Source organism: Clostridiales bacterium, assembly GCA_015243575.1.
Classification (GTDB): domain Bacteria; phylum Bacillota; class Clostridia; order Peptostreptococcales; family Anaerovoracaceae; genus Anoxybacterium; species Anoxybacterium hadale.
On the sequence record CP042469.1, the window covers coordinates 1,672,475 to 1,730,145 of the forward strand.

The following is a 57,671-nucleotide window of genomic DNA, read 5'->3' on the forward strand; positions in this document are numbered from 1 at the left end:
GAGGTTTCCGACGGATATGGTTTCAATCATAATGATTTCGTTCTTGGTGTTTAGAAGCAAGACCTTAAAATATTCTTTTTTTAAATATCTCATCTCTTCCAGGAATAAGGAAGCAACCTCATCCGGTGATTTGATATTAATCTTCTTTTGCTTCGGCTTTGTTGCAATTCGTTTCCCCAGTTCGATTGCTGCAATGATCTGACAGGATTTTGCCATGCCCATGCCCGGTATCAAGGATAAATCCTCTGGCAGACATCCTGTCAGATAAGAAATTCCCTCATCTTCTATAGACAGTATGCGGTTGGCAAGCATGACTGCCGACATTTCTCTTGTTCCCGTCCCGATAAGAATGGCAAGCAGCTCCGCATTGGACAATGCGCCCGCTCCATATTGGATCAGCTTTTCTCTGGGTCTTTCCTCGGAAGGCAGTTCTTTTATCAAGGCTCTCTTATTGTGATTCATCACGTTTCCCCTGTTATTTTCTGCGATCCTCCCTCTGCATCAATCGACATAATACAACATTGTTGTATCCAATCCACCAATGCCTGCTCTTATCCAAAAATACAACATATTTATATGCTATATTGCCCCTAAACTCGTTATTCCCACAAGTATTTAATATTTTATCATTTTGCCACGTCTAATACAATTAGAATTGTTAAAATTTCAAATAAAATCATTTCCTGCAGACCCGATGTTCGACAAATTATAACATGGTTAACCGCACCAGTCGAGTTATATTTTGTAAGCATTGAGCATCCTGCTTATAAAATATTTCCTTCTATATTATTGACCTCTTGAGACATAATAATAATGAAAAAAAGATTTAAAATTTTTAGGAGGTAATTATATGGATAAGTCAAATAAAAACCACAGCATTAAATGTACTGTAGATTCTTGTAAAAATCATTGTGACAGCGGGGCATACTGTGCTTTAAGCCAGATTCAGGTAGGAACTCATGAAAAGAATCCAGCAAAAGACCAATGTACTGATTGCCAATCCTTTGAAGCCACTTGGTAAACAGATTAACAGAAAAACCGCCGGGATAATAAGTTCGGGCGGTTTTTCATTTTTATTGTACGGATTTCATTTCAATGATAAACTAAAACTTAATGCAGTGCCGTTTATAGCGGTTCCGAGAAAATTTTAGCAGCTTCTGCTAAATTGCTACAACCAGAAAAAGGAGAATCCTTATGGAAAGCAGGATCATATTAGCGTCCTCGTCACCGAGAAGAATAGAACTATTAAAAGCCTGCGGCATCGAGCCGATCATCATCCCTCCCTCAGGCGTCAGTGAAGATCTTTCTCTGCCCTTATCAATGGAGCAGGCTGTCATGTACCTAGCCCTAAAAAAGGGGCTTTATTCTGAGAAGATATATCTATCCCAATATGAAAGCGATGACAGTGCTCTCACTCCGGCGGTATTAATTGCAGCGGATACCATAGTTTTTAAAAATGGAATGATTGGTAAACCCTTGGATAGGGCGGATGCTGCTGCAACACTAAAGCGGCTGAGAAATTCCAGTCACTACGTTGCAACTGGTGTTTCCCTGATCAAGCCCGGCACAAATAAACGTTCCGTTTTCTTTGATGTGACAGAGGTATTCTTCAAGGATTACAGTGACGAGGAGATCGATCAGTATCTCGATACACAAGAACCTTGGGATAAGGCAGGCAGCTACGCGATTCAAGGCTATTGGGGAAAGCACATCAGCCATTTTGCCGGTAGTTACGATAATGTCATCGGCTTTCCCTGGGGCCTAATTCAGTCAATTCTAAAAGAATCATGGCCTGAAATAAGCCTTAAGAACGAAACGATATCACCAACTGATTGAGACAGGTCTTACTGTCCCCTTTTTACATAGACAGGCACTATTCCCCCTTAAAATGCATATAAATCTAATACTATTTTCGATTAAAACGAAAGACAGAAGATAGTAGATGGAGCTGCTCTCACTTATCATCCGGATCCGGCTGAGAGCGGTATAACATTCGATATGCACTGAAAGGGGTTCAATTATGAGCATTTCTTTAATACTCACATCCCTGCTGTTATCAAACCCTCTTGCTCTACTTTCTTCCTATGTATCAATGGGAAATTCTTTTCCCCAACCATTGTCTGATACAGAGGAAACGTATTATCTTTCCCTCTATGAGCAAGGGGACAAGGAAGCCAAAAACATCCTTGTGGAACGCAATCTGAGGCTGGTGGCGCATATAGCAAAAAAATATGCAAATACAGGGAAGAATCCTGACGATTTAATTTCCATCGGCACAATCGGTCTGATCAAATCTGTAAACACTTACAATCGAAACAAGAGTGTCAGACTTGCAACTTATGCTGCAAAATGCATCGAGAATGAAATTCTGATGAATATCAGAACAACAAAAAAGACAAAGATTGAGATTTCTCTTAATGATCCCGTTGGTACAGATAAGGACGGAAACGAAATCAATTTCAACGATATTCTCGGAACGGATACTGATGCCATCATCGATGATATCGATAACAAAATGCAGGTAAAGAAGCTGCATGAAGCAATCTGCCACCTTCTCAAGGACAGAGAAAGGCTTGTAATCGTGAAGCGCTTCGGCCTGGCTGGAGAATGTGCTAAGACGCAGAGAGAAGTCGCCAAGGAACTAGGCATTTCCCGCTCCTACGTGTCCCGAATCGAAAAAAAGGCAATCCTGAAGCTCAAGGATGCCTTTTCTGAAGAATATGACCTTTAAGAATTCAATTTTTATTGAGATACTCTGCCATCTGACGGAACAGCGGCACAGCGGATGCTCTGCCTGACCCTCCCGATTCGACGAACACAGTAATTACATATTCGGGATCATCAACAGGAAAAAATCCGGTGAACCAGCCATGCACCACCAATCGGCCATGAGACGCGGCTTCTGCCGAACCTGTTTTCCCGGCAATGGCAATCCCCGCTCCCGTAAGGTTGTTCGCTGTTCCGTAGTTTACGGTATCTACCATCATCCCCGCAATAAAATCCGCCGTTTGCTTACCGAGGACCCTTTTAGAGGGTCTTTTTTTCTCATAGGTGGTTTTTCCGTTCTCTGTGGTGCCTTTAATGAGCGAAAGACCATGATCAATACCCCCCGCTGCTATAATGGACGTTACTCTCGCAGCTTGAGCCGGAGTTACCAGAAGCTTTCCCTGACCGATTGATAAATTGCCGATCCCTGCGCCCTGAATATCATATTCGCCAGGCAAGGTTCCCGTCTTTTCCTCGACATAGTCCTGAAATGCTTTTTCACCAATTCCGAATGCTTTGGCCATTTCTATGATGCTCTCCGCCCCAGTCATCTGACCGATCTGGATAAAGGCAGAGTTGCAGGATTTTGCAAATGCATCTCGCAGATTGATTTCGCCATGACCTTCTTCTTTGGAGCAATTGATCCTGATTCCATTAATCTCTTCATACCCTTTGCAAAAGAATTTGCTGTTTTCGTTAACTGCGCCGCTCTCCAGCGCAGCTGCCGCTACAATGATCTTAAAGATTGATCCGGGAGGGTACAAACTCTGTGTCACTTTATTGAGAAATTCCTCATTGCTGCTGTTCAGATACTGCTCCACATGAGCTGGATTATAAGCAGGCGTACTCGCTCCCGCCAATACGTCTCCGGTCTTAGCATCGACCACGATGATAGAACCGCTCCGCCCTGCATCTTTTAGAACTTGTTCGGCTTTTTTCTGAATATTAAGATCCAGTGTTGTAATCACACCACAGTCAGGGTTTGCAACCGTACTTGAAATACCGAGACCGGGTATGATCATTCTCCTGCCATCTACTGATGCGTATACTACTTTTTGTTTCTTTGATAGTATTTCGTTGAATTCCTTTTCAATCCCTGATGCGCCTACTCCATCCTTCTCATTGATATATCCTACAAAATGAACCGCTGGTTGGTCTTCTCTGTACCTTGTGGCTCCTTTAATAATAAAGGCATTATAATCCCGTTTGAGAACATAAGCCGCATCCTCGCTGAATGTACTGCTCCGATATACTTGATACCTCTTATTCTCATTTTCCACTTTCTGTGCGCCTATAATTTGCATGATCCTTGCCGCGGTGGAGTCAAAGGCAGTTTTTTGAATAATATAGATAAAGCTTTCTTCAGCACCGGTCAGCCGCTTTCCGTTTCGATCATAAATCGTTCCCCTGGTATCCTCGCCGTTCAGGGTAATTCTCTGCTGCTTTGCATTAACAGAAGCATATTTATCACTGTCTATAATCTGAATCATCGTAAGCCTGCCGATCAATCCCAGCAGCAGTAAGACAAAGCAGATCGCTACCGCCCATAATCTTCGTTTCATAAAAATACCCCCTGAGACTATTTTTCCATCGTCAGGGGGTTTTTATACTTCTATTCACAACATCACAAAGCACGCGCTTTGTTTTTTGCAGCCTTGATTGTGGAAGGGACGCAGGGCTTCCCGTAGAAACCGTCCGATCCCGAAAATTTTATCAATTCAATCCGGTTGATCCTACGGATTACTAAAGTGTTTTCTAAGGAAACCGTACCCTCCTTTGACAAAGTGCAACACGCCTGAAGCGGCGAAATTGGAACGCCGGCGGTGTTCTCGTCCTTGCGTTACGTAAAGTAACGCTGCGTCCTGCGGCCTTGCCGGTGCTCCAATTTCATCAGCTCAGGTCCCCAAGTCAACTGAATGAGTTTGCAGACGGCAAATTTGTTCAATGGCCAGGCAGCTTTTCGCTGACATAGTGGTTCTATGTTAACGAAAAGCTAACAACGGCAGTGGACAAATTTGCCTTTTCAAACCGTGTTGGACCTTGTCAAAGGAGGGTAGCCCTTATCACCGACTTTTATGCGCAGCATCTTCGCGGCATCAAAGCCTGTGGTTGTTTCTGTCGCTTAATTGTGTAAGGGGTACAGGGCTTCCCGTAGAAACCGTCCGATCCCGAAAATTTACCGAATAACAGAATCTTAAAATTTGAAGGGTGAGCGGTTTCCGAGGGGAGCCCTGCGTCCCTTACAATTAAAGTTCGTGCATAAACAACCCACTGCCCAATTTCGGTTCAAACCATGTTGACTTGGGCGGCATGACCATATCCTTATCGGATACAGCCAGAAGGTCGGCAATTGATACTGGATGAAGGGCAAAGGCTACTGTCATATCCAGTGAAACTCTGCGCTCAAGCTCCTTCAGTCCCCTGATACCGCCGACAAAATCTATTCTCTTGTCTGTTCTGGGATCTTTAATTCCAAGAACGGGATCCAGCAGATGATCCTGCAGAATGGATACATCCAGACACTGAATCACATCCTCCTCACAGATAATTTCAGACTTGGCAGAAAGCTTATACCATTGATCCTTCAAATACATTCCAAAGATATGCTTTCCTTCCGGTCTGTATGGCCCTTCAGCAACAGGTAACACTTCAAATTTATCAGAAATTTTATTCAAAAAATCTTCTTCCGAAAGTCCATTCAGATCTTTTACAACACGGTTGTAGTCAAAAATTTTCAGATCAGAATCTGGGAAGATCACTGCCATAAAAAAGTTGAACTCTTCTTCTCCTGTATAGTCAGGATGCTCGTTTCTGCGCTTCTGACCTACCTTGACTGCTGAAGCCGACCTATGATGACCATCAGCAATATAAAGAGCCTCCGTTTCTCCAAACAGCGTTGTCAGGGCATCCACCAAAGACCGATCAGAAATGACCCACAAGGTATGACCAATTCCATCCTCGGTAACAAAGTCATATTCCGGCGCATGGCTGCTCATCCAGCCTTCGATGATCGTACGCAGTCTCTTATCATCTCTGTAGGTCAGAAATACCGGTTCTGTATTGGTGTTGCAGCGATCAAAATGATTGATCCTGTCGATTTCTTTTTCCACTCTGGTGAATTCATGCTTTTTTATGGTATTGTTCAGATATTCATCAATGGACACACAGCCAACGATTCCTGTCTGGGCACGCCCGTCCATAACCTGCTTATAAATATAAAGGAACGGTTCTTCGTCTCTGAGCAGGATTCCGTCCTTTAGGTAGTTTTCAATATTCGATTTTGCTTTTGCATAAACCTCTTCCGTATATGGGTTTTCTACCTCAGGAAGGTCTATTTCGGATCTGCAAATATGCAGAAAGCTATACGGATTTCCCTCCGCCATTTTCGCTGCTTCTTCTCGGTTCATTACGTCGTAGGGCAGCGATATCATTTTATCGGCCAGCGCACCGGCCGGACGTATCCCACGAAAGGGTCTTACGATTGCCATTTTATAACCTCCAATATTCTCTGTGTCACTTCTTCGATTGTCAGACCTGTAGTATCCAGTTCCACCGCATCTTCTGCTTTTCTCAAAGGATTGAGTTTTCTCGTAGAATCATTATGATCCCTTTGTATAATGTCTGCTTCCACCTGTTTCAGATCTATGGCCTCACCTTTTTCTGTAAGCTCAAGCCACCTTCTGCGTGCTCGTTCTGCAGTAGAAGCGGTTACGTAAAACTTGAATTCTGCATCCTTAAGTACATTTGTACCGATGTCTCTGCCATCCATTACAACACTCTTTCGCTGAGCCATGTTTCGCTGTAAAGCCACCAGCTTTTCCCGAACCTCAGAAATGGCAGAAGTATCTGATGCAATCTTTGATATTTCAGGGGTTCTGATCCTTTCATTGATGACCTCTCCGTCAAGGATAATATTACCGTCAGAAAAATCAATCTCTGTATCCCCAAGCATGTGCCTTAACGTCTCCAGGTTATCAATTGAAATGTTGTTTTTCAGCATTTTATATCCGATAGCTCTGTACATTGCGCCGGTATCAATGTAATCCATTCTAAGAATCCTGGCAACATTTTTTGCGATGGTGCTCTTTCCTGCACCGGATGGACCATCAATGGCGATTCTGATCTTATCTGTCATTGATCTTATCCCTTCCAAGAAGCTTCTCGATTTCCGCAATAAAAGTATTTACATCTTTAAACTGCCTGTACACAGAAGCAAACCGCACATAGGCTACTTCATCCAGGCCCTTAAGGTGTTCCATGATGACCTCGCCGATCAGCTTGCTCTCCACTTCCTTTTCCATCATATTGTTCAGCCCGCGTTCGATCTCTTCCACAATTCTCTCGATGGATGCAATGGAAACCGGTCTTTTTTCACAAGCTTTTATAATGCCGTTCATCACTTTATTTCTATCAAAAGCCTCTCGGCTTCCGTCTTTTTTGATCACCATAAAGATCATTTCCTCCACCTTCTCATAGGTGGTGAAACGTTTGCTGCAGCTGTCGCATTCCCTCCTGCGGCGAATGGCATGTCCCTCTTCCGTTGGTCTTGAGTCAATTACTCTCGTATCAGGATTTTCACAAAACGGGCATCTCATCTTCTATCCTCCATTACATGATAATAGCTTCATCTTATACAATAGCTATATTACCTTTGCTCTATTTTACCCATATCTTGTGCCCCATGCAAGTTATTTCTGATTCTTAGACTTCTTGCGCTCCTTTAATCCTCCTCCTGATCCCCACCTCTGTCCGTCTTTCCGTAGCCGTTGATATTAGTCATGTAGCTTCGATCATAGGTTTCTTCTGTATCAAATAAGCCGGCCACATCCACGAGTATAACATCATCTCCAATCCGTTTGATGTCTTTCCATTTGATGATATAATCGCTGTCACCCCTGCCGAAAAAGCTGAAAAAACTCCTCTGCGCAGGTACGATAATGCCCTCGATGGTACCCTTTTCAAGATTTACCTCAATATCATAAACATAGCCCAGACTTTTCCCGTCATAGATGTTGATAACCTCTTTATTCTTCAGATCCTGTGTGCTTATCATCCTTTTCATCCCCCTTATCTGTTTCTGTTCTTCTCTTTCAGTCTTTACTTTATCAAGTAAGGACTTGTCTCTATCAAATTTCATATATGATATTTATGTTGGACAAAGAAAAAGTATGCGCATCTACGCATACTTTTTCTTTGCCGTTTTATCTTGTATTTGTCATATTTCCTCGACTGCTGCTCACGCTATTCAATCAGCGCTGCTTAGATATGATAAGCAACCTCTTTATGAATGGACACGTCCAGACCCTCTTTTTCCTCGTCCGGCGTTACTCTAACAGGCACAAAGTGGTTGGTAACCTTCAGGATCAGATACGTTACGATAAAAGCATACACTGATGCAATCAGAACACCTGCAAGCTGTACAAGGAACTGATGTACATTTCCGGCGATCAGACCGCTTGTTCCATTGACTGACTCTACAGCGAAAACGCCTACTAAAATGCTGCCCAGCATGCCTCCTACACCATGAACGCCCCATACATCAAGAGCATCATCCCAGTCAAGTTTGATGCGAAGCAGTACGGCATAATAGCAGACAATGCCGGATACCAAACCGATAATGACGGCTGCCCAAGGCTCAACAAAACCGGCTGCCGGCGTGATCGTAGCCAAGCCTGCCACCGCACCGGTCAGCGCACCCACAAAGCTGGGTTTTTTATCTCGTTTCCACGAAATCGCAAGCCATGTGATCATTGCTACAGATGCTGCAATGTCAGTATTAATAAATGCTACCGATGCAACGGCATTCGCTCCCAACGCGCCGCCTGCATTAAATCCAAACCAGCCGAACCAGAGCAGACCTGTGCCCAATGCCACATACGTGATATTGTGAGGTTCCTTCTGATCCTCAGTAAGATTTCTCTTACCGACGAAAAGAACCGATGCAAGAGCTGCAAGACCGGCACTGGCGTGAACAACAATACCTCCCGCAAAATCAACAACTCCAAGCTGTTGGAGAAAGCCGCCGCCCCAAACCCAATGTGCAAGCGGAATATAGATTAAAAAGCTCCATGCAACAAGAAAAATCAGATAACTTTTAAAGTTAACCCGATCGGCAAAGGCTCCCGTTATCAATGCCGGTGTTATGATGGCAAACATCTGCTGATAACTGAAAAAGGTTAAAAACGGAATCGTCGAGCCATAGGTTTCATTGGGTGCCATTCCAACCCCCTGAAGCAAGGCATACTTGAGGCCTCCTATGATACCACCGATATCCGGGCCAAAGGTCAGAGAAAAACCAACCAGAACCCATATAATCGTTACCACCCCCATAGAGATAAAACTCTGCATCATGATGGTCAATACGTTTTTTCGTGAAACCAGTCCGCCATAAAAGAATGCAAGACCAGGCGTCATCAGACATACCAAAGCAGCGCATATAATAATAAATGCTGTATCACCGCTGTTGATCATTTCAGTCACTTCCTTCCTCTTATTTGAATAGGGAAAGCTGATCAATGAGGGGCCGAACAGGTTGAAAAGCTGCTCTTATGGCACTAATTCAATCAGCTTCTCCGCAGATTATGAATTCATCTTCATCATAAAAAAATAAGGGTTCTGTGGAAATACCGCAAAACCCTTATTTTAATCAGGAAAATCCTTTATATTTCGATCAGATGGTTTCTGGCTGCATAAAGAACCAGTTCGGTGATATTTTTGAAGTTATTCTTCCGCATAATGTTTGCCCGATGGGTCTCGACAGTTTTGACGGAGATCATAAGCATATCGGAAATTTCCTTATTGCTGTACCCCTCTGCCAGCAGTTTTAAAATTTCCCGTTCCCGCAGAGACAAATCGCTTCCCCGCCGCTCGTTGGACAAAAATCCGTGCAGGAGGATCGGGGAAAGCTCTGAGGAAACGTAGATTTTACCCTTTTGCACTGTGTGAATTGCTTTAATCAGCTCCTCAAATGCATTTTCCTTCAGCACATACCCCTTTGCGCCGCTTTCAAAGGCCTCCGCCACAATTTCCTCGCTTTTATGCATAGTGAGAAAGATAATCTTAAGGTCTGGGAATTGTCTGGTAAGGTTTTTAGCCACATCCAGTCCGCTCCGTTTTGGCATGGATATATCAAGAATCAGGACATCTGCTCCTGCAGTTCTCATTCCCTCTTCCACCGTAAGACCGTCATCTGCCTCTCCCACCACATGAATGTCCTCTTCCTGCCCAAGAAGGATATTCAGGGATTCCCGCAGGATTTTATGATCATCCGCCAGATAGATTTTTATTTTATCACTCATCTGTAACCGGCACCTCCACGATAATTCTCGTTCCCTTTCCCGCAGTACTTTCAATCCTGAAATTACCGCCAAGCATCTTAATCCGATCCTCCATAGAAGGAATCCCAACACCGCATTCCCCTCTGTTTACTTCAAAACCAATTCCGTCATCCAGAATATGAAAGGCATAGATTTCAGATCCTGCACTACCTGCGCATTGGATTCCAGACACTACGCCTGCTATAATTTCAACTTGTTTGGCATCAGCATGCTTGACCACGTTGGTCAGTGCTTCCTGTATGACACGGTAGATGTTTAAGGTGACTGTCTCATCAAAGTGAGGAATCGGTTTTGCTATGGTCAAAGAGCAGCTGAGCGTTCCCGTATGATTGATATCCTCGGTCATTGCAGTCAGCCCTCCCGCAAGGCCATTTTCGGCAAGCGGTTTTGGTTTCAGATTGTTGAGAACATTCCTGATCTCCGAGATGGAATTCTCTGTCAACGCCACTGCCTTCTCCGTATTTTGGAGGACACTCCTGCGCTGCTTGTCGTTTGTATTTCCGCACCGCTCCTGATCCTTAGCAGATGATTCCAGCTGTTTTTTTGTCATGCCCAGTATTAGCTTTAAAGCTGCGAGACTTTGCCCCACACCGTCATGAAGATCTCTTGCAAGCTTGGTCTTTTCCTGCTCCTCTGTCACTGCAAGAAGGCGGGCTTGTTTTCTAAGAAGTTCATTCTTATCATTAATTTCCCGCTCATATCCACTGATCTCCATATATTTTTCCCAAGAATAGATATCGGCAAATTCGACGATATTCAGCCCTTTTTCTTCCTCCTCTACTGTTACGCGAAGACCCATCGTCTTGTCTATGAGGCGAAACATCAAATAGGCCATTCCAAACGCCCAGCAGAAGTTGACACCAAGACCAAGCAGCTGGACTAGAAATTGGCTTAGTCGATCCGAAGTATGCAGCATCTCTGCTTTCATGAAAAAAGGCAGTAAAAGAGTCCCAGCGATCCCGCCAAACAGGTGAATAGGAACCGCACCCACCGCATCGTCTATGCCAGCTTTGTCCAGAAGATAGCTGGAAAGATCCACTGCCATTCCCGAGAGCAAGCCGATGATTAGTGCAGACATAGGTTCAAGATAATAGGAAGCAGCAGTTATAGCAACTAGCCCGCCTAAGGTCCCATTGAAAATTGAAATCAGATAACCCCCATTCCTGGAAAGCATCAGATTAGCTATCAAAGCACCTGCCATTCCGGAGGCGGCTGCAAGATTTGTATTGAGAAGGATAAGTCCCACTTTATCGTTGAATGCGAGGATGCTTCCTCCGTTGAAACCAAACCAGGCAAACCACAAAATAAAGACACCCAATGCAGCAAAGGGAATATTTGATCGGCTATTTCTGGGTTTGTTCCTCTTCCCGACAGCCATCAAACCAGCAAGTGCAATAAATCCTGCGGTCGTATGAACTACTGTGGCTCCGGCAAAGTCAATAAATCCAAGAGAGGCCAGCCAGGTATCCTGTTTCAGAAACAATCCGCCCCAGACCCAATGGCCATATACAGGAAAAATCAAAGCTGCACTGATCACTGCAGCAATCTGAAGGGGGAAAAGTTTCGTCCGCTCGGACATAGAACCGGCAAAGATCGTCACTGCCGTCGCTGCAAACATCAGCTCAAAAAACACAAAGGCATATCCCAAAGGAGATGCTTCCTGAATGCCGACAAAGTGCCAAAAGCTATTTCCAATGACACCCTTCCAAGTTTGTCCGAACATTAATGGAAAGCCGATCAGACTGAATCCAATGGTTGTGATCATAAATGTCAAAAGATTTTCGATGGCCACAGAGATAACATTTTTGCTCTGTACAAAGCCAACCTCATAGCAGATAAACCCCGCCTGCATAAAGAATACGAAGCAAGCACAAATGATGATCCAAAGGGTATTAATATCCTGCAAGCCGTTCACCTTCTCACTCATCTTTTAAAGCCCGACCGGATGCTAGAACCGGTTACTCAGACTGATTGGGCACACCGAATCACCAGTGTTCCCCTAAATATAAGCCATGGTTTTTAGAATATAGATCCATAAGGTTATTGAAATGGGTGATATGAGCATGGATAAAACTACGATACCGGAAGCCAAAACACTGTCGTTTCCCATATTTTTTGCCATGATATAGCAAGTGGGTGTAGCTGGTGCCCCCAGCATAATCAAAACAGCAATCATCGCCTGATCCCGAAAGCCTAACATCACTGCCACCGGGAGGAAAATCGCCGGTTGAAGAATCAGTTTAATAAAAGAAGCAGCTACCGCAATATTAAATTTCCCAAGCGCTTGATGAAGCTGAAAACCGGCACCAATTGCAATGAGCGCAAGGGGTGTGGCCATATTTGCGAAGTTATTCAAGCTTTTTAGCGCAATTCCGGGCAATTCAACCTCCAACAAGGAAAAAGGAAGCCCAGCAAAGATTGCAATGATAATCGGGTTGGTAATAATCCCTACGAGAGATGCCCGAACCCTGCTGCTGACACCTTCCCCGCACGTTTCCCCTCTAATGGTTAAGACCACAACAGAAAAAATATTGTAAAGCGGAACTGCGGCAACGATCATCAATGGCGCCAAACCAGCATTTCCGTAGATATTTTGAACAAATGCGATTCCTAGTACCGCCATGCTTCCTCGGAACGATCCCTGTACAAAACTGCCTATAAGGCTTTTATCCTTGAGAAAAAGCTCTGCAAAGAACCAAATAGCGGCAAAGCAGATGCTGGTTGCAATCATACAGTATAGAAAGAAGGTCAAGTTAAAATCAGACTTGATATCCATGGCTGAAATGTCCCGGAACAAAAGAATGGGAAGCGTAACTTTAAAATTGAACCGATCGGCTACATTAACGAAATTATCATTCAGCATCCCCTTTTGTTTTAAAAGCCATCCCACAATCATTACTACAAATACCGGAACGGTAGCATTCAAGCTGTATATAAAATTATCCAATATTAAACCTCTTATGAATTCATTTATGCTGGTTCATCAACCATCATTATGACACTTTCTGTGAAAAGATACAATGGTCCAATTGAAAAGCATGTTTCTACTTGTAAAGCATGTTTCCAATTTATAAGCGACAAAAGGCTGAAGCTGCAATAAAGCTGCTGAGAAAAAATCTCCCCCTTGCAGGGAATCAGTTTATCAGAAACCGTCCCTTCAAGGAGGAGCATCTACTTGGTTTTATCGTATTCTTTCGTTCCACAATAAATCTATGATTCATATGGAAACAGTATAACAGGTTCAATTCCCAATTCACGATCAGAGCAGATAGAAAGAGTCAAGTCTCAAACTCTCTGCATTATCTCCTTGCCTGACCTTTCTGTGCAGCCTAGAAGGGCCCGTATTGAATCATCTGGGCAACTACTACAAATACTGCTCCTGCCAGATACCACGTGATAATTGCCGGCAAAATCCACTTCGCCCACTTTGTCCATGGAATCTTTGCGAGGGCTAGTCCTGCCATGAAATATCCGGAAGTCGGTGTAAAGATGTTGGAGATTCCATCTCCAAGCTGATAAGCCAAAACCGCGGTTTGTCTCGTTACGCCAACCATGTCTGACAATGGTGCCATCAGCGGAATGGAGACTGCTGCCTGTCCGCTTCCCGACGGAATAATGAAATTCAACAGACATTGGAAGATGTACATACCGATTGCAGTCACTGCTGATGGTAATGTAGAAAGCAGGTTTGCAGCAGAATATAAAATTGTATGGATAATATTCCCGTCTGTCAATACAACCAGAATCCCTCTGGCAAAACCTACAATTAGAGCACCTGCCGCGACTGCCGCCATTCCCTTACCCAGTGATTCTGCAAAGCCGTTCAAGCCCATTTTGCCAATCAATCCAACAATGATGGCCATGCCCAAAAACAAGGCGGAAATCTCATTGAAATACCAACCATATGTAATAACGCCGTAGATTAAAAGCGCAATGGAAACTACAAATACTAAGAGGATTAGCTTTTCTTTACCGCCAAATTCATGTAAATTATCAAGATCAAGATTATCTTCTCTTTGTCTGTCAATTTCATACATGGGGCTTAGTTGTGGATTCGCTTTGATTTTGCTTGCATAGCGCATAACAAATACAATCGCGATGGCAACCATTACAACAAAGACGACCAGTCTAAACTGTAAACCCGAGAACATTGGTAGCTCTGCAATTCCTTGGGCAACGCCGATTGTAAAAGGATTCATAAAGGCTCCCGCAAAACCAGCCCCTGCTCCCATAAGCACAATAGCCGTACCGGTGATAGAGTCAAATCCCAATGCAATGCATAAGCTTACCATGATAGGGATAAACGGCAAGGTTTCTTCTGCCATGCCGATAACAGAACCTCCAAAGGCAAAAGCAATCATGATTACTGGAATTAGAAGTGTTTCTTTTCCTGCAAAGGTGCGGGTTAATCTTCCCAACCCAGCCTCGATTGCTCCGGTATCCTGCAGCACGCCGAAGCTGCCTCCAACAATAAATATAAAAAATATAATTCCTGCAGCTTCATTCATACCCCTTGGTACTGACGATAGAAAACCCATTAATCCAACTGGGGAGCTTTCCACGCTGTGATACGTTGCCGGATCAACTACGTCTCTTGTTCCGTTTCCTGTCTCAATTGTCATCATGTCATAATTTCCGGCCGGTACAATATAAGTTAGAGCCGAACAAACTAGGATAATTGACAATAACAGCACATACACATGTGGTACCTTCAATTTCTTCTTTTCTTGCATATTTCGTTACCTCCTTTAAGAAACATTAAAAACTAAAAAAATTCATAAAATGGAATTGGAACCTCTAAAAAAATGATTGATATGATATAAATCTGCCTGCTTTACCATTGACAATATGATTGTGATCCACCGCTATTTTCCCATTTACGATGACATAATCGATGCCGACAGGAGGTTTTAACTCAGTAAAATCTGCTCCGTCCTGAATGGTATCAGGATCAAAAATGGTTATATCTGCATCCCCGCCCTCGATGATCTGACCCTTAGATTGTAAATCCAGCCGTTTTGCAGGCTCAATCGTCATCTTTCTTAATGCATCCATTAAGGAAATTACCTTGTCTTCTCTTACATATTTCCCCAAGACTCTGGGAAAAGCGCCTGCGGCACGCGGATGCCCATTGCCATTATTGATAATCCCATCGCTGGCAATCATTCCATGGGGGTTTGCGATTGCTTCAGCGATTTCATCCTCGTTCATCACAAAGGCCACGACCAGCATTTGGGGGGTCTCTTTTCTAATTTCTTCAAATCGTTCTTTATTACAAAATTGATTTTTATATTTGCCATCGGTGATTAGAATCTTGTCATAGGATTTACCCCAGTTTTCAAAGCAGCCTTCATCAAATACAGCTGACCCGATATGGGTTGAGAATGCATGGTAAGGGTAAGTATCATAGTTAATTTTAGGATTTCTCATTATCTCTTGATTGAGCAGATCCAGCACAGATTTCATTTGTCCCATGGCTGCGCAGCTGCTCAAATGCGAAATCTGAAATTTCATATTTGATTGATCAGCAATTTGAATCATCTCTGTTATGGAATCTATCGCCCGAACCGAATCCCATCTGTAGTGAGCTGAAACAAATAAATTACTGTCATCAATATTTCCTAAAATGTTCATAATTTCTTCGGTGTCCATACCCGGGTCGTATTCGATTCCGAAAGAGAAGCCAAAGGCCCCTTCCTCTAATTCTTTCCTCATTTGCATAAGAAGCAGCTTCTGCTGCTCTTCATCAGCCTTTTCATATTTATTAATACCTGCCTTGCTTCGGTGAGAGTTGTAACCCACCAGCATCAGATAATTCACCGGAGCACCGCCCAAACCGCTGATGGTCTCTTTGAATGCCTTCAAATTCTGATATTGCACACCACAATTGCCTCCCAGACATGTGGTGACACCCATTCTCAGCATCATTTCAGAAATTATGTATTTCTCGCCTTCCCGTGCGAAATCTTCCTCATGCATATGGATATCAATAAATCCCGGTGCAACAATCTTTCCTGCTGCATCAATTACAGTTTCTGCTGATTCTGATATGCATCCGATTTTCGCAATTTTCCCGTCCTTGATTCCAATGTCAGCTTTTATCATTTCTTGTGCTTGATAATTAGGATAGCTCCCGCTTTTGATGATAATGTCAAACATGTTTTTCAACCACTTTCATACAATATTTTTTTCGATATTATAACAGCTTCTCATTACATTCCGTATTATGGACTCAATTCTATATTGTGGACTATTAAGTTTTTAATAGTATATCACCGAGGTTTTACGGGGTCAATGAATTTTTTGAAAATTTAGAAATGATTCAATTGGATCTAAAATGGATACAGAAAACAAATAAAAATGGACTAGCAGGAATCTTAATAATAAAAGGCCGCTGCAAGATATTTCATCTCACAACGGCCTCACTTCTCGTTTCCCACGCTGATTTTAAAGAAGAATTTCTCGTAGTTCCTCTGCTCCTTTAAAAATTTCCTCCAGCCAATGCTCTTTTTTTGATTCTAAAGTTGAAGATTTGATTGCACCCAAAGCAATGCACCCAGCTAAACTGCCATCCTTTTTAAAAACTGGAACCCCTAGACCCACTGTACCATCTAAATACTCGTCTGCGCTTTCACCATACCCTCGTTTTCTGATGGCTCTGTACTCTTCCAGCAGCTGCTGATGATCCATAATAGCCCCAGGGGACACTTGTTTCAGCTCTAATTTCGGCACAATTTCACTCAATGCTTCATCTGAATGGGAAAAGGTCATCAAAACTTTTCCATAGCATCCGCTGTTAACCGGGTAAATGGCTCCTGCCAAATATCGGATCCGGGTATCCTGCATTTGAGATTCATATACGCTTACCACATCGGTTCCTTCCAAAACTGCGTACCCGACCTGCTCACCTGTAGCACTCGCGATATGTTCAATCACTCTGCGGATTTCCATATAAATGTCCGTATTGTTGGCATAGATCATACCCATCTGATATGCCTTGTATCCTACTGTGTATTTTCCTTCGTAATTTTTCCTCACATAATTTGCGTCTTCCAGGGTATTTAAAATTCTGTGAACAGTAGGCTTACTAAAGCCCAATTTGTCACTCAGTTCCTTCGCAGAATAGGAATATGGTCTATCGGCAAAAGAATTGAGGATACATAAAGTCTTTTCAATTGCATTGTTTTTATCTGATTTTCCATCCTCATCGTACATAATGATTCAAATCCCCTTTGGTAGTTTGGCAGCCTTATATTGTTATATATTGGTTATGAAATAATACAAAGGATAGTATACCAAACTTATTAAGGAAAAACAAATGAACACAAAATGTAATGGGTCTGAAAATACCACGGAAGATGAAAATCAACCGAATATATTTTTACTGAAATACCGGTCTCCCCGGTCAGGAAGAATGGTCACAATATTGGCTCTTGAAGCATAACTTGCCAGACGGAGTGCAGCAGCAGCGGCAGCTCCAGAGGAAGATCCTGTAATCAGTCCTTCCTTGGCGGCAAGTAGCTTTACTGTATCGAAAGCTTCTATGTCAGTCACCTTAATTACATCGTCCACAAGGCTCATATCCATGGTTTCGGGGATGAAGTCATTGCCGATTCCTTCAATATTATAGCAGTGTGCATCGCCGCCGCCCATAGTAGAGCCCTCAGGATCAACTAGAATTCCCTTTACGCTGGGGATTCGTTCCTTTAGATACCGTACCACCCCTGTAAAGGTACCTCCGCTTCCTGCCCCGGCTACAAGATAATCAATGTTTCCGTCTAAAGCCGCGAAAATTTCCGCTCCGGTGGCTTCGTAATGAATCCTGGGATTTGCTGGATTGACAAACTGTGCAAGCTCAATGGCTCCGGGGATTTCTTCTCTGAGCTCACGGGCTTTGTTCATGGCTCCCAGCATTCCCTCTTCTCTGGATGTATTGATAATCTCAGCCCCCAGAGCTTTCATTAGAATCTGTTTTTCCGCGGAGAACTTTTCCGGTACCACAAAAATAATTCGGTAGCCCTTGTTAATGGCTGCAACAGCAATTCCTAGTCCCGTATTTCCGGCGGTGGCTTCGATGATGGTAGAGCCTTTCTGCAGGAAACCCTTTCGTTCTGCGTCCTCAATCATGGACAGACCAATTCTGTCTTTTACGCTGCCGCCTGGGTTGTAATATTCCAGTTTTGCAAACAGATTCACTCCATCGGGAACCGCAAGATGGTTCAGCTTCAGTAATGGCGTATTTCCAATCAATTCACAAATACCATTATAATAGGTTTGCATTCCCATGGAATTACCTCCTGCTCTCCTTGAAAGCATTCTCTAAATCTTTGACCAAATCTTCCTTTGCTTCCAGTCCGGGTGAGTAGCGAACGAGATTATATGTGATGCCAACCTTTTCTCGTACTTCCTCAGGAATGGATGCATGAGTCATGGATGCCGGATGGCAAACAAGAGATTCTACACCGCCAAGGCTTTCAGCAAGCTTTGCAACTTTTAAAGAAGTATAGAATTTTTTCAGATCATAACCTTCATTCAGACGGAAGGAAATCATAGCTCCCGGGCCGTCAGCCTGCCTGCGATTGACCTCATAGCCGTCTGAATCTGCTAATCCAGGATAATATACCTGATCAGCCGCCGGATGGTCTTTCAAAAATTCCGCAATGTATCTGGCGTTTTCAATATGACGGTCCATTCTGACCGAGAGGGTCTTGATTCCCCTGATCAGAAGGAATGAATCAAATGGCTGCAGAATTCCTCCGGTGGCGTTTTGTGTAAAACCAAGACGTTCGGCCAGTTCTTTGTTGTTTGTGACGGCAAGACCCGCAATCAAGTCGCTATGCCCTCCAAGATATTTTGTTGCGCTATGAACGACAATATCCGCTCCAAGCTCAATCGGTCTTTGCAGATAAGGTGTCATAAAGGTATTATCAACGATGGTAAGAATGCCGTTTTCCTTTGCGATTTCGGCAATCGCCTTAATATCGGTGATGGTCATTAAAGGATTTGCCGGGGATTCAATCAAAAATGCTTTTACATCCTCCGAGACAGCCTGCTTTACTTCCTCCAGATCAGAGGTATCCACGACTTTGAAGTTCAAGCCAAACTGCGGAAATACTTTGTTCAGCAGCCGGAAGGTTCCTCCGTAGACATTATTCGATATGACGATGGTATCCCCGCTTTTGAACAGGTGAAACACTGCCGTAATTGCTGCAAGTCCTGATGCAAAGGCAAACCCATCCGTTCCCTTTTCCAGATCTGCAATCAATGCCTCCAGCGCTTTTCTGGTAGGATTGGCACTTCTGGAATATTCGTAGCCGCCTCTCAGCTCGCCCAAGGCATTCTGCTCATACGTTGATGTCTGATAAATCGGAACGTTGACCGCTCCCGTCACATCATCTCCGTCAATTCCTCCATGGATCAGTAAGGTACGCATGTCAGTCTCAGTTTTCATTTTATATCCCTTCCTTTACATATCTGATGCGGATCAAGTATGGAAAACTTGATCCACATCTGAAATTAATATTTTTATAGCTTCATCCAATTATTATCAGAGAGAGAAGCGCAGTTCCCGGGCTGCTGCCGAAAACCGCGTTCCGTCATTGCAAAGAGGTCAAGAATTTATTGATGCGCTCATTTCCAGATTGGTAGAGTGACGAAAAGCTTCCTTGCTCGAGAATGTTTCCGTTTTCTAGAAAGATCACGTGATCAGCGATTTCTTTGGCAAAGCCCATCTTGTGTGTCACAATTACGATGGTATAATGCTCCTTTACAAGAGTTTTGATAATCTCAAGAACTTCGATTTCCAATTCGGGGTCCAGTGCACTTGTGGGCTCATCAAAGAGAAGAACCTCTGGTTTCATCGCCAGCGCCCGAGCAATTGCTACTCTCTGCTGCTGACCGCCGGACAGCTGACTCGGATACTGATTGGCTTTTTCCGCAAGGCCTACCTTTTCCAGAAGCACCATTCCTTCTTGGATTGCTTCTGCCTTTTTCTTTTTCAATACCGTCACCGGTCCTTCAATAATATTTTCAATTACCGTCCGATGGGAGAAAAGGTTGAAGCTCTGAAACACCATACCGGTTTTCTTTCTAAATTCGATCATCTGCTTTTTCTGAAGCGGTCGTTTTTCTCCGAAACGTAATGTCGTATCATTCAGGCTGATATCACCGCTGTCCGGTATGGTCAGCAGGTTTAGGGACCGCAAGAGTGTTGTCTTTCCCGATCCTGAAGGTCCGATAATTACAGTTGTCTTGTTTGATTCAATGTCAACATCGATTCCATTGATTACTTGCAGATCTTCGTATCTCTTTTTTAAATTTCTTATTTGTAACATCTGCCCACTCCTTATCAACCTTGTTCCAGCTTCAGCCACTTTTCTGCCCGGTGCTGTACATTTGTCAGCACGGTGCAGAAGATCAGATAGATCACTGCAACTTCACAGTAGAGCGCCAAAGGTTCATAGGTCTTTGCTGCAATCCGCTGAGATACCATAAACATCTCAGTTACGGTGATGTTCGCTGCAAGTGAAGTATCCTTCACCAAACTGATAAACGAATTGAATAAAGGAGGCACCGATACTTTGAATGCCTGAGGCAGGATAATTCTGTGAAGCACCTGAAAATAATTCATTCCCAGAGAATATCCGGCTTCGATCTGCCCCGCTGGAACAGATAAAATTGCCGCCCTTAAGGTTTCAGATGCATATGCTCCTACGTTGAGGGAAAAGGCAATAATTGCTGCAACAATGGCATTCAGTAAAATTCCCAGACTGGGCAGGCCGTAAAAGATGATAAACAGCTGCACCAGAAGCGGCGTACCGCGGATGACCCAAACATAGAACTTAACGATAGGGTTCAATACTCTGAGGTGACTGACCTGCACCAAAGCGACGAGAATCGCAATGAAAAGGCCGATGGCAAAGGATACCAATGTTAGCGGTATGGTGTAAGTAATCCCGGGAATTAAAATCTTAACAAAAGATTCCTGTAGTATGTTAATAACCCTCTCGTCAAACATGCTGCCGACTCCTTATTCCTGGCTGACATCAACACCGAAATATTTTTCGGAGATCTCTTTCAGCTTACCCTCTGCACTCAGTTCAGCCAGCGCATCATCCACAGCTTTTACAAATTCTTCATTGCCTTTTCTGATTAACACCGCGCTCTTACTGATATCATCGGAATAAGCTGCGATTTTAACCTTTGCATCACTCTTAACATTTTTATAATCATAGAAGGTTACATCGTCGTTAATAGTAGCGTCCGCTCTGCCTGTTAATACCAGCTCGATGGACTGATTAAAGCCGTCAGTGCCAACGATGGTTGCACCGAAGGATTCTGCAGTTCCTGCCCAGTTGCTGGTAGCGGTCTGAGCAGAGCTTTTTCCGTTCAGATCTTCAAAGGACTTAATGCTGCTGTTATCTTCATTTACAATCAATACGCCCCTAGTATATGTATAGGGCTCTGAAAAATCGTATTTTTCCTGACGCTCCGGTGTGATGCTGACCTGATTGATGATGGCATCATACCTTTTCGCATCAAGTCCCGCAATGATACTGTCCCACTTGGTCTCTACAAATTCGGTTTTGACCCCAAGTTTATCTGCGATGGCCTGTGCGATTTCTACATCGTATCCTTTTAGTTCATCTGTGCTTTCATCGTGATACGTATAAGGCGGATAGGTGCCTTCTATGCCCACCGTTAGAACGCCCTTCTCCTGAATTTCCTGAAGTAATGTTGCCTCTGCTTGAGGTTCGCTGCCGCCTGTTTCACTTGAGGCTTTTTCAGCGCAGCCAGAAAAGCTGAATATCAGTGCCAATCCGAAAAGTATAATAAGTGCTCTGCTTAATTTTTTCATGTTTCAATCTCCTTAATTCCTAGTATTTTAATATGTTTACTATGTTATTGAAATTATATAGTTTCTGTTACAACGTGTCAACTAATTTTTTTACATTGAAATATGAATAGGAAATGAATTTTATGAGAATGGCGCTTTTATGCTGAGTGGTGGATGATCCATAGGAGAAAGTATTTGAACCCAAGGAATTATCCATGAGAAAAAATATCCTGAATCGGACGTTCTTCCCCATATAGCTGTGCTGAGATATCATGGTTTTTCCCCATCACACCCGCTGCATCGGCTCTGCAGTGCTTGCAGTGATGGAAAACATCAAGATAAGGCATTGCCGCCATCCTTGCAGCATGCAATTCCTCACAATTGGGTTTTGGCCTGTCAGCCATCCGCTGCTGGGGAATCAGAGGAATGATATTATGAATCACCGCTCCTGCTTCTTTGGCAGCCTTGGCAATGGCGCCAATTTCTCCATCATTGAGCCCCGGAATCAGCACCGTATTGATCTTTATTACTGCATCTGTCTCTGATGCGGCTCTGCAAATTCCTTCCAGCTGCGCTTCAATGAGCAGCTTCTGTGCCTCGATACCCTTGAAAACCTCATTGTGATATACAACGAATTCATTGATTTCATTTTGAATTTCCGGCGTAATGGAATTAACGGTCACAGTGATCGAATTGATTTCCGCTTCTTTGATTTGCTCAATCCGCTCCCGCAAAAGCAGCCCATTGGTAGACAAGCATCGAAGAATTTGAGGATACTGCTCTTTAATCAGCAGAAACGTCCGAAACGCATGATCAGTAGCCAAGGTGTCTCCAGGGCCAGCAACACCTGCCACCCTGATTTCCGGGCATAGTTCCAGCGCTTTCCCCAGGATGACGAGAGCCTCTTCCGGTGACAGCACACGATTGGTGCAGCCGGGAACCTGGTCGGTCTTATTGACCCCTCTTCTGCAGAAAGCGCACTGGATATTACAGCTGGGGCTTACGGGAAGATGAATTCTCCCGTATTTCAGATGCGCCTCTTCATTGAAGCAGGGATGAGTCTTCAATTGATGTCTCATGGTCGTTCCCTCGTATCAAGAAGCCCTTGTTCTAGAGTTATTTGAAGCACCTCATCTATTCGATAAGGTGCTTCAAATACCCTGATTCCTTTTGAGATCAGATAATCTGCTGCACCGCCCCCGATCTGGCTGACAAAGATCGCCTCACAATCGGAAAGCAGCTCGATCACCTTGTCAAAGCGGCTCGCGCTGTGACTTTGATGCTGACAGCACGGCCTCGTATATCTGGATTCTACGAAGTGATGGGCTTCTCCGTCAATTTCGTAGATCTGAAATTCATTGGCGTGGCCGAAGTGCAGATCAACCTCGGCTCCGTTTGAACTTGCCATAGCAATTCGAAATTTCATTTCAATCCCCCTTTCTTAGCACATCAATTTAATGCTGTTTTCTCATTCAGTCGTTGCCGCTGTTTCCATGCAGCGCTTGACCGCACAGATGCTGCAGCGACTCCTTCCTTCCAGCCAGAAGCTTTGTTATGCGTAGCTGGCCAGAACCACATCGTAGATGTCTTCGATGAGGCGAAGTCCCCCTGTATATCCAGCGTAACCGGTTGTGAGCACAAGCCGGTAAGGGCTGGGCGCTGCCGCAGGTAGAAAATCATATTCCTTTTCTCTTGCCAGTTCTTTATCCCAGCCGCTTCCGATGATCAAGCCTCTTCCCTTGTAGTGTTTCGTCCTGATATCGTTCTGCGCCAGACCGGCATCAGGACTGAACGTTAACGAAATTTCTTTTTTATCCGAGGTTGCTTTCAAAAGTCTGCGGATTTGATCCTGATATTCCTCCGGCACCTTATCCACGATATACTGATCCTTTGGTACAATACCTACTTCATGGAGCAAAAACCGATTGATTCCAAGCACATACCCCGCATCGTGAATTACATGGACAAAGTTGGGAAGACCGTATCGGAACTCAAGCAGGAAGGTTGCAAGATTATCAATCTCTTCGTAAAATGCCTGGTTTTCTCTTTTTATAAAGCTTTTGGCCTTGATCAAATCCAGTTCTGCACCCTGCTCACCCGCAAACTGGATCACTCCTTCTAAAAACCGATTTGTTTCATTTCCGCCGATAGGTAAATAAGGGAACTGATAGAATGGCTGATCAAATTCCTCCTTCAGGTGCTCCACTACCGCCTTCCCATACCATGGGGAGACGAGAATGTTGAATCCTGCCTGAGGTATTGCTTTCCATTCTGTAAGCCCGTTCGAGTGAGGGCCAAACAGGATATTTACCTCCAGCCCGATGCCTTCCAGAATTCGCTTTAATTCGAAAAGGTTTCCTTTCCAGAAAGGGTCCTGATAAGGAATGGAGGCAAACACGTTCACCAGCCTTGGATTCTTTTCTTTGTTCAAGTCCCCATACCGTTTCGTATACTGGTCGATGATAGCGATGATCACATTGGAATGGGAAATGTAGTTGCTGGACTTAAAACCACCTGTCTCCACATGGACAATGGGTTTACCCTGTTCTGCATAATCATTCGTAACATTTGCAATGTCATCCCCGACGATATCCGAGGTGCACCCCGTCAGCACAACCTGAAGGTCCGTATCCAGAACCTTGTAGGTATTCGCCACGATCTTACGCAATCGGTCCTCTCCGCCAAAGACCACCTCTGACTCGCTGAAATTGGTGCAGGGCGCTGTACTTCCCCCTGCATAACCAGTGGAACGTTCGAAAAAGCCTGCAACCATGGTTCCGCATCCCGGCCCGGAGTGTAATATCGGCACTGCTCTTGGAATTGCTACCACAGTTTGCATCGCACCGATGGCACAGGTAAATCTCTGCTGCTCAATAACCGACGACATCGGCTTCACCTCCCAGGAATGTATATGGATCCTGATTCAGCCACCATTTTGTATATGGATTGATGGCATGCTTCTCAAGATTTTTGACAAATTCATCATTTTCAATGGTTTCCAGAATTCTCTCCCCGTAGTTCACTAGCCCCTGATAGCCCATACCGTAGTGCTCATCTCCGATGAGGAGAGAAGGAATCCCAAACTTTGCTCCCCATAGGGTCATTCCCCCATGTCTCGCAAGAAGGATATCCGGCCTTACTCTGTGAAGAATGTTCACCAGCTCGAATTCCTGTTTATTGCAGACATTGAAGGCTTTGACGTTGCCGTAATCTTCAACCACATGCTGCAGCGTATCCCCTTCTACTGCGCCGTTATCGTACAACGGGTCATGATGGAATATGGCAGCCCCCTGTGGCTCCATTCCCAGCTCTTTCAGAATTGCCAGCAAAGAATGCCCGTGGGATGCTCCCGCCGTCACATAAGCGGTCTTTCCCTTCAGCTTACCCCTCAGTTCTTCAATTCTCGGAAGCCAACGCTCCCGTTCTTCCGCAAGGAAAATCTCAACCTCTTCTTTTCGGTTTGTAATTCTGCCAAGCTCCCGAAACCAGCGCTCTGTCTGGGGGATTCCGTAAGGCGGCGATGTCTTGATTTCCTCTACGCCGAAATACTGCTCCAGTGCAGCTCCCAGATAAGAGCCTAGTGTAGAACAAATCTGCATCGTTGCAATGGCCTCGGAAGAGTGGGCGATCTGATCGACGGTTGCATAGGGAGTCAGATAATTGGTTCTGAGATTCAGTCGTTTAAACCACTGGGCAAAAACGTCGGTTCCCCAGAAATTAATAATATTGACCAAATCCTCCTGTTTTCTCTCCGCAGGTTTAATGAGTTTTCTCGCAATGCCGTGATACCCCGCATCAAAACCGGAAGTCCATATCTTGGAACGAAACCCTTCGCAGAATACAGCAACCACAGGTATGCCCAGCTCTTCTTCTGCCTCGTTTGCGATTCCTTCCACATCATCGCCGATAATACCGGAAGCGCAGGTGGTGATGATAAAGATGGCGTTGACATTGGTTCTCCGGTGAACCTCCCTAATGGCATCAGCCAGCTTTTGGTTTCCGCCGTATATGGTATCCTTCTCTTCCAGGTCGGTAGAGTAGATATGTCTTGGTGTTGTTTTTTCAAGCCCTCGATGAACGCCATTTACCCGGTAGGTAAAGGCAAACTCATGGAGGCAGCCTGCACAGCCAACCGGTCCATGACTGATGACTGCCGCATCCTGAATCAGGATCAGCGTGCAAGCGGCATTGCTTGTGGAGCAGCCCAGTGTTTGACTGAAGCTTCTCGATTTATCTGCCAGCTTTCCGCATCTGGCACACCCCACCAGGTCTTCTGCACTACCAGCAAATCCGGTAACGGAACCGAGTCTCAATTCCCGTACCGTGACCTCAGGGGCCTTCAGATTGACATTGCCCATTGATTTCACCTCCTAAATGCTTTCGCTCTCGCCCCGGATTTCTCCTGATTCGATTGCCACAAGAAGATCTGCCCATTTGGCAGCCCAATCTTTCAGCTCCTTTGAATCCAGCGGCGCCGGAACCGTTGACTGAGTATGTTCGTCAATTCGTTTTGCAAGATTTCGGTAAATCTTTGCCTGGGCAGAATCAGGAGCCGCTTCTATTGTGGTTCTGCCGGATAATTCGCTCTGGGTTACTGTGATGGATCTTGGAACATACTCCATAACCTGGGTTTTGGTTCGGGCCACAAAGTCATCGATAATCTTCTGCTGATAAGGTGATACAATAGAATTGGCTATGACGCCGCCCAAAAGTGCCCCTCCTGAATTGGAGTATTTTTGAATGCCTTTAAAGAGATTATTAGCCGCATAGATTGCCATAAAATCAGAGGAGGACACCGTAAAAACATGCTCTGCGATCCCTTCCCTGATGGGTACGGCGAAGCCACCGCATACTACATCACCCAAAACATCGTAGATCACATAATCCAGATCCAGTTCGTCAAATATTTTCTGCTGTTTCAACAGTTGAACCGCTGTGGTAATGCCGCGGCCTGCACAGCCCACTCCCGGAGCCGGGCCTCCTGCTTCCACGCAGTAGATTCCGTTATATCCCTGAAAAATTGCGTCATGGGCATCCACCGTTCCCTTTTCTCTCAAAAGATCGAGTACCGTAGGAATATAGGTACCATCTCTCAGCGTATTGGTGGAATCCGCCTTGGGATCGCAGCCAAACTGCATCACCTTATATCCCATATCCGAAAGTGCCGCGCTGATATTGGAAGTTGTGGTGGATTTCCCAATTCCGCCTTTTCCGTAGATCGCTATTTGCTTTAACTTTTTTCCCATCTCTTTCTCCTTTTCATTTTGACATAACCTGTTGTGTCTGAATTCCTTTAACAGCCACAGTTGCGGTTGGCAGGCACAAGGAGCTCCTTATTCTTCTGCCGCGATTTGAAAAGCTCTTTCCAGATCAGCGATTAAGTCCTCAGGGTCTTCAAGGCCCACAGAAATTCGCAGTGTATCGGTTGAAATATCCGCCAAGGCCTGCTGCTTCTCATTCAGCTCCCCATGGGTTGTTTCCGGTGAGTTAATCAGGATGGACCTCGCATCTCCCACGTTGGCATGGAAGGAAAACAGCTCCAAAGCGTCGATAAATTGATCTCTCTGTTCCTTTGTTTTTCCATAACCAAAGGTAAAGATAGAGCCCGTTCCTTTTGGAAAATAACGGGCAGCCAATTCTTTGTAAGGGCTGTCTTTCGCCTCAGGATGCTTCACCCAAAGAACCTCCTTTTTTGTCTCAAGGTATGTAATGAGTTTTTTTGCACTGCTCACCTGTTTCGCAACCCTCTCAGACAAGGTTTCAATTCCCTGCAAAATGAGAAATGCATCAAATGGACTTAACGCTGCCCCAAGGTGATTCAGGTAATTTAAACGAATTCTCGTGGTGAATACCGCACCGGGCGCAGCCTCTATGAAGGAGCGAGCTTCCCCGCTCACGGTTCTGAGCACGTGAAGCTTTTCTTCAAATTGCGGATATTTGCCGCTTCCCCAGTTGAATTTACTATTTTCCACGATAACCCCTGCAATGGTGTTGCCGTGTCCGTTCAGCGCCTTTGTTGCAGAGTAGATCACAAGATCCGCTCCGTAATCGAAGGGGTTGAACAGGTATGGCGTTGCAAAGGTGTTATCGACGACAAGAGGGATTCCGTGCTTATGGGCAACCTCCGCAATTCCTTCGATATCAAAGAGTTCCGCATTTGGATTGGATATGCTTTCAATAAAGATCAGTTTCGTATCCGGGGTGATGGCAGCCTCATAAGATATTGGATCGTGGATGTCTTCCGGGTAGTCGATTTTGACCCCCAGAGAAGGAAATACTCTTAGAAAGCTGTCAATGGTTCCTCCGTAAAGATTAGGCAAAGACAGCACTCTTCCGCCGCCTTCCGTAAGCTGCAAAAGGGTGTAAGAGATTGCTGCCATGCCGGAAGCCAGTGCGATGGCCGCAGTTCCTCCATCCAGCTGTGCGACCCGTTCTTCTAAAATTGCTGCTGTCGGTGATCCGATTCTCGTATAGATACTTCCCACCTCTTCCAACTGAAATAATCTTCGCCCCCGCTCCACTGAACCCAGATCGTAGGATGCAGTCTGGTAGATTGGAACGGCTACCGCATAGTTGTGATCCTCAGAACGATATCCGGCACGGACCTTACGGGTGTCAAACCCAAGTGCTCTTGTTTTGTCTGTCATGGCATGATCTCCTTTACTTTCGATAAATTCCGTCAATATCGCTCTTGCGATATTTCCTGCATAAATCCCGCAGAAATAAAAAAAGCAAGCCAATGAATGTCAACGCCTCTGCGCTGCATTGCTGAGCTTGCTCTCCGTTCTTACGGTCAATCATCTCAATTTTGATATTTTATAATTTCATTATTGTACTTGAACTTATTTATCATCTTGATATTTGAACATTTTCATCTTAATTTGAACTTTTCCATCTTCTCAATCTGAACCACTTCACCGTTTTGAATGATCAGTGTAACAGTCCCAAACTGAATGCTGTCTATGTATGCAAACAATCGCCTTAGATTTTCTTCTGAAATTGCTTTTTTAACTGGTTTTTTTTCTTCCATACACATCACCTCCCGTAAATTAGAGCGTACCTACGATTCCTTAGCAATAATATTCAAAACCACGCCGTCCTGTTTCACAATGGAAATTGAGCCGTTTTCGATTTCTTTGAGAAGTTTTATTAAGAATTCAATGTACTCATCCTTCTTTTTCCCCTTCATTGGAATCCCTCCCGCTTTCGAATTGGAACGCTTATTTATATTCATACTATTTCTATATGATTTATATGCTTTAATTTTTAAATTAAATCTAACACTTCAGACTTTCTTTGTCAATGGGTTTAGGCGAACTTTTTTCCACAAATAATACGGATCATGTGGTAGGATTGCCCAGCAAATAAATCTCCCTGTATTCTATTGCCATGAAATCCGAGGAGGTACAAAACCTGCCCCGGATTCCATGTATGAGAAAGAGTTGGGAATGCAATTTATATCTCATACTCCGGCGGCTGCCGGGTACTTGCAAGATGCAGTTTTTCAAGAATACTGCTTCTGATTCCTGCGAAGTCGATCCCTGCTCGATCCCTGGGTCTTGGCAGATCTATTTTGAGGATTTCGCTGATCTGTCCAGGCCTGGGTGTCATAATGACGATACGGTCGCTCAAAAAGATTGCTTCATCTACGTCATGGGTTACCAGAATCATTGTTGTATGGTTCTTCTTCCAAAGCTCCAGAAGTTTTTCCTGCAAATCTGCCCTGGTGAAAGAATCCAGGGCTCCCATGGGCTCATCGAGCAGTAAAGCTGCGGGCCTGTTGATCAGCGCCCTTGCAATGGCTACTCTCTGTGCCATTCCTCCTGAGATCTGATGGGGATATGACTTTTCAAATCCCGCTAAGCCGATCAATTGTATATAATGGGAAATATCTTGTTTTTGTTTCTGATAAACGCCTCTGGCTTTCAGGCCCGATGCGATGTTTTTTTCCACAGTGAGCCACGGAAAGAGGCTTCCCTGCTGGAAGACATACCCCCGCTCCGGGTCAGGCGATTTGATCTCATGTCCGTTGATGGAGAGAGCTCCCGAAGTGGGAGCATCAAGACCGGCCAGAAGCCTCAGCAGAGTGGTTTTGCCACACCCTGAAGGTCCGATAATGCTGATGAATTCTCCCTCCCTAACGGAAAGATTTACGTCAAACAGTGCTTCTACTTGATTCTCCTTATCGTCAACATATGTGCGAAAAACGTTCTGAATTTCAATTAATTCTCTCATTTCACAAGCCCTCTCTGCCATCGCAGCGCCCACCTTTGTATCGCTCCGATTCCCCACATGATCAGAGAAAACAGAATCGCCATGATGATAATCGCAGCAAACACCTTGTAATATGCAGACCAGACTCTAGATGCATTGATGTAATATCCCAGACCACCCGGCTGGCCCATCATTTCCGAAATGACCAGCGTGGTAAACGCATAGGCGTTGGCTGTGGAAATTCCCGTAAATATGTGAGGCATTGCATTGGGAATCGCAACCCGAAACACGAGGAATGAGGTTCGTGCACCCAGCGTCTTTGCAACTTCATAGTAAACCTTCTGCGTGCTTGCAATGCCCTGTGCGGTTAAAAACGCAACCGGGAACCACGCCGATATGACAATGAGGAAGGTTGCGGCGAGAAAAGGTGAAGGAAACAAGGTCAGGGCGAAGGGCATCCATGCCACAGCAGGAATCACCCCGGTAATTTTTAATACGGGATAGACCCAGTAATATACCTTGGGAAACCAGCCAATTAAAATACCGGTGACCACGCCAATCACCACGCCTGATACAAAACCCGCTGTAAATAGTCTTAAGGAGTACAACGTATTCTCAAAGACAAATCCGCCTTCCATCAAAAGTGCTTCCAGTATTCTTGAGGGCCCCGGGAAAAAGGGCTGGGGCAGCAGCAGGGTCTTTGTACCGAGAATCTCCCAGAGCGCCAGCCCAATCCCGCTTACAAAACGAAACGGTGCCCGCTGGAGGTATTTGATGCGCCTATCCGAGTTGAAATACGAGTATATCCCAATCACGAGATAAATAAAGATCATGCCAAACAGTACGATGCTGTATGCACCCATAATATTTAACTTGAAATGGACCACCTCAAACAAATTGATTTCATATGTCTTGATTTCAACTTCCGCAAGCTGAGGAAAATACCAATTTGCCAGCTGTGCAAGAAGCAATCCTGAGGCAGTGAAAAGTACACTGAGCAGATAACGTGCGTTAGAAATATGATGTGAGGGCAGAATCCTATTATCTGCGGGCAAGGTGTTTGGTCTAGCCGTTATGCTGTTCTGAGGCAGGCGCCTCCATTTAAATGAAGGCGCTAAGATTGATCTGTTTTTTAATAAATTGATGCTCACTTGGTATCCTCCTGAGATCGTTCCTTCTTTTTCTATTTTGATTTTACGTCATAATAGATCTGGTCTGTGAATGCCTCTGCATCGTTGGTTTTTAGATATCCAATGCTCTTAAGCTCCTGAACAAAGTAAAGAACATCTCCTCTTACATTGGTCCCTGCAGCCTGTTCCTCAGATGACGGATAAGCATAGCTCTTGATCAGTCTGACAGCAAGGTCTTTGTCATCTATTGCCGAATATTTTTTATCCCCTATTATTTCAACGGTTTCTTCCGGGTTTGCTGCAATCCAAGCCTGGGCCTTATTATATGCGCGAAGGATCGCGGCAACTTTTTCAGGATCGTCCTTCAGCACTTTTTCCGAAGCGTATAGGAAGCAGCAGTATTTTCCTGCAAAGGTGGGATCTGTGGAAAGATCAAAGATCAACTTAAATTCACCCGATTCCTCTGCAATGGAACCCAGAGGATCCCACAACGCAGCTACATCTGCATCACCGTTTCGAACTGCCTCAAGCTCCAGATTTCCATCGGAATAAGGCAGGAAGGTAACCTCATTGTCCTCCTGGCGCGCAGATATGCCTGCTTTTTCGAGCCATACACTGGCAACCTGATGAGGCGTTCCGCCAATTTCATCAACAGCGATTTTCTTGCCCTTCAGGTCATCTACTCCGGAAATTGGTGAATCCTTGGCAACGACAAACTTGATACAACCATCATGCAAACCGTCAACCACCTTCACCTTGACACCTTCCTCAATCGATGGGAAGAATTGAAAATCTCCGTTTACAATAGGAATATTACCGTTGTTCAAACCGATTTTTCTGGTTTCCGTATCGGCAGAAATCAGGTTGACATCAAAGCCCTCTTCTGCAAAGAAGCCCTTCTCAAAGGCTATGTAGATGGGTGCACCGCAAAGAGCACCATCCTTGCCTGGGATATCAATCTTTCCGTATTTGAATTGAGGTTCTTGTGCATCAGGAGCGGAAGAACCAGCTCCTGTATTCGCCTTTGTACCGCAAGCAGTCAAAGCCACAGTCAGGGATAGTACAAGCACTGCCGCCTTGAAAAAATTCGAGACACGTTTCGCGTTCATAATTCAGTACACTCCTTTTCGTTCATTCATTCCGAAAAAAAAATCAAGCAAGAGAGCGGCAAATGCCGGAATTCTTACTTGATCTCTGATTTTTTCGGTCAATCATAGTATTTCCATATGAATAATATGTATTAAATTTAACATGTAATATTGAATCTGTCAACACCTTTTCATAACTTTTTTTCAGATAGGTAAGCAAAACATAAGGTTATTTCGTGCTGTTTATACTAGTTTTCCAGACTCCATAAAAAGGGTTCTGCCGCAGTATTCCGAAGCCTCCGCTTCATGGGTTACCATCAGCACCGCGGTTCCTCTTTGAGCCACTGATGCAAGCAATTCCAGTACCTCTTTCGTTGTCTGAAGGTCCAAATCAGAAGTCGGTTCATCGGCAATCAAAAGTTCTGGCGATAGGATCAACGCCCGTGCAATGGCTACTCGTTTCAACTCTCCTCCAGAAAGCTGAGCAGGATACGCCTTTACAAGATGGGAGATTCCTACCTGCTCTAAAAGAGCAGCAGCCCGCTCAGACGGCTCGCCGTTTCTCTTATTTAAAAAAAATGGCAGCCTTAGATTATCCATTACGGTCAGATTTGACAGAGCACTCTGCCCCTGAGGAACATAACCCAGCCTCGAATTTCTTAGGTAGGAATACTTCTGATCGTCCAGCTCAAAAACATTTTGACCATCCAGGAAAACCGAACCTCCTGTGGGTCTTAACAGACCTGTAATGAGATTCACCAGCGTGCTCTTACCACTGCCAGACCGCCCCCGGATAGAGACAAATTCCCCTTCAGACATGGCAAAGCTTACTTCATCTACAGCGCGAAAGGTTCCCCTTCCTCTTTTATATTCTTTGGTCAGTTGATTTACCTCAAGCAGCATCCCTATTCCCCCTCTCTCATAGTTGCATGTATCTCATTTTTCACAATGCGGTACGCCGAAAATACCGAGGCAGCAGGCCCGGCTGCGCCGGTGAGCAGAAAACTCAACATGGACAGAAGCGCAATCCATTGGGGGGATGGCAGCACAAACGGAAGATTCAACTTCAGAGAAATCAAGTTGCCGAAAGGAAAGAGAATAAGAAATGCCAGGATCAGTCCAATCAGAGAACCTCCGGCACCGATGAGGGCAGCCTCCCCGAAAATGAGCTGCATCAGCTTTCCTTTGGTTGCCCCTAATATTCTGAGCACTGCGATCTCCTTTTTCCTCTCATGGACAGAGAAGGTAAATACAACGGAAAGAAGGGCCGCAGTCAGTACCCAAAGCATCACGGAGAAAACCTTTACATAAACGATGAATTGTTTGATATGATCTGCTGCTGTAGTCAAAATTGTCCGAGACGCCACCACATCCGCCTTGATCCCTGCTTCTCTCAGCCGGTCCACGATGGTATTGTTGATCACCGGCGCATCGTAGCCGTCTTCTGCTTTGACCATAACGGCAGAAATAGAGTCCCCATTGTTGAATCGATAGTTAATTCCTTTTTCCCTTGCATGATCCAGAACGTTCTGTGCCGTATCAAAATTCATGAATACAGAGGTGTCAAATCCCATTCCGGTTTCCTCCAGCCGCCCTGCAACCACATACTCACAACCAAAAAACTTCAGGGTATCCCCCACTTTGTTATCCAGTTTAGAGCCGACCACAAGTTCCCCTTTCTCCAAGTCCTTTTGCAGCTGGCCCGAAATCCAAGGAGCGATTACAAAATCTGTTTTCGGTTCATAGCCAATAAGCTGCACCTGATAGGAACAACAGTCTGTGGAAAGGGACGTGATGAAGAACTGTGGCGTTGTTTTGACAATTCCATCGATTCCGGAAAGAATCTTTTCCGTATCTTTTCCAAAATAGAAGGTACCCGGCTCCCCTCTTAAGAGAGCGCCTTCAAACTTGGCCTGGTTTCCGTCGGGGACCACCATAAAATCCGCTCCCAGACGCTGCCGCATACTGTCCAGTCCCCCTCTGAGACTTGTGGTGAGAATCAAGCCCGAAAAGAGTGTAAAGGATAAAACTGCCACCAGCCCCATAAGACAAGAGGTACGAACCGCTTTCTTTTTCAGATTGCAGCGGGCGATCGTTAAAATTCCGAGTCTCTTCCGGTTTCCATTTGGGCTTTGCTTCTGCTGGCTCATTGTTCCTCCCGGCTTGATACATCGTTGCTTTTCTGATCCATTTCCTCGGTGTTTTTTGTGTTCTGACGAATGAGGTAAATACTGTTAACGACGGATACGATTATTACCAGGAGACTGATGACCAAAATAGAAGGGGCCGCAATCGCGTGACAATTCATGCCCGGCATGGCGCATACCCCAATCAAAACCGTTGGGACTGACGCCGCCAAGATCCCAGTCAACCCCGCTCCGATATGAAGTCCCAGTCTGATAGGTAACGAAGAAACTAAGATGGAAATGACACCCAATACAGCAATGAGAAGACCAATTCCGATTTCAGCACGCGCAGTCCAATGGCATTTCATGAAGTCATCTCCCATGGCTTCGCAAACCTTAAAAAGATATGTTGGACCTAATGAGATCAAAAGACCTGTTACGAGAAAGAAAAGACCTGTGATGATTCTGTTTTTCATAATAAACCTCCTAAATTTTTCACCCTAACTGATCTCCGATTGTTTCGGTCAATTAATTCAGGATATTCATATATGATTAATATGATATTATGATGCTAATTTAACATGTTCTGTTTCAGGTGTCAATTCTATTTTGAAAATTATTTTTTCTTTCAATAATGACTTACGTTGTACGTCAACCCTTTCTATAATAAAACCTCAAGTTAAGACGGAAGCTTTTCTATTTCGCATTCAAAACATAATAAAAAGACACACCAAACTGTCCGTACAGGCAGTCCGGTGCATCTATTACTTTTGTGCAATTTCCAGAATCAAACATACTTTCTCATATACTTCAACGCGTTCTTTTCCAGTCTGCTGACCTGAGCCTGGCTGATGCCGATTTCGTCGGCAACCTCCATCTGGGTCTTACCTTCAAAGAAACGCATGGTCAGGATGTGCTTTTCCCTGCTGGTAAGCTTTTTTAATGCTTCCTTTAGCGAGATGTTCTCCATCCATTTTTCGTCGGTATTTTTCGTATCCTTAACCTGATCCATCACGTAGATTGCATCTCCTTCGTCATGGAACACGGGCTCAAACAGTGATATGGGATCTTGGATAGAATCGAGAGCGAGGACCACCTCTTCTCTAGGCAGATCAAGATCCTTTGCAATCTCCATAATGGTGGGCTCCCTCTGCAATTCCCTAGAAAGTCTTTCCTTGGACTGCAGTGCCTTATAAGCCGTATCGCGTAGGGAACGGCTTACCCGAATGGAGTTATTATCTCTTAAATATCTTCTGATTTCTCCCACGATCATCGGCACCGCGTAGGTTGAAAACCGAACATTGTGGGATGTATCGAAATTATCCAGTGCCTTGATTAGGCCGATACAACCGACCTGAAACAAATCATCCGGATTTTCTCCTCTATTGCTAAAACGCTGTATTACGCTTAAAACCAAACGCAGATTTCCTCTGATAAACTCGTCTCTTACCTCATTATCTCCCCCTTTAATTTGATCGATCATTTTTTTCATTTCGACGTCTTTGTACACTGGCAGCTTCGATGTATTTACGCCGCAGATTTCTACTTTGCTAGCCATGAATAAGGACCTCCGCTTTCTGTCTTGCCCCCCTAAGCAGCATATTAGCGCAGTATCGGGATCAACCGATGCTATCCATTATTCTTAACATTCGAGCCTCTTTTTATTCTGTTATTCCTGCTTTTCTATCCCAACTTTTTGATTTCTTTTCTCAGCCTGCCGATGATCTTTTTTTCAAGCCGTGAAATATAGGATTGAGAAATGCCCATCTTATCAGCCACCTCTTTCTGTGTCATTTCTCGGCCGCTGATCAGACCAAAACGCATCTCCATAATTTGTTTTTCCCGGTTGGAGAGTTTCTTTAGTGCATAGACCAGCAGATTTCTGTTGACCTCTTCCTCGATATGGTTATAGACAATATCATTGTCCGTCCCAAGAATATCAGAAAGCAAAAGTTCATTTCCATCCCAGTCTATGTTTAACGGCTCGTCAAAGGAAACCTCACTCTTTGTTCTGCTGCTTCGGCGAAGATACATCAGAATTTCATTCTCAATGCAACGGGAAGCATAGGTGGCGAGCTTAATATTTTTGTCCAGATTGAAGGTATTAACCGCCTTGATCAGACCGATTGCTCCAATGGAGATCAAATCCTCCACGTTGACACCTGCATTCTCAAATTTCTTGGCAATATAAACCACAAGGCGCAGATTTCTTTCAATTAGAATCGTCTTGGCATCCTCATTGTTGAGCGCCAGCTCTTCCAGTAAGATCCGCTCCTCATCGGGAGCAAGAGGCGGAGGCAATACGTCGCTGCCCCCTATGTAAAATATTTCATCCGGCTTGTGACTCTTTAAGATCAGAACAATCCTCTCTCTGATTTTGATCGCCGACAGCTGCAGTTTTCTTCCGTTTTGAATTGTAATTTCCAATATTGTTCTAAGCATTGCAAGCAATTCCCCCTTCCAATAGACTTGGATGCAAAAGGATGGAACAGTCCTCGCAGGACCGATCTCCTGTAAACAACCCCCTGTTGACTGCTAAAACCGCACCTTCAGAGACCACTGAGGACCTATCTCTTTCACTGCAGTTATGTATATTGATTCGGATAAAATCCGTACGTATCCCAATAAAATATCCCTTACCTTCTCCTACGGTTCGGTAGGGAATCAGCCTGATTCTTGTAGCATAACTACTGTTCATCAGCTTCGCATACATGTGTTCTGTTTGGTTTCCCTGCAAGATTTCCTGAAGGATTTCATCAGGGAACAGCTTTTGTGCTCCTTTCTCATTAACTAGAAAAACTGGTTTACCCGATACCGGATCAGCCAGAAAGTTGCCGGTATCAACAAGTCCTCTCAAGGTCTCCTTCTTTCCTTCCATAGAGATTTCCACATCAGCATAGATTCTTTCTCTTATCATTCTCCCCTTAATAAATCCAGTAAAAAGGTGAAAGATTCCATAGGTCATCAAGCATCCCAACGTAATATAAACATAGCCAAAGCCATTCATATAAATGGAACTGTTTTGTGTTACCCCTTGGATCCCAAGAAAATACATGAGTCCGATGGTGATGCCCCCCATGGCAAAGCTGATCAGATAAAAGACCAGTGTAATTCTCCCAAACCGACGCAGTGTTTTCGGCTGAAATACAATAAAAACCAGTCCAAAGGAGAAGGCAAACTTCGAAATTAATGCCAGCAGGGGATGGAGCGAATCCCAAAAAAGGATGAATGAGTAGATTCCGCAAAGGATGCTTCCTAATACCAGAAACAGTTTTTTACACTGTATTCCGGAAATCCCGGCCGTAAGCAGAAGAATCAACCCTCCTGTAAGCGCGTTTTCGAGGAACAAATATTCTGCATAGATTACCACATGAAAAAACCCCCTTGCCGCTATAATCTATTTCATGATTATAGTGCCCAAGGGGGTAGTTTTTTGTCAAAAGTGAATGTCGATTCGTATTTTATTTTACAGCTTTTTTCGCTGTTTCAGCCAGCTGGGTAAATCCTGCCGGATCATAAATAGCCATTTCTGCGAGCATCTTTCTGTTAATTTCAATACCAGAAACCTTCAGTCCATTCATCAGCTTGCTGTAGGACAGGCCATTCATTCTTGCGCCTGCGTTGATTCTGGCGATCCAGAGTCTTCTGTACTCTCTCTTCTTGTTCTTTCTTCCAACGTAAGCGGAACGCAGGGATCTCATTACAGCAGGGTTAGCCGCTCTGAAGATCTTGCTCTTTGCGCCGTAGAAACCCTTCGCTAATTTTAATATTTTCTTATGCCTTTTCTTGGCATTTAATCCTTTTTTAACTCTTGCCATTTTATCTTTCCTCCTATATTAGCTTGCCCCATTTGTGGGACAAATGATCGGCTCTTACACGTTCAATACGGACTTGATTCTCTTGTGATCTGCACTGGTAAGAAGTGTAGCTTTTCTTAAACCTCTTTTTCTCTTGGCAGTCTTCTTTGTAAGAATGTGGCTCTTGTATGCCTTATTTCTCTTTACTTTGCCGGTACCGGTCAACTTAAATCTTTTGCTTGCTCCTCTATGAGACTTCATTTTTGCTTTTGCCATTCTAAACTTTCCTCCTAATAATTATCGAGTATTCCTTTTGACGTAGATATTTATCGTCTTGACCCGTTATTTATCCGTTTTTGGGGCTAAAATCATGATCAAACTTCTACCTTCAAATTCAGGCTTCTTTTCAATAACACCAACTTCAGATATTACTTCGGCAAATTTGGCCATAACAGCCTGCCCTTTGCTTGCATAATCCTTTTCTCTTCCCTTAAAACGAAGGCTTACTTTAATTTTGTCGCCTTCCTTCAGGAATTTTTTAGCGTTATTGGCTTTCACCACAAGATCGTGCTCTTCAATAAAAGTGCTAAGGCGAATTTCCTTCACCTGCGTGATCTTCTGCTTCTTTTTGGCTTCTTTTTCTTTCTTCTGAAGCTCATACCTGTATTTTCCGTAATCAAGAATCTTGCAAACAGGCGGTTTTGCTGTCGGAGCAATATTAACAAGATCCAACTTTTTTTCAAAGGCCAGATTCAATGCTTCATCCAGGCTTATAATGCCCAATTGTGTTCCGTCGCTGTCGATTACTCTTAATTCTTTATCACGAATTTCTTCGTTGATCTGATTGTCCTTGCTAATGATTAGCACCCCCCAAAAAAATTAAAAAAGCGGACATCAGTACCCGCTTCAAAAACAGATCATTAGCAGTGATCCAGTTTCCTATTAACCCTATCAGCCAATACCGGTAAGGTGAGAAGCGGTTTACTTCTTCTTTATTACTGTGATATAGTAACATTTTGAAATCATCTTGTCAACAAAAACTATATATCTATATTTTTTGTTAATGATCAGACCTCGTTTGGATTAGGTTGTCATAATGTAGTTTTACTCGCTTTCATCACTTACAGCCTTCTGCAATATCAAAAACTCGCACACCATTTCCCCCTGAGACAGATCAATGAAAATCTTCAGAATTTTTCATGTGTTTGCACTCTTTTTCCTCATTGATTCCTTGCGCTTTCTATTATATGATAACTTTAGTATTTATTATATTTTATCACATTTTTATTTTGCGGGAAACATGAGCAGGAATCTTTGATTCCATCATTTCCATATTGATATGAGGAGTAGCAAAACATGGCAAACGGCAAAAATGCCCTTTCCGACCTTTCAATCGATGAATTGATTCCCATCCTCGACAGCATCAGTGATGCGATCTTTATCGACGACGCCCAGGGTTTTACGATCTGGATCAACAAGGCTAGCGAAGAGCTATATAAAATCAAACGCAAAGACATTATAGGAAAACATGTTTCTTTTCTGGAAAGCGAAGGAATCTTCACGCCCTCTGTTGCCAGGCTGGTTATGGAGCAAAAAAAGGAAATAACGATCATACATGAGAATAAAGATGGAAAGCGGCTGCTGACCACAGGGATCCCCATCGTTGACGCAAAGAATAAGATGAGCAAAATCATTACAACGACCCATGACATCACAGAGCTTATCAATCTGCAAAATGAACTGGAAAGCGTACAGAACAAGCTATCTGGACTCAATGCACAGGAAGGCTTCAGTGATATTATTGCAAATAGTCCTTCAATGTACAACGTGATCCAATTGACCCGGAGACTTTCCGATGTAGATTCCACTGTTTTGATCACTGGAGAATCCGGTGTGGGCAAAGGTGTTATTGCCAAGCTGGTTCATGAAAATGGAAACCGCAAGGAATTTCCTTTTGTCAAGATAAATTGCGGGGCAATTCCGGAAAACCTCATTGAATCAGAACTCTTCGGGTATGAGAGCGGTGCCTTTACCGGATCAAGAAAAAACGGCAAAAAGGGCCTCTTTGAAACAGCGGAAAAAGGAACGATCTTTTTGGATGAAATCTCTGAGCTGCCTCTGAATCTTCAGGTCAAACTGCTTCAGGTCATCCAAGAACGCGAAATTACCCGGGTTGGAGGTGTGGAAAGCATACCCATCAACGTCAGAATTATTTCAGCCACAAACAGGGACCTTCTCGCACTTGTTCGTCAGGGAAAATTCAGAGAAGACCTTTATTATCGTTTAAACGTAGTACCCATCAGCATTCCCCCGCTGAGGGAGCGGCCAGAGGACATCATACCTATGATTCGTATCTTTCTGAACCAGAACAATAAGAAAATGAAGGAGCATAAGGAGATTGATTCCAAGGCCATAGCAATTTTGATGAAATATCCCTGGCCGGGAAACGTCAGAGAACTTCAGAACATCATTGAGCGCCTAATGATTACAACAAAAGGGACAAATATTCATCCTGAAAACCTGCCGAGTTTTATTATAGAATCAGCCAGCATTCCCGAACCTGCTGCATCTGCGGAGGGAAAAAGCCTAAAGGAAGCCCTTGACCACGCAGAAAGAGAAATTCTGCTGAAAGCCGCCGAAAAACACAAGACAACAAGAGCCATAGCCAAGGTTCTTGGTGTCAGCCAACCAACAGTTGTGCGCAAGCTCCAAAAGTACCATCTCACAGAGAAGGTTGAAATATCAGATCTTTAAGCAGTCAGAGAACGGGGTAATATCACGTTGTGAAAATTGATACAAATCAGCATCACCGATTCATTTTTGTATCAATAGATCGACATTGAAATTTCAATGTCTTTATACTATTTGTCCAAAATCTGCAAGCCATTTGATTCTTTTTTGAATCAAATGGCTTGATCATTCTATGAGATACCATTTTTGGGGTGATTCCCTGCTTTAATCGTTATCTTTTTTATCCAGTATTTTCAATGAGTTACGGCCATCGATAATAATCTTACCAATTATTTATACTTTTGGCATAATCATTGCATAATAATGTTATTGTTAAGAAAATCATTATATTCTAAAGGAGGAATGTAGAAGATGTCAGTAAATTACGCAGAATATGTAGCAGGTTTGGTTGCCAAAGGACATGCTGCTCAGAAGATCGCAGAAGGCTTTTCTCAGGAAAAAGTCGACCAGTTGACAGCAGCAGTTGCTTATGCATTAACTCAGCCTGACGTTGCTCTTAAATTTGGTGAAATGCTTGTTGAAGAATCCGGAATGGGTATCCCAGCAGACAAGCAAGCCAAGATGTTTGGTAAAGTTAAGGGTTCATATTATCAGATGAAGGGACAAAAGTCCGTAGGTCTGGTTGAAGTAGATGAAAAAATGGGCATGGAAAAGTATGCGAAACCCATGGGCGTTATCGGTGCGATCATCCCCGTTACAAACGGAGAAGCCACTCCAGTTGTTAAGTCTCTCATGGCTCTTAAAACAAGAAATTCCATCATCCTTGCTCCCCATCCAAAAGCAAGAAACACAAATTGGGCAGTTACAGAAATGATCAGAAGCGTATTAAAGAAATTTGATGCTCCGGAAGATCTTGTTCAGGCAGTAGGCCCTGATTTTGTAAGCATTGAAACATCCGGCGAACTGATGAAGCAGGTAGATTTCATCCTTGCAACAGGTGGTACTCCCATGGTTCGTCAGGCATACTCCTCCGGAAACCCAGCAATCGGTGTTGGAACCGGAAACGTAGTAACCATCGTTGATGGAACTACCGATATGGACGACGTTGCTGCACTGATCGTCAGATCCAAGACATTTGACAACGCCACCTCCTGCTCCACAGAGAACAATATTATTGTTTTCGAAGAGTGCTACGACGCATTCGTAGAAGCAATGGCGAAAAAAGGCGCTGTTCTGTTCAAGGACGGATCCGAAGAAAAGGCAAAATTGCTTAAAGCAATCTGGCCCGAAAGCCCAGCGAACCATGATCTGAACAGACACATCGTGGCTCAGCCAGCTGCTAAAATCGCTGAAATGGCTGGAATCGAAGTTCCTGAAGGAACAAAGATGCTGATGGCTGAAGAAAACGCTGGATTTGGTAACGAATTCCCCTTCACTGGTGAAAAGCTCTCCCCTGTTGCCGGCGTTAGAAAAGCAAAAGATTTCGACGATGCAGTAGAAAAGATGATGAGCATTCTTGATTATCAGGGCAAAGGACACAGCTGCGGTATCCATACCACAATTGATGAAAGAGTAACCAAACTCGGCGAGCTCGTTCCTGTTTGTAAAGTCTGCGTCAACGCTCCACAGTCTCTGACAAACAGCGGTTCTTGGACTTCCGGATTCCCGATGTCCATGACCCTTGGCTGCGGTACTTGGGGACACAACAGTATCTCCCACAACGCTACTTGGAAGGATCTTCTGAACTTCACTTATGTTTCAAGACCGATTCCTTCTTATCAGCCAAAAGATGAAGATCTGTTCGACGAAGAAATCAGAAACGCATTTAAATAACCCCAATTTTGGGGAGGCGGTTTAATAACCGCACAATAACTCACTCAGGATTACACAACCACTCATGCAGCGGGGCTGCTTGCCAGCAGCCCCAACCATTATATTCTTAAAAGGAGATAATACAATGTCAAACATTAAAGAACAGGGCTTGAAATATAACCTTTACTCCTGGAGTGCTCAGAAAAAGATTAATCCTATGGTAGTATCCAAAGCAGAAGGCATTTACTTCTGGGATGAAGACGGAAAGAAATACTTCGATATGTCCGCTCAGCTCGTAAACTCAAACTTAGGCCACGGTCATCCAAAACTCATCCAGGCAATTAAAGACCAGGCTGAAAAAATGGCTTTCATGGGCCCTGGATACTCCGTTGACGTTCGTTCCGAAGCAGCGCAGAAAATCGTTGAATTATCCGGTCTTGAAGGTGCTAAGGTATTCTTCACAAACGCTGGTGCAGAAGCGAATGAAAATGCAATCAAATTTGCCAAAGCTTACACTGGAAAATGGAAGATTTTTTCCGCTTACAGAAGCTACCACGGCGCTACCTTTGGAGCAAGTGCACTGACAGGTGAACCAAGAAGATTTATTGCAGAACCAGGCGTTCCCGGCTTTATTAAATTTGACGGCCCCTATGCTTACAGAGCTCCAAAAGCCTGCAACTTCAAGTCAGAAGAAGAAGTAACAGAATTCTACCTTGAATTGCTGGAGAATCAGGTGCTGTATGAGGGACCAGATCAGATCGCTGCAATCTTCTTTGAAACAGTTGTAGGTTCCAACGGCATTCTGATTCCGCCTAAAGGATACTACGAAGGAGTAAGAGCACTCTGCGACAAGCACAACATCGTGCTCGTATTTGATGAAGTAATGGCTGGATTCTACAGAACTGGATCAGCGTTTGCATTCCATCAGTTTGGTGTTAAGCCAGATCTTGTGACCTTCGCAAAGGGTTCAACCTGCGGATATGTTCCACTGGGTGGCGTTATCTTATCCGAAAAGATCGCTGCGACCTTCGACGAGAAGAAGATGTTCAACGGACTTACTTACAGCGCTCATCCAATGGGCTGCGCTACAGCAATTGCTACAATTGATGCATATAAAGAAGAAAAAATCGCTGAAAATGTAGCTGCTCAGGGCAAAGTTCTTGCTGAAATTCTTGATGAATTTGAAAAGAAGCATGCATGTGTAGGACAGGTAAGACACATTGGACTATTCAGCTGCGTTGAACTTGTTAAGAGCAAGGAAACACGTGAAGCGATCGTACCTTTCAACAACGACAAAGAAGGCCTCATGCCTAAAATCGTCGGTATGCTGAAGGTTGAAGGCTTCTCCACATACTCCCACGAGAACATGGTTCTGGTTTGCCCTCCTCTTAACATCACAGAGGCAGAATTAAGAGAAGCAATGGCAATTCTGGATAAGGTTCTTGATTCTGTAGACAACATGATTAAATAAATCGGTTACGCAACCTGCGTCCGATAACAGATTGCGAACAGTAATCTATGAATAATTAAAAACCCCTTGCCCGATTCAGTATCAGGCAAGGGGTTTTATTCATCAAGAATCAGAGAAATGTCTATAAATCAGAAAAATGCCTCTAGATCAGAGAGATGTCTATAGATATCGGAAAACTCCTTTTACCAGTCCCAGTATCTTAACATCGCTCACAATAATTGGGCTCATCAGCTGATTTTCCGGCTGAAGTCTGAAATGTCCTTTTTCACGATAAAAGGTCTTTACTGTCGCTTCGCTTTCAAAGCCGTCGATCATAGCAACAACGATATCTCCGTTGTTTGCCGTATTCTGTTGATGTACCAAGATATAATCACCATCCATGATTCCAGCTTCAACCATGCTTTCCCCTTTAACGGTAAGCATAAAGTTGTTTCCTTTGGAAAGGAAACGGGAGGGTACGGGTATGGTATCGTCAATATTCTGATCCGCGAGAATCGGTGTTCCCGCTGCGATCCTGCCTACCACAGGAATATCAATAACATCTCTTCGTTCCAAATTTTCTGTTTGTGGAAGAACGGATGAAGCCTTTACGGAGGCAGCTTCATTTTCAGATTCTGGATCAATCACCATCAGTGCTCTGGGCTTTGATGGGTCTTTCTTGATATACCCTTTCAATTCCAGGTTTTCCAGATCCTTATGAGTGGTTGAAGTGGATTTAATCCCCAGTGCAGTGCACATCTCTCGAACAGTAGGCGGATATCCCTTCCTTTTTATTTCTTCTTTCATATATGTGAGTATCTTTCGTTCACGATCCTTAAGCGGTTCCATAGATATTCCCTCCTAACACGATTCAAATATAGTCAGCACAGCTTTATTCGGCTTACTTTGTTTAACATACGGCTGTTCATTACACAGCGATTCAGACAATTATCCCACCGCTTTTACGAACATACTATCACATTTTCGCCCCGATGTAAACAGATGTTCCTCATTTTGTTCGCCCGACAAATATTTCTGTCGCATATGTTGCAGCAGCGATTCAAACAAACCTTGCAGGTATCGCATTCAACAGAACTAGATGATCCTACTCAAAAACAATTGAAAACGCAGCAAAGACTTTTTGCTGCGTTTTTGCTTTTCCCGTTCATTTATTTCAGCAAGCAACCTATTCATAAAGGCATTTTGAAAGCCGTGTGAACATTTGATCGCGGTATTTTATGATTTCCTCGTCCCTCCCGTCGGAATAATCGTAAAATCCTGCACCGCTCTTGACCCCTAGCCGGTTCTGGTCAACGCACTCCCGGAGCAGTCCAAAGCTTTCCTTGGCATCGGACAAGTCTTCAAAAAGATAGGATGCGATGTTCTGAAAAATATCCAGTCCTCCTAAATCAGAGACTTGAAAGGGACCAAGGCATGCGTAGCGCAAACCCAGACCATATTTCATTACATCGTCTATCGCTTCTGCACTCGCGATGCCCTGCTGCTGGATATGGAGACACTCCCGAAGAATGGCCAGTTGGATTCGATTGAGCACGAATCCCGGTGCATCCTTTACAATCACAGGTTTTTTCTTCACTTTAACCGCAATATCCCTGACGATTTCGGCACTTTCGTCTGTCGTATATGCTCCCTTTATTACCTCAATCAAAGGAATAATGTGCGGAGGATTAATCCAGTGCATCCCAAGGAACCTGCCGGGATTGAACACTGATTCTGCAATTTTTGTGATGCTAAGACCGGAGGTATTGGTCGCAAGGATTACATCCTCATCGACGATATCGGAAATCTCAGCCCAGAAATTCTGTTTCACTTCCATCCTCTCGAGTATGGCTTCCACCGCAAAATCAGCTTCTTTAAAACAGTGGATATCCGCTGAGTATTCGATCCTTCCAAGGAGCTTTTCCGACTCTGCTTTGGAGAGAATCATTTCAGTGACTTCTGTTTCCTGATTCAATGCGATCAACTTCTTTGCTTTTGATAAAGCTTCGGGGAAAAGATCATATAACGTGACCTGATAGCCAAATTTTGCAAAGGTCGCAGCCATGGAAGCACCCATGGTTCCAGCACCGGCTATCACAATTTTCTTTATCTCTCTCATGATACTTACCCTTATTTCTATTACAGCATCGGCTTCAGATCAGAACTGACTGTCAGTTCACAACCCGTTGCTTCTCTGATCTGCTCCAGAGTGTAATCCGGATGCAGTTCCTTGAGCAATACACCTGACGAAGTAATCTCCATCACGCCCATCTCAGTGATGATGAGATCAACCACGCCGACAGCAGTATAAGGCAGTGTGCACTCTTTTAGAATCTTGTGTTTCCCTTTATTGGTATGCTGCATTGCGATGATTACTTTCTTTGCACCTACCACCAGATCCATGGCACCGCCCATCCCAGGGACCATTTTCCCCGGTACAATCCAATTTGCGAGATTCCCATGCTCATCAACCTCCAGGGACCCTAGAATCGTTGCATCCACATGCCCTCCCCGAATGATTCCGAATGAGGCAGCGCTGTCAAAAAAGCAGGCACCGGGTTTCACTGTAACATATTGGGCACCGGCATTCACAAGATCGATGTCCTCTTCTCCCTGTATTGGAGCGGGTCCCAGACCAAGAAAGCCATTTTCTGACTGAAAGGTGATATCTACGCCTTCGGGGATGAAGTTCGCTACCATGGTAGGCAGACCGATCCCAAGATTTACAACATCTCCATCCTTGAGTTCCTTCGCCACTCTCGCAGCTATGATTCCCTTTATATCTGCCATGGTTTTTCACCTCCCACGATTGTATCGACAAAAATACCTGGCGTCACCACATGATTGGGATCAATCTCCCCAACCCTTACGATGCTGCATGTCCCCACGATAACGTGATCTGCCGCAGTGGCCATCATCGGATTGAAGTTTCTTGTGGCTTCGTTATAGACGGTGTTGCCGAACTCATCGGAAACAGATCCTCTGATCAGGGCAAAATCAGCTTTCAGAGGCAGTTCAAGCAAATAATCTCGTCCACCTGCATGGATGACTTGCTTCCCTTCGGCAACAATGGTTCCCACACCTGTCGGTGTCAGAAAACCACCCAGCCCTGCGCCTGCTGCACGAATCCGCTCCGCCAAAGTACCCTGTGGTACCAGAATGCAGGCAAGCTTATCCTCTTCATTTTCTGAATTCATTCGCTGTGCCACTTCAGGGTTTAACCCCACGTGAGATGCAATCAGCGTTTTAATCTGTCCATTGCTCAGGAGCTTTCCAACCCCTCTTCCGGGAACACCTGCATCGTTGCAGATCACCGTCAGGTGCTTAACACCTTTCGCCGCCAGCGCATCAATGAGGATTTCAGGGGCTCCTGTTGCCATAAAGCCCCCAACCATGATCACTGCACCATCTTTTATCGGCTCTACCGCTTCTGCTGCGGTTTTTATTTTATTGATCATAACGACCTCCTTCTCCGCTTCCGATTATAAGGGAAGCGCTGATCCGTTACTATGAAACCTATTTGCTGGAAAGCGCTCCCAGCAACCTGGAAACGCTTTCCGTTATGATGAAATACTGTCTATACCACTCCAAAGGATCCGAGAATGATGATCGCGATCACAGCAAACGTGGGAATTACAACAGTACACATTCCGATATTTGCATAGCACTGCTTATGGGTCATTCCGGTGATACCAAGAAGCGTTATAACAGCACCATTATGCGGAAGCGTATCCAGACCTCCGCAGGCTACAGATGCAACTCGGTGAAGTACTTCGGGACTGATTCCCTGTTCTGCGGCACGTGCCATAAAGGTTTCACTGAAGGTCTCCAGCGCAATGCTCAGCCCACCTGATGCCGAGCCGGTGATTCCTGCCAGCACCGAGGACGAAATTGCCTCACCAATCAAAGGGTTAGCAGATATGCTTGTCATTCCTGCCGCAACGATGCTGAAGGCAGCAAGACCTTTAATAACATTTCCATACCCTACCTCAGATGCTGTATTCATGATGGCCAGGAAGGAACCCTGAACACCCTCTCTCAGGCATCTGCGGATATCATCAAAGCGCTTATAATTCAATCCGATGGCCAGAAGGACTCCGACGATCAGGGAGATAATCAAGCTCCAGCTTCCCAATACCGCGGTAAGGGTTGTTTTATAATCTGTTTCGAGATAAGCCGCATCAATATTGGGAAATACCTGTTTTGACAGGATGAAGTTGCCTACAAGAACGAACAAAATGGGCAGTATTGATACGGTAAAGGAAGGAAGGTTCGTCGTATCGGTGCCATGAAGATGAGAATCTCCATGTTCACCGTAGCCCTCTCCCAGCGCTCTTGCCTTGGTCAGCCGTGAAGTCAGCCAGAACATTCCGCCTAGCAGCATAATGACTGCAGCTACTATGCCGAGAATCGGTGCGGCAAAAGCGTCTGTTCCAAAATATTTCATGGGAATCGCATTCTGAATCTGCGGTGTTCCAGGAATTGCAGTCATCGTGAAGGTAAAAGCACCCAATGCGATGGCGGGAGGCAGAAGCCTCTTAGGAATATCTGCTTCCTTGAACAAAGCAGCGCCGATGGGGTAAATGGCAAAGGCCGCAACAAACAGAGATACCCCCCCATAGGTTATGATTGCACAAGATAAAACAACAGCCCAGATTTCCTTTCCTTTCCCTATTTTTTCAGATATAAATACGGCGATGGACTTTGCTGCTCCCGAATCATCCATCACCTTGCCAAACAAAGCGCCCAGCAGGAAAATTGGAAAATAATTCTTTACGTAGTTGGCCAGATTCACCATGAAGCTCTCAGTATATGTAGCAAGAAGATGAACGCTGCCCCCGTCGAAAATTGCGAAGGCAGCCGCCAAAAGCGCCAGAAGTGGCGCCAAAATAATGACGGACCAGCCTTTATAAGCAAGATACATTAAAAGTCCTAATGAAATGATAATACCAATAACACCTAACATGTCCTGTTTTCCTCCTATTATTACTTTGGATTCTTTTTACGGAACCCCACCTGGAAACCGCAGGCCTAATTACGCTGCAGTCCAACCTCCATCGATGGTCAAGGCAGAACCAGTTATATTATTCCCCGCATCGGAGCAGAGAAATTTAACGACTTCTGCAATAGTTGAGGGTTCTAGTAACGTTTTTATTGCGGACTTTTGAAGCATTATTTTCGAGACAACTTCTTCTTTGGAGATGCCATGATTCAAGGCCTGTGCCTCAATCTGATCATCCACCAGAGGTGTTCTGACATAAGCCGGGCAGATGGAGTTGACGGTGATCCCGTAGGGGCCTCCCTCCAATGCTGCTGTTTTTGTTAATCCCATCAAGCCATGTTTTGCAGATACATAGGCGGCTTTATATTCGGATGCCACCAAACCGTGAATGGAATTTAGGTTGATAATTCTTCCCCATTGCTGTTCCTTCATTGAATTCCATACATACTTCGTTAATAAAAATGGCGCCGTAAGCATCAAAGAAATCATAAAATCCCAACGATCTTCAGGAAAATCCTCGATAGCGGCTACATTTTGTATTCCGGCAACATTGACCAGAATGTCTGTTTTTCCGTGGGTCTTCAGCGTATAGTCAACAAGCCCCTTGCAAGCTTCGCGACTGCTTAGATCTGCAGCATAATAATCGCATCCAAGTGTGTTTGCGGCAGCCTTCAGCTTCTCTTCATTTACGTCTGCCATCACAACCTTCATGCCATCTTCTGCGAAGGCACTGGCGACAGCAAAGCCTATCCCGCTCGCCGCTCCTGTGACAATACTGACCTTTTCCTTTCCCATTATTGTTTCTTCCTCTCTTTTCAATAAACGTGTGTCACACAACTTCTACCATGGTGATTCTAAATATAGCAAATATCATTCCATATTTTTAATCATCTATAGAAAATGGCTTATTGCAAAAGGTTCAGAGTTTTATGAGAGAGCTTCAATTCGTTCTGTTCATTGTATCGCTCAATATAAATATAGAAAAAAGCGGAACTCGTAAAGAATCCCGCACATATTCATCTATTCGTCAGAAATTCTGTACGCTTTTTCGTACACAATCGCTGAAAATGTTTCAAATCTGTATGCTTTTCTGAATTTTATCACGACAATATCCCATTCCGTTTATTCAATGCCATATTTCTGCATCTTTTCATAGAGACTTGTTCTGCTAATATCCAATGCTTTTGCAGCTTTGGTTTTTTGGCCGTTATAGTTGTGTATTGCATTAATGATTGCAACTCGTTCCGTCTCATCCATGATTTCTCGCAGACTTCTGGACTCTACCTGTTGCTGTATTCCTGTAATTCTAGCAGGCAGATGCTCTACGCCGATGACTCTCTGACTTCCAAGGAAATTCACAGCTCGTTCCAGAACATTTTCTAATTCGCGCACATTGCCAGGCCAATCAAAGTGCTTCATATACTCCATCGCATTGTCACTGATTCGATCTACTTGGATGCTTTCCTTTTTTGCCAGTTTCCTGATAATGCTTGCCGCGAGCAGAGGAAGATCTTCCTTGCGCTCCCTTAACGCAGGGATTCGCAGACTAACCACGTTAAGCCTGTAATACAGGTCAGAGCGGAATTCTTTTTCCTGCACCATTTGGTACGGATCTTTGTTGGTCGCCGCGACGACTCGGACGTCCACCGCTTCGCGCTGCGTTGCCCCTATTTTTTGTATTTCTTTGTCCTGTAGTACTCGCAGAAGCTTAACCTGCATCGACAGGGGAAGATCTCCGATTTCATCCAGAAAGATCGTGCCCTTGTGTGCTGCCTGAAACATCCCGATCTTTCCACCCTTCCGTGCTCCTGTGAAAGAACCTTCTTCATAGCCGAACAACTCAGATTCCAGCAAATCCTCCGGAATCGTCCCGCAGTTCAGGCATATAAAGGGCTGCTTTGCCCTGCTGCTGGCATTGTGTATTGCATGGGCAAATAATTCCTTCCCTGTACCGCTCTCTCCCAGAATCAAAACACTGGAATTTGTTCTGCCAATGGTCCTCACCGTATCCTTTAGGCTGGCCATAATATGACTATCTCCAATAATATCGTCTACCGTATAGCGCGCGGTATTGATCTTTCCAAATTGCAGCTTATAAAGATCCAGTTCGCTCTCCATTTTGTTAATCTTCTCATACAGGTTGTTGAGATCCATAACATTCTTAAAGAGCACCCTGCCAAATGCTCCGACCACCTTACCGTCCTTCAGGATGGGCAGCCTCGTTGCAATCATTTTCTGGCCATTGATCTTCTGCACTTCTTCAACCTCAGGAACACCGGTTCTGGCAACAAGGTCCATCCTTGTATTTTCAATCACTTCGGTCACATGCATTCCAATCACCCGGTCTTTTTTCACTCCAATGAACTCAGCGTAAGGCTGACTGATCTCTTCAATATAGCCCTCACGGTCAACAAGTACGAATAGTTCACTTGTTGTATTTAAAATTGTGTCCAGCAAAAAAGCTTTATCAATACCGTTTCGTTGTTTTGGTTCAGCCATTTTTCTCTCCCTCCGCGCTAAATTGATATAGGATTTATAAGTTTATTAAAGCATGTTTCCTTCCGTTTGCCAAGCATTCTATGCGGTGTAATCACTATTAAAATGTCCAAAAAAGCAGGAATTAAAATCCTGCTTTCTTGAATGGTTTTATAATTTCAAATTAGCCTTTTTGTCTTACATCCAGTACTTTTTATTCCCGCCAGGGCCGCACACGTATTACTTTTCAAGCAAGACGTTCCCGTCCATGATCGTCAGGAGCACTTGACTGGATTTGATCTCAGATGGATCAATAGAGAACAAATTACGGTCGATAACAATGAGATCCGCAAATTTACCTGCTTCCAGTGTTCCCAATTCTTCCTCTCTGCTCACACCCCATGCCGAACCATAGGTATAGCTTCTCAGCACCTCATACATGGTAAGCTTTTGGGAAGGATTCCAGCCTCCATCGGGTTTTCCGTCATTATGAAGTCTTGTAACTGCCCTGTAAATTTCAAGAAACGGGTTATTATCAACCACCGGGCAATCACTCCCAATCGCAAGGATCCCAGCCGAATCATACAGGCTTTTCAGCGGCCATGTTTGATCGGCCCTTTCCTTTCCAAGGGTTACCGGATAGGGGTTTTCCTCAAAGTTCTGAGTCAGCGCAATATGCTCCGGCTGAACAGACGGAACGACACCTAATTCTCCAAACCGAACAATATCATCCTCTTGAATCAGTTCAACATGCTCAATCGCATGACGGCAACGGTTTTTTCCGTACTTTTCAATGGCGGATTCATAGTAATCCAAGGCCATACGGGCAGACAGGTCCCCACAGGAGTGGAGCTTAACCGAAAACCCACGCAGGTGAGCTTCGGGGACTGCTTTTCTGATCGCATCCACATCATTGAGAGAGGTACCGTAATTTCCAGGTGCATCACTGTATTCTTCAAGAACCAGCGCCGTGTGGGTGGTGCTAACCCCATCCAGAAATTGTTTCAGCATCTCGACCCTGAGTTTCTCCGAGCGATATTTGTCACGCCAAGCTTCTACCTGGTCCAAATCACCCAGTAAATCCGGTGCTGCATGCACTCTAACGGTCAGCGCTCCGTCCTTATCCATCTGGCTGTATACTGCCAGATTTCCCATATTCCCATGAAAATACGGCTGAACGTCATTGACTGAAGTAATCCCGTATTCTGCAGCCTGCTGCTGATACGAACGAATCAGCTTTCTTTCTTCGTCCTCTGAGAAGGAAAGAGCAAATTGACTAACCAAGCCAACTGCCGATTCATATAGGAATCCCGTCGCTTCCCCTTTTTCATCTCTGTCGATTTCACCGCCGAACGGGTTTGGCGTATCATTAGTAATTCCAGCAATTTCAAGGGCCTTAGAGTTCACCCATGCCCCATGAGCCTCCGCATTCAGCAGGAAAACCGGTCTGTCAGGGAAATATGCATCAAGAGTCCTTTTGTTAGGCAGCTGTTTGCTCTGCCAAAAAACATGATACCAACTAAAGCCAATGATCCACCCGTCCTTAGAATTACTTTTTTCCACCGATTCCTTCACCATCAACGCCGCTTCCTCTTCAGATCTTGCGTTGGCGAGATTTACATAGGTACGAAACATTCCAGCCATCAACAGGTGTGTATGACTGTCATGAAAACCAGGCATCACCAACTCATTTTCAAATTGATATGTCTTGGTATCCGCCCCGATGTGTTTGTCTGCCTCCTTGATTCCTCCCACAGCGGCGATCCGGTTGCCCTTGATGGCCACATACCCCTCAAAGGGGCATTCAGCCATACCGTCAAAGATTGCACCGCTCATGATAACGATATCTGCACTCATACCTTCTTCTTATCCTTTCCAAGTCATTCTGATTCTAAATTGCTAAGTCTACCGATTCGATATTCGAAAGAGTAACATGCGTTACGATTCAAACTTTATTCCGGAAGGTGAAGCTTCAGTAATTCTGCATAAGAATCCACTCTCCGGTCTCTGTGAAACTGGAGAATATCTCTTGCCCTTTTGATTTCATCCAGATCAAGCTCTGCCACGATGAGATCCTCTTCGCTCCGCCTGCCTTCCGCAATCAATCTGCCCCATGGGTCGGAAATAAAACTCCGTCCGTAAAATTCCATCGCTCCGCTTCCGTCATCGGCCTCTTCCCTGCCCACCCGGTTGCAGGCACAGACATAGAAATTGTTATGGATTCCATGCGCCCTTATCGCATCCATCCACGTCTGCGAAGTATCGATTTCAGGGTGGTCCGGCTCGGATCCAATGGCAGAGGGATAGAAGATAAAGTCCGCTCCCTTCAAGGCCAAAATCCTGCTTGGCTCAGGAAACCATTCATCCCAGCAAATCAGAACGCCGAAGGTTCCGTACTTGGATCGGAACACCTGATAAGGTGTATCTCCCGGCGTGAAATAATATTTTTCAATATACTGCGGCCCTTCGGGGATATGATGTTTTCTGTAATTCCCAAGCAGTGTTCCATCAGCATCAAATACTGCTGCGGAATTAAAGTAAAGACCGTCCATAGCATATTCATAATAGCAGCTTACGATGACCACACCCAATTCCCGCGCCAGATTCTGCATTTTTGTATTAATGGGCCCGTCAACAGCTTCCGCCCAATCATATTTTTTATAATCGATGATTTGAGCAAAGTATGTACCGAAAAACAGTTCTTGCGTGCATATGATTTTTGCTCTCATAGCTGCCATAGTTCTAATCTGTTGTTCTGCCTTCTCGAGATTCAAATCACAGTCCCGTTCACAGGAAAACTGTGTCATTCCTACTTTTATTTTACCTTTTGCCATATTAAGTTCCCTTTCCATTAGGCCATGACAATACCTAAGACTAGGTAAGCCAACACACCGAGTACCAGAGGAAGTCCAATGAGCGGCAGAGCCGTTCTGGCATAATCCATATTCTTTAGGCCCGTGGCAGCGCAGGTAACGGTTACCGCATCACTATAGAAGCAAGCATGACTTCCGAAAGCTGTCGCTGCGGCTACCGCTCCGATGGCCATATAAGGGTTGACGTTCAGAGCAATCGCCAGAGGCAGAATAATAGGGAAGGAAATGGCTGCAACACCCCAGAAACTTCCAGTTGCAAATGCAAGACCAGCAATTACAATGAAGGTTACCGCAGGGAATAATGCCGGACTCAGAATCGGCGCTACGCTGTCGATTACAAAAGGAGTCAAGCCAAGCGCATCGTTGAAGTCCTGAAGTACGAAGGCTGCTAATACCAGCATGGTAACATACAGCATGTCCTTGAACCCGCCTACGATATGATCACAAAACTGGCCTAGGCTCATCAGCTTCTGAAAGAACAACATGATGAATGCTGCTACAACAGAAATAATGACACCAAAGACGATATCCGCGGTATAAATGGTAATGCCGATCAGAACGATCATTGGTACGATAAAGTTTAAGGCATTGGAAGGCTTTGTATCATCCTGCATCCCATCCACGATCTCTTCCTCATAGTGATAATCCGGAAATACCCTGCCCGTGCCAAGAACTCTTTCCTCAGCCTTCTTCATAGGACCGTAAAGAGGTACAACTCCTAGGATAAATAAGGGCACTACGATTACTGCAATCCATGCATAAAGCATAAAGGGGATTGAGTTGACGTAAGCATTGAAGCCGGATACCTCTCCTAAAACACCTACCTCCTCGATCTGGCTTGCATATAAAATCCCCCATGAGGAAAAAGGAACAAGAATGCAGACGGCAGCTCCGGTAGAGTTTACGATAAATGCCAAATACTCTCTTGAGATTTTCCACTTGTCCGTCAGCGTTTGCATCGCTACACCAACGCCTAATGCATTCAAATAATCTTCAACAAAAATAATAATTCCTAGCACCCAGGTAAAGAGCATCGTCTTTTTCCTCGAGTTTGCAAGCCTTGCTCCAATATCGGCAAAGCCCAGTGCTGATCCAGAATACTGAAGAATTCTGATCATTGCTCCAAACATTCCGAACATGATGATGTAATAAGCTGAATCTCCGATTTCTGTCAGGGTGTAATCAAACCAAGTACCCCACCATGCTGATTTTGCGATGAGTATCGCTCCTACAAAGGTTCCCAGCACCAGGGATTCTAAAGCCCTCTTGGTAATAATAGCTGTCACAATCACTACAGCGACCGGAATCAGGCTGATTACACCATACGTTTCCATTGCGTCTAATGCTTCCATAAATGTCCCTCCTAAATAAAGTATTTTTCAGACTATTTATATAGCAAATACTATGCCAATACCGATTTCGTTGAAATATCAACAAATACGACAAGATGGGTGTAAGTATATACTTACACCCATATTGTCTAAATATTATAAAAATTCAGTCAATTCAACCTTTTATTCTTACTGTATGTTTATAATTACACTGTTCGCATATAATTACAATTCGTAAAACTGAGGTTATTTGATCCCAAGCCGGGCCATCTTCTGATACAACAATGGGCGAGAAATTTTTAAATACTCCGATGCCTTAGTTTTATTTCCACGAAACATCGCAAGAACATGCATGATGAGTTTTCGTTCCGCTTCGCGCTTTACAACCTCTATGGGATTTCCCAGTTCACTCAGTGTTTCAAGATCCATCGCTCCACTTCCCGAATCGGGTCTGAAAAATTCCAGCTTTAAGGTATCCCCCGACGCAAAGTTCATTGCTTTTTCAATTATGTTGTAAAGTTCTCTGACATTTCCCGGCCATTCATATTTTCTTAGGTATTGATATACCGGTTCCTCTACGTTAACGATATTTTTTCCCATTTCAAGATTCAGCTGATCAATGCGATACATGATGAGCTCGGGCAAATCCTCCAGACGTTCCCTTAAAGGCGGAAGATCAATGGTGAAAACATCCAGCCTGTAAAACAAATCCTCTCGAAACCTGCCGGCTTTGACCATCTCCTTTAAGTCCTCGTTGGTTGCAGCTACGATTCGAACGTCTACCGGGATGCTTTTATCCCCACCCAGCCGATCGATTTCATGTTCCTGAAGAACCCTGAGCAGCTTTGGCTGAAGGGTAAGAGGAAGTTGGCTGACTTCGTCGATAAACAGAGTCCCCCGATCCGCCATTTCAAATTTTCCTTTTTTGCCTCCTTTTTTTGCCCCGGTAAAGGCTCCGTCCTCATAGCCGAAAAATTCGGACTCTGCAAGAGACTCGGGAAAATTTGCAGCATTGATCTTGACAAATCCGTTGAATTTCCTGCTGCTGAGGTTGTGAATGGAATGGGCTACCAATTCCTTGCCTGTTCCCGTTTCTCCGGAAATAATCACCGTGGAATTAGAGGTAGCCGCCATCTTGATCTGCTTGCGTAGATCTTCCATTTTCTTTGAGCTTCCCAGAATGTTCTCAATAGAATACTTGGTTCTTTGGAGGTTTCTGAATTCCTCCCGATAGTATTTCATTTCATCATTGAGAACCAGTGCATATTTATTTAAAATATCCTCTAGGGAATCCAGGTCCTGAATAATATCATATTCCAAAACACCTACTACTTCCCCATTTTTTCGAAGCTGCGCCTGAGTACTGACGCTCATTCGACCGTCATGAAAGTAGAAGTCCGTATTAACTATCTTGTCGCCTGTGAGCAGGTCGAGCATCTTCGTCGGCGGAAACACTTCTGTGATATATTTCCCAATGGACTTGTCCTGATCCATCTTAATATAGTCAGCACATTGGCGATTCATATAGACAAGATTTCCTTCTGAATTGATCACCATCAGTCCTAATACATTCTCAAGAAAAAATTCATAGTCCTTATCAATGACCATTGGCTGACCTTCCTTTCTAAAGACGATACGCTATTTGGAAACCAACAGTTTCTTGATCCCTGCCTCAAGACCGTCGATGGTGAGTTCGTACATGGGAAACAGTTCCCTGATTTTCGCCAGTGTTCTTGCGCCGTA

Annotated in this window: 57 protein-coding genes (2 of these 57 running past the window's edge); 7 read left to right on the forward strand and 50 right to left on the reverse strand. The window is 44.4% G+C overall.

Going from position 1 to position 57,671, the window contains the following annotated elements:
- On the reverse strand, window positions 1-462 hold the 5' portion of the coding sequence (locus tag FRZ06_07290; protein QOX63163.1) for a JAB domain-containing protein. Its footprint begins 234 nt before the window's first position; the window shows 462 of its 696 coding nt (coding positions 1-462); the start codon lies at window positions 460-462; its stop codon lies off the left edge, out of view.
- Window positions 463-850: 388 nt separating this feature from the next.
- Between FRZ06_07290 and FRZ06_07295 the strand changes: the two genes are divergently transcribed.
- From FRZ06_07295 to sigK, 3 genes are all read left to right on the forward strand, one after another.
- The gene (locus FRZ06_07295; protein ID QOX63164.1) at window positions 851-1,021 is read left to right on the forward strand and encodes a DUF1540 domain-containing protein; all 171 of its coding nucleotides are present in this window, start codon (window positions 851-853) and stop codon (window positions 1,019-1,021) included.
- Between the two features lie 173 nt (window positions 1,022-1,194).
- Entirely contained in the window at window positions 1,195-1,836 is a 642-nt protein-coding gene (gene maf, locus FRZ06_07300) for a septum formation protein Maf (GenBank protein ID QOX63165.1), read from the forward strand.
- A 184-nt stretch (window positions 1,837-2,020) separates the two neighbouring features.
- A complete protein-coding gene (gene sigK / locus FRZ06_07305; GenBank protein QOX63166.1) occupies window positions 2,021-2,731 on the forward strand; it encodes an RNA polymerase sporulation sigma factor SigK in 711 nt (236 codons plus the stop codon).
- A gap of 4 nt (window positions 2,732-2,735) precedes the next feature.
- Here sigK and FRZ06_07310 read toward each other — a convergent pair whose 3' ends face one another.
- The 25 genes from FRZ06_07310 to FRZ06_07430 all read right to left on the reverse strand — a co-directional run bounded on the left by FRZ06_07310 (window position 2,736) and on the right by FRZ06_07430 (window position 29,128).
- Window positions 2,736-4,328, reverse strand: coding sequence for a penicillin-binding protein 2 (locus FRZ06_07310; protein ID QOX63167.1), 1,593 nt, complete (start codon window positions 4,326-4,328; stop codon window positions 2,736-2,738).
- A 684-nt stretch (window positions 4,329-5,012) separates the two neighbouring features.
- Window positions 5,013-6,254, reverse strand: a complete 1,242-nt coding sequence (locus FRZ06_07315) for a DUF1015 domain-containing protein (GenBank protein QOX63168.1) — start codon at window positions 6,252-6,254, stop codon at window positions 5,013-5,015.
- Complete coding sequence (locus FRZ06_07320; GenBank protein ID QOX63169.1) at window positions 6,242-6,901, reverse strand: (d)CMP kinase; 660 nt, start codon at window positions 6,899-6,901, stop codon at window positions 6,242-6,244. Before FRZ06_07320 ends, FRZ06_07315 begins: the two co-directional genes overlap by 13 nt.
- The gene (nrdR, locus tag FRZ06_07325) at window positions 6,891-7,361 is read right to left on the reverse strand and encodes a transcriptional repressor NrdR (GenBank protein QOX63170.1); all 471 of its coding nucleotides are present in this window, start codon (window positions 7,359-7,361) and stop codon (window positions 6,891-6,893) included. The genes FRZ06_07320 and nrdR overlap by 11 nt, the downstream gene beginning before the upstream one ends.
- 125 nt (window positions 7,362-7,486) lie before the next feature.
- The gene (locus FRZ06_07330) at window positions 7,487-7,819 is read right to left on the reverse strand and encodes a YlmC/YmxH family sporulation protein (protein QOX63171.1); all 333 of its coding nucleotides are present in this window, start codon (window positions 7,817-7,819) and stop codon (window positions 7,487-7,489) included.
- A 206-nt stretch (window positions 7,820-8,025) separates the two neighbouring features.
- A complete protein-coding gene (locus FRZ06_07335; GenBank protein QOX65868.1) occupies window positions 8,026-9,237 on the reverse strand; it encodes an ammonium transporter in 1,212 nt (403 codons plus the stop codon).
- Window positions 9,238-9,425: 188 nt separating this feature from the next.
- Entirely contained in the window at window positions 9,426-10,064 is a 639-nt protein-coding gene (locus FRZ06_07340; protein QOX63172.1) for a response regulator transcription factor, read from the reverse strand.
- Window positions 10,057-12,030 carry a histidine kinase gene (locus FRZ06_07345; protein QOX63173.1) on the reverse strand — a complete coding sequence of 658 codons (1,974 nt, stop codon included), beginning with the start codon at window positions 12,028-12,030 and terminating at the stop codon, window positions 10,057-10,059. Before FRZ06_07345 ends, FRZ06_07340 begins: the two co-directional genes overlap by 8 nt.
- Before the next feature lie 72 nt (window positions 12,031-12,102).
- Window positions 12,103-13,050 carry an AEC family transporter gene (locus FRZ06_07350; GenBank protein ID QOX63174.1) on the reverse strand — a complete coding sequence of 316 codons (948 nt, stop codon included), beginning with the start codon at window positions 13,048-13,050 and terminating at the stop codon, window positions 12,103-12,105.
- Window positions 13,051-13,432: 382 nt separating this feature from the next.
- A complete protein-coding gene (gene yfcC, locus FRZ06_07355; GenBank protein QOX63175.1) occupies window positions 13,433-14,836 on the reverse strand; it encodes a putative basic amino acid antiporter YfcC in 1,404 nt (467 codons plus the stop codon).
- A 64-nt stretch (window positions 14,837-14,900) separates the two neighbouring features.
- Window positions 14,901-16,262: an amidohydrolase family protein gene (locus FRZ06_07360; protein QOX63176.1), complete on the reverse strand. Its 1,362-nt coding sequence runs from the start codon at window positions 16,260-16,262 to the stop codon at window positions 14,901-14,903.
- 288 nt (window positions 16,263-16,550) lie between these two features.
- Window positions 16,551-17,318, reverse strand: a complete 768-nt coding sequence (locus FRZ06_07365) for an IclR family transcriptional regulator (GenBank protein QOX63177.1) — start codon at window positions 17,316-17,318, stop codon at window positions 16,551-16,553.
- Between the two features lie 150 nt (window positions 17,319-17,468).
- Window positions 17,469-18,383, reverse strand: coding sequence for a cysteine synthase family protein (locus FRZ06_07370; protein ID QOX65869.1), 915 nt, complete (start codon window positions 18,381-18,383; stop codon window positions 17,469-17,471).
- A gap of 10 nt (window positions 18,384-18,393) precedes the next feature.
- Window positions 18,394-19,554 carry a PLP-dependent transferase gene (locus FRZ06_07375; protein ID QOX63178.1) on the reverse strand — a complete coding sequence of 387 codons (1,161 nt, stop codon included), beginning with the start codon at window positions 19,552-19,554 and terminating at the stop codon, window positions 18,394-18,396.
- A 145-nt stretch (window positions 19,555-19,699) separates the two neighbouring features.
- Window positions 19,700-20,437, reverse strand: coding sequence for an amino acid ABC transporter ATP-binding protein (locus FRZ06_07380; GenBank protein ID QOX63179.1), 738 nt, complete (start codon window positions 20,435-20,437; stop codon window positions 19,700-19,702).
- A 14-nt stretch (window positions 20,438-20,451) separates the two neighbouring features.
- A complete protein-coding gene (locus FRZ06_07385; GenBank protein ID QOX63180.1) occupies window positions 20,452-21,120 on the reverse strand; it encodes an amino acid ABC transporter permease in 669 nt (222 codons plus the stop codon).
- A gap of 12 nt (window positions 21,121-21,132) precedes the next feature.
- Window positions 21,133-21,960 carry an amino acid ABC transporter substrate-binding protein gene (locus FRZ06_07390; GenBank protein ID QOX63181.1) on the reverse strand — a complete coding sequence of 276 codons (828 nt, stop codon included), beginning with the start codon at window positions 21,958-21,960 and terminating at the stop codon, window positions 21,133-21,135.
- A gap of 188 nt (window positions 21,961-22,148) precedes the next feature.
- Window positions 22,149-23,018 (reverse strand): radical SAM protein, encoded by an 870-nt coding sequence (locus tag FRZ06_07395; GenBank protein QOX63182.1) that lies wholly within the window; start codon window positions 23,016-23,018, stop codon window positions 22,149-22,151.
- On the reverse strand, window positions 23,015-23,365 hold the full coding sequence (locus tag FRZ06_07400) for a hypothetical protein (protein ID QOX63183.1): 351 nt from the start codon (window positions 23,363-23,365) through the stop codon (window positions 23,015-23,017). The genes FRZ06_07395 and FRZ06_07400 overlap by 4 nt, the downstream gene beginning before the upstream one ends.
- 126 nt (window positions 23,366-23,491) lie before the next feature.
- Window positions 23,492-24,826 (reverse strand): hydrogenase, encoded by a 1,335-nt coding sequence (locus tag FRZ06_07405; protein QOX63184.1) that lies wholly within the window; start codon window positions 24,824-24,826, stop codon window positions 23,492-23,494.
- A complete protein-coding gene (locus FRZ06_07410) occupies window positions 24,810-26,297 on the reverse strand; it encodes a nitrogenase (GenBank protein ID QOX63185.1) in 1,488 nt (495 codons plus the stop codon). Before FRZ06_07410 ends, FRZ06_07405 begins: the two co-directional genes overlap by 17 nt.
- A gap of 12 nt (window positions 26,298-26,309) precedes the next feature.
- Window positions 26,310-27,185: a nitrogenase iron protein gene (nifH, locus tag FRZ06_07415; protein QOX63186.1), complete on the reverse strand. Its 876-nt coding sequence runs from the start codon at window positions 27,183-27,185 to the stop codon at window positions 26,310-26,312.
- A gap of 87 nt (window positions 27,186-27,272) precedes the next feature.
- Window positions 27,273-28,586 (reverse strand): O-acetylhomoserine aminocarboxypropyltransferase/cysteine synthase, encoded by a 1,314-nt coding sequence (locus tag FRZ06_07420; GenBank protein ID QOX63187.1) that lies wholly within the window; start codon window positions 28,584-28,586, stop codon window positions 27,273-27,275.
- Between the two features lie 224 nt (window positions 28,587-28,810).
- A complete protein-coding gene (locus FRZ06_07425; protein ID QOX63188.1) occupies window positions 28,811-28,969 on the reverse strand; it encodes a DUF2292 domain-containing protein in 159 nt (52 codons plus the stop codon).
- A gap of 30 nt (window positions 28,970-28,999) precedes the next feature.
- On the reverse strand, window positions 29,000-29,128 hold the full coding sequence (locus tag FRZ06_07430; GenBank protein ID QOX63189.1) for a DUF2292 domain-containing protein: 129 nt from the start codon (window positions 29,126-29,128) through the stop codon (window positions 29,000-29,002).
- Here FRZ06_07430 and FRZ06_07435 point away from each other — a divergent pair.
- Window positions 29,095-29,202 (forward strand): hypothetical protein, encoded by a 108-nt coding sequence (locus FRZ06_07435; GenBank protein ID QOX65870.1) that lies wholly within the window; start codon window positions 29,095-29,097, stop codon window positions 29,200-29,202. The genes FRZ06_07430 and FRZ06_07435 overlap by 34 nt on opposite strands.
- Before the next feature lie 192 nt (window positions 29,203-29,394).
- Here FRZ06_07435 and FRZ06_07440 read toward each other — a convergent pair whose 3' ends face one another.
- The 12 genes from FRZ06_07440 to FRZ06_07495 form a co-directional block, all read right to left on the reverse strand.
- A complete protein-coding gene (locus tag FRZ06_07440) occupies window positions 29,395-30,195 on the reverse strand; it encodes an ABC transporter ATP-binding protein (protein ID QOX63190.1) in 801 nt (266 codons plus the stop codon).
- Complete coding sequence (locus FRZ06_07445; GenBank protein QOX65871.1) at window positions 30,171-31,244, reverse strand: ABC transporter permease; 1,074 nt, start codon at window positions 31,242-31,244, stop codon at window positions 30,171-30,173. Before FRZ06_07445 ends, FRZ06_07440 begins: the two co-directional genes overlap by 25 nt.
- Window positions 31,245-31,336: 92 nt before the next feature.
- The gene (locus tag FRZ06_07450; protein QOX63191.1) at window positions 31,337-32,392 is read right to left on the reverse strand and encodes an ABC transporter substrate-binding protein; all 1,056 of its coding nucleotides are present in this window, start codon (window positions 32,390-32,392) and stop codon (window positions 31,337-31,339) included.
- 222 nt (window positions 32,393-32,614) lie between these two features.
- Window positions 32,615-33,280 (reverse strand): ABC transporter ATP-binding protein, encoded by a 666-nt coding sequence (locus FRZ06_07455; protein QOX63192.1) that lies wholly within the window; start codon window positions 33,278-33,280, stop codon window positions 32,615-32,617.
- Window positions 33,277-34,521, reverse strand: coding sequence for an FtsX-like permease family protein (locus FRZ06_07460; GenBank protein QOX63193.1), 1,245 nt, complete (start codon window positions 34,519-34,521; stop codon window positions 33,277-33,279). The genes FRZ06_07455 and FRZ06_07460 overlap by 4 nt, the downstream gene beginning before the upstream one ends.
- A complete protein-coding gene (locus FRZ06_07465) occupies window positions 34,518-34,973 on the reverse strand; it encodes a DUF4418 family protein (GenBank protein ID QOX63194.1) in 456 nt (151 codons plus the stop codon). The genes FRZ06_07460 and FRZ06_07465 overlap by 4 nt, the downstream gene beginning before the upstream one ends.
- A gap of 311 nt (window positions 34,974-35,284) precedes the next feature.
- Complete coding sequence (gene sigG, locus FRZ06_07470) at window positions 35,285-36,055, reverse strand: RNA polymerase sporulation sigma factor SigG (protein QOX63195.1); 771 nt, start codon at window positions 36,053-36,055, stop codon at window positions 35,285-35,287.
- Between the two features lie 125 nt (window positions 36,056-36,180).
- Window positions 36,181-36,939, reverse strand: a complete 759-nt coding sequence (gene sigE / locus FRZ06_07475) for an RNA polymerase sporulation sigma factor SigE (protein QOX63196.1) — start codon at window positions 36,937-36,939, stop codon at window positions 36,181-36,183.
- Window positions 36,932-37,894 carry a hypothetical protein gene (locus FRZ06_07480; GenBank protein ID QOX63197.1) on the reverse strand — a complete coding sequence of 321 codons (963 nt, stop codon included), beginning with the start codon at window positions 37,892-37,894 and terminating at the stop codon, window positions 36,932-36,934. Before FRZ06_07480 ends, sigE begins: the two co-directional genes overlap by 8 nt.
- Window positions 37,895-37,958: 64 nt before the next feature.
- Complete coding sequence (rplT, locus tag FRZ06_07485; GenBank protein ID QOX63198.1) at window positions 37,959-38,315, reverse strand: 50S ribosomal protein L20; 357 nt, start codon at window positions 38,313-38,315, stop codon at window positions 37,959-37,961.
- A gap of 54 nt (window positions 38,316-38,369) precedes the next feature.
- Complete coding sequence (gene rpmI / locus FRZ06_07490; GenBank protein ID QOX63199.1) at window positions 38,370-38,570, reverse strand: 50S ribosomal protein L35; 201 nt, start codon at window positions 38,568-38,570, stop codon at window positions 38,370-38,372.
- A 66-nt stretch (window positions 38,571-38,636) separates the two neighbouring features.
- The gene (locus FRZ06_07495) at window positions 38,637-39,161 is read right to left on the reverse strand and encodes a translation initiation factor IF-3 (GenBank protein ID QOX63200.1); all 525 of its coding nucleotides are present in this window, start codon (window positions 39,159-39,161) and stop codon (window positions 38,637-38,639) included.
- Between the two features lie 489 nt (window positions 39,162-39,650).
- Here FRZ06_07495 and FRZ06_07500 point away from each other — a divergent pair, with 489 nt between their 5' ends.
- From FRZ06_07500 to FRZ06_07510, 3 genes are all read left to right on the forward strand, one after another.
- Entirely contained in the window at window positions 39,651-41,048 is a 1,398-nt protein-coding gene (locus FRZ06_07500) for a PAS domain-containing protein (protein QOX63201.1), read from the forward strand.
- 348 nt (window positions 41,049-41,396) lie between these two features.
- A complete protein-coding gene (locus FRZ06_07505; GenBank protein ID QOX63202.1) occupies window positions 41,397-42,818 on the forward strand; it encodes an aldehyde dehydrogenase family protein in 1,422 nt (473 codons plus the stop codon).
- A gap of 124 nt (window positions 42,819-42,942) precedes the next feature.
- A complete protein-coding gene (locus FRZ06_07510; protein QOX63203.1) occupies window positions 42,943-44,268 on the forward strand; it encodes an aminotransferase class III-fold pyridoxal phosphate-dependent enzyme in 1,326 nt (441 codons plus the stop codon).
- A 159-nt stretch (window positions 44,269-44,427) separates the two neighbouring features.
- Here the strand turns inward: FRZ06_07510 and lexA are convergent, their stop codons facing one another.
- The 12 genes from lexA to FRZ06_07570 all read right to left on the reverse strand — a co-directional run.
- Window positions 44,428-45,096 (reverse strand): transcriptional repressor LexA, encoded by a 669-nt coding sequence (lexA, locus tag FRZ06_07515; protein ID QOX63204.1) that lies wholly within the window; start codon window positions 45,094-45,096, stop codon window positions 44,428-44,430.
- A gap of 337 nt (window positions 45,097-45,433) precedes the next feature.
- Window positions 45,434-46,366, reverse strand: a complete 933-nt coding sequence (locus tag FRZ06_07520) for a 3-hydroxyacyl-CoA dehydrogenase family protein (protein QOX63205.1) — start codon at window positions 46,364-46,366, stop codon at window positions 45,434-45,436.
- A gap of 20 nt (window positions 46,367-46,386) precedes the next feature.
- Entirely contained in the window at window positions 46,387-47,037 is a 651-nt protein-coding gene (locus FRZ06_07525) for a CoA transferase subunit B (protein ID QOX63206.1), read from the reverse strand.
- On the reverse strand, window positions 47,025-47,705 hold the full coding sequence (locus FRZ06_07530; GenBank protein QOX63207.1) for a CoA transferase subunit A: 681 nt from the start codon (window positions 47,703-47,705) through the stop codon (window positions 47,025-47,027). Before FRZ06_07530 ends, FRZ06_07525 begins: the two co-directional genes overlap by 13 nt.
- Before the next feature lie 119 nt (window positions 47,706-47,824).
- The gene (locus FRZ06_07535) at window positions 47,825-49,213 is read right to left on the reverse strand and encodes a GntP family permease (GenBank protein QOX63208.1); all 1,389 of its coding nucleotides are present in this window, start codon (window positions 49,211-49,213) and stop codon (window positions 47,825-47,827) included.
- A 69-nt stretch (window positions 49,214-49,282) separates the two neighbouring features.
- A complete protein-coding gene (locus FRZ06_07540; GenBank protein ID QOX63209.1) occupies window positions 49,283-50,044 on the reverse strand; it encodes a 3-hydroxybutyrate dehydrogenase in 762 nt (253 codons plus the stop codon).
- A 327-nt stretch (window positions 50,045-50,371) separates the two neighbouring features.
- Window positions 50,372-51,748 carry an AAA family ATPase gene (locus FRZ06_07545; protein QOX63210.1) on the reverse strand — a complete coding sequence of 459 codons (1,377 nt, stop codon included), beginning with the start codon at window positions 51,746-51,748 and terminating at the stop codon, window positions 50,372-50,374.
- 216 nt (window positions 51,749-51,964) lie between these two features.
- Window positions 51,965-53,581, reverse strand: a complete 1,617-nt coding sequence (locus FRZ06_07550) for an amidohydrolase (GenBank protein ID QOX63211.1) — start codon at window positions 53,579-53,581, stop codon at window positions 51,965-51,967.
- A gap of 95 nt (window positions 53,582-53,676) precedes the next feature.
- The gene (locus tag FRZ06_07555; GenBank protein ID QOX65872.1) at window positions 53,677-54,531 is read right to left on the reverse strand and encodes a carbon-nitrogen hydrolase; all 855 of its coding nucleotides are present in this window, start codon (window positions 54,529-54,531) and stop codon (window positions 53,677-53,679) included.
- A 44-nt stretch (window positions 54,532-54,575) separates the two neighbouring features.
- On the reverse strand, window positions 54,576-55,949 hold the full coding sequence (locus FRZ06_07560; GenBank protein QOX63212.1) for a sodium:proton antiporter: 1,374 nt from the start codon (window positions 55,947-55,949) through the stop codon (window positions 54,576-54,578).
- Between the two features lie 225 nt (window positions 55,950-56,174).
- A complete protein-coding gene (locus FRZ06_07565) occupies window positions 56,175-57,536 on the reverse strand; it encodes an AAA family ATPase (protein ID QOX63213.1) in 1,362 nt (453 codons plus the stop codon).
- Between the two features lie 30 nt (window positions 57,537-57,566).
- A protein-coding gene (locus FRZ06_07570) for a VWA domain-containing protein (protein QOX63214.1) crosses the window boundary here: on the reverse strand, window positions 57,567-57,671 show its end. Its footprint extends 1,092 nt past the window's final position; 105 of the gene's 1,197 nt are visible here — the last part of the coding sequence; the start codon falls outside the window, past its right edge; the stop codon is at window positions 57,567-57,569.

What these genes read in the sequence shown, in the direction of transcription:
- FRZ06_07295 (QOX63164.1), top strand. Translation starts at nt 851, where the DNA reads ATGGATAAGTCAAATAAAAACCACAGCATTAAATGTACTGTAGATTCT.
- maf (QOX63165.1), top strand. Translation starts at nt 1,195, where the DNA reads ATGGAAAGCAGGATCATATTAGCGTCCTCGTCACCGAGAAGAATAGAA.
- sigK (QOX63166.1), top strand. Translation starts at nt 2,021, where the DNA reads ATGAGCATTTCTTTAATACTCACATCCCTGCTGTTATCAAACCCTCTT.
- FRZ06_07310 (QOX63167.1), bottom strand. Translation starts at nt 4,328, where the DNA reads ATGAAACGAAGATTATGGGCGGTAGCGATCTGCTTTGTCTTACTGCTG.
- FRZ06_07315 (QOX63168.1), bottom strand. Translation starts at nt 6,254, where the DNA reads ATGGCAATCGTAAGACCCTTTCGTGGGATACGTCCGGCCGGTGCGCTG.
- FRZ06_07320 (QOX63169.1), bottom strand. Translation starts at nt 6,901, where the DNA reads ATGACAGATAAGATCAGAATCGCCATTGATGGTCCATCCGGTGCAGGA.
- nrdR (QOX63170.1), bottom strand. Translation starts at nt 7,361, where the DNA reads ATGAGATGCCCGTTTTGTGAAAATCCTGATACGAGAGTAATTGACTCA.
- FRZ06_07330 (QOX63171.1), bottom strand. Translation starts at nt 7,819, where the DNA reads ATGATAAGCACACAGGATCTGAAGAATAAAGAGGTTATCAACATCTAT.
- FRZ06_07335 (QOX65868.1), bottom strand. Translation starts at nt 9,237, where the DNA reads ATGATCAACAGCGGTGATACAGCATTTATTATTATATGCGCTGCTTTG.
- FRZ06_07340 (QOX63172.1), bottom strand. Translation starts at nt 10,064, where the DNA reads ATGAGTGATAAAATAAAAATCTATCTGGCGGATGATCATAAAATCCTG.
- FRZ06_07345 (QOX63173.1), bottom strand. Translation starts at nt 12,030, where the DNA reads ATGAGTGAGAAGGTGAACGGCTTGCAGGATATTAATACCCTTTGGATC.
- yfcC (QOX63175.1), bottom strand. Translation starts at nt 14,836, where the DNA reads ATGCAAGAAAAGAAGAAATTGAAGGTACCACATGTGTATGTGCTGTTA.
- FRZ06_07360 (QOX63176.1), bottom strand. Translation starts at nt 16,262, where the DNA reads ATGTTTGACATTATCATCAAAAGCGGGAGCTATCCTAATTATCAAGCA.
- FRZ06_07365 (QOX63177.1), bottom strand. Translation starts at nt 17,318, where the DNA reads ATGTACGATGAGGATGGAAAATCAGATAAAAACAATGCAATTGAAAAG.
- FRZ06_07370 (QOX65869.1), bottom strand. Translation starts at nt 18,383, where the DNA reads ATGCAAACCTATTATAATGGTATTTGTGAATTGATTGGAAATACGCCA.
- FRZ06_07375 (QOX63178.1), bottom strand. Translation starts at nt 19,554, where the DNA reads ATGAAAACTGAGACTGACATGCGTACCTTACTGATCCATGGAGGAATT.
- FRZ06_07380 (QOX63179.1), bottom strand. Translation starts at nt 20,437, where the DNA reads ATGTTACAAATAAGAAATTTAAAAAAGAGATACGAAGATCTGCAAGTA.
- FRZ06_07385 (QOX63180.1), bottom strand. Translation starts at nt 21,120, where the DNA reads ATGTTTGACGAGAGGGTTATTAACATACTACAGGAATCTTTTGTTAAG.
- FRZ06_07390 (QOX63181.1), bottom strand. Translation starts at nt 21,960, where the DNA reads ATGAAAAAATTAAGCAGAGCACTTATTATACTTTTCGGATTGGCACTG.
- FRZ06_07395 (QOX63182.1), bottom strand. Translation starts at nt 23,018, where the DNA reads ATGAGACATCAATTGAAGACTCATCCCTGCTTCAATGAAGAGGCGCAT.
- FRZ06_07400 (QOX63183.1), bottom strand. Translation starts at nt 23,365, where the DNA reads ATGAAATTTCGAATTGCTATGGCAAGTTCAAACGGAGCCGAGGTTGAT.
- FRZ06_07405 (QOX63184.1), bottom strand. Translation starts at nt 24,826, where the DNA reads ATGTCGTCGGTTATTGAGCAGCAGAGATTTACCTGTGCCATCGGTGCG.
- FRZ06_07410 (QOX63185.1), bottom strand. Translation starts at nt 26,297, where the DNA reads ATGGGCAATGTCAATCTGAAGGCCCCTGAGGTCACGGTACGGGAATTG.
- nifH (QOX63186.1), bottom strand. Translation starts at nt 27,185, where the DNA reads ATGGGAAAAAAGTTAAAGCAAATAGCGATCTACGGAAAAGGCGGAATT.
- FRZ06_07420 (QOX63187.1), bottom strand. Translation starts at nt 28,586, where the DNA reads ATGACAGACAAAACAAGAGCACTTGGGTTTGACACCCGTAAGGTCCGT.
- FRZ06_07425 (QOX63188.1), bottom strand. Translation starts at nt 28,969, where the DNA reads ATGGAAGAAAAAAAACCAGTTAAAAAAGCAATTTCAGAAGAAAATCTA.
- FRZ06_07430 (QOX63189.1), bottom strand. Translation starts at nt 29,128, where the DNA reads ATGAAGGGGAAAAAGAAGGATGAGTACATTGAATTCTTAATAAAACTT.
- FRZ06_07440 (QOX63190.1), bottom strand. Translation starts at nt 30,195, where the DNA reads ATGGCAGAGAGGGCTTGTGAAATGAGAGAATTAATTGAAATTCAGAAC.
- FRZ06_07450 (QOX63191.1), bottom strand. Translation starts at nt 32,392, where the DNA reads ATGAACGCGAAACGTGTCTCGAATTTTTTCAAGGCGGCAGTGCTTGTA.
- FRZ06_07460 (QOX63193.1), bottom strand. Translation starts at nt 34,521, where the DNA reads ATGAGCCAGCAGAAGCAAAGCCCAAATGGAAACCGGAAGAGACTCGGA.
- FRZ06_07465 (QOX63194.1), bottom strand. Translation starts at nt 34,973, where the DNA reads ATGAAAAACAGAATCATCACAGGTCTTTTCTTTCTCGTAACAGGTCTT.
- sigG (QOX63195.1), bottom strand. Translation starts at nt 36,055, where the DNA reads ATGGCTAGCAAAGTAGAAATCTGCGGCGTAAATACATCGAAGCTGCCA.
- sigE (QOX63196.1), bottom strand. Translation starts at nt 36,939, where the DNA reads ATGCTTAGAACAATATTGGAAATTACAATTCAAAACGGAAGAAAACTG.
- rplT (QOX63198.1), bottom strand. Translation starts at nt 38,315, where the DNA reads ATGGCAAGAGTTAAAAAAGGATTAAATGCCAAGAAAAGGCATAAGAAA.
- rpmI (QOX63199.1), bottom strand. Translation starts at nt 38,570, where the DNA reads ATGGCAAAAGCAAAAATGAAGTCTCATAGAGGAGCAAGCAAAAGATTT.
- FRZ06_07500 (QOX63201.1), top strand. Translation starts at nt 39,651, where the DNA reads ATGGCAAACGGCAAAAATGCCCTTTCCGACCTTTCAATCGATGAATTG.
- FRZ06_07505 (QOX63202.1), top strand. Translation starts at nt 41,397, where the DNA reads ATGTCAGTAAATTACGCAGAATATGTAGCAGGTTTGGTTGCCAAAGGA.
- FRZ06_07510 (QOX63203.1), top strand. Translation starts at nt 42,943, where the DNA reads ATGTCAAACATTAAAGAACAGGGCTTGAAATATAACCTTTACTCCTGG.
- lexA (QOX63204.1), bottom strand. Translation starts at nt 45,096, where the DNA reads ATGGAACCGCTTAAGGATCGTGAACGAAAGATACTCACATATATGAAA.
- FRZ06_07520 (QOX63205.1), bottom strand. Translation starts at nt 46,366, where the DNA reads ATGAGAGAGATAAAGAAAATTGTGATAGCCGGTGCTGGAACCATGGGT.
- FRZ06_07525 (QOX63206.1), bottom strand. Translation starts at nt 47,037, where the DNA reads ATGGCAGATATAAAGGGAATCATAGCTGCGAGAGTGGCGAAGGAACTC.
- FRZ06_07530 (QOX63207.1), bottom strand. Translation starts at nt 47,705, where the DNA reads ATGATCAATAAAATAAAAACCGCAGCAGAAGCGGTAGAGCCGATAAAA.
- FRZ06_07535 (QOX63208.1), bottom strand. Translation starts at nt 49,213, where the DNA reads ATGTTAGGTGTTATTGGTATTATCATTTCATTAGGACTTTTAATGTAT.
- FRZ06_07540 (QOX63209.1), bottom strand. Translation starts at nt 50,044, where the DNA reads ATGGGAAAGGAAAAGGTCAGTATTGTCACAGGAGCGGCGAGCGGGATA.
- FRZ06_07545 (QOX63210.1), bottom strand. Translation starts at nt 51,748, where the DNA reads ATGGCTGAACCAAAACAACGAAACGGTATTGATAAAGCTTTTTTGCTG.
- FRZ06_07550 (QOX63211.1), bottom strand. Translation starts at nt 53,581, where the DNA reads ATGAGTGCAGATATCGTTATCATGAGCGGTGCAATCTTTGACGGTATG.
- FRZ06_07555 (QOX65872.1), bottom strand. Translation starts at nt 54,531, where the DNA reads ATGACACAGTTTTCCTGTGAACGGGACTGTGATTTGAATCTCGAGAAG.
- FRZ06_07560 (QOX63212.1), bottom strand. Translation starts at nt 55,949, where the DNA reads ATGGAAGCATTAGACGCAATGGAAACGTATGGTGTAATCAGCCTGATT.
- FRZ06_07565 (QOX63213.1), bottom strand. Translation starts at nt 57,536, where the DNA reads ATGGTCATTGATAAGGACTATGAATTTTTTCTTGAGAATGTATTAGGA.